At 69.8% G+C, this 48,071-nt stretch carries 52 protein-coding genes and 3 pseudogenes; 32 read left to right on the forward strand and 23 right to left on the reverse strand.

Features of this window, described 5'->3' with window-relative positions:
- Positions 1-94: 94 nt before the first annotated feature.
- A complete protein-coding gene (locus JDV09_RS20670) occupies positions 95-388 on the reverse strand; it encodes a Dabb family protein (protein ID WP_221371013.1) in 294 nt (97 codons plus the stop codon).
- Positions 389-463: 75 nt separating this feature from the next.
- On the opposite strand from JDV09_RS20670, the gene JDV09_RS20675 reads away from it, so the two are divergent.
- The gene (locus JDV09_RS20675) at positions 464-916 is read left to right on the forward strand and encodes a Fur family transcriptional regulator (protein WP_221371061.1); all 453 of its coding nucleotides are present in this window, start codon (positions 464-466) and stop codon (positions 914-916) included.
- Between the two features lie 102 nt (positions 917-1,018).
- Positions 1,019-3,163: a catalase/peroxidase HPI gene (gene katG / locus JDV09_RS20680; RefSeq protein ID WP_221371014.1), complete on the forward strand. Its 2,145-nt coding sequence runs from the start codon at positions 1,019-1,021 to the stop codon at positions 3,161-3,163.
- Between the two features lie 81 nt (positions 3,164-3,244).
- Here katG and JDV09_RS20685 read toward each other — a convergent pair whose 3' ends face one another.
- A complete protein-coding gene (locus tag JDV09_RS20685) occupies positions 3,245-3,934 on the reverse strand; it encodes an Rv0518 family GDSL lipase (protein ID WP_221371015.1) in 690 nt (229 codons plus the stop codon).
- A 59-nt stretch (positions 3,935-3,993) separates the two neighbouring features.
- Complete coding sequence (locus JDV09_RS20690) at positions 3,994-5,193, reverse strand: acyltransferase family protein (RefSeq protein ID WP_221371062.1); 1,200 nt, start codon at positions 5,191-5,193, stop codon at positions 3,994-3,996.
- A gap of 258 nt (positions 5,194-5,451) precedes the next feature.
- Here JDV09_RS20690 and JDV09_RS20695 point away from each other — a divergent pair, with 258 nt between their 5' ends.
- The 12 genes from JDV09_RS20695 to JDV09_RS20750 all read left to right on the forward strand — a co-directional run bounded on the left by JDV09_RS20695 (position 5,452) and on the right by JDV09_RS20750 (position 15,404).
- Complete coding sequence (locus JDV09_RS20695) at positions 5,452-6,636, forward strand: PP2C family protein-serine/threonine phosphatase (protein WP_221371016.1); 1,185 nt, start codon at positions 5,452-5,454, stop codon at positions 6,634-6,636.
- Positions 6,633-8,225, forward strand: coding sequence for a sensor histidine kinase (locus JDV09_RS20700; protein ID WP_221371017.1), 1,593 nt, complete (start codon positions 6,633-6,635; stop codon positions 8,223-8,225). Before JDV09_RS20695 ends, JDV09_RS20700 begins: the two co-directional genes overlap by 4 nt.
- Positions 8,222-8,662 (forward strand): response regulator, encoded by a 441-nt coding sequence (locus tag JDV09_RS20705; RefSeq protein ID WP_221371018.1) that lies wholly within the window; start codon positions 8,222-8,224, stop codon positions 8,660-8,662. The genes JDV09_RS20700 and JDV09_RS20705 overlap by 4 nt, the downstream gene beginning before the upstream one ends.
- Positions 8,663-8,701: 39 nt before the next feature.
- Positions 8,702-9,838, forward strand: a complete 1,137-nt coding sequence (locus JDV09_RS20710) for an alkaline phosphatase family protein (RefSeq protein WP_221371019.1) — start codon at positions 8,702-8,704, stop codon at positions 9,836-9,838.
- 211 nt (positions 9,839-10,049) lie between these two features.
- Entirely contained in the window at positions 10,050-10,646 is a 597-nt protein-coding gene (locus tag JDV09_RS20715; RefSeq protein ID WP_221371020.1) for a C40 family peptidase, read from the forward strand.
- A 23-nt stretch (positions 10,647-10,669) separates the two neighbouring features.
- Positions 10,670-11,416 carry a peroxide stress protein YaaA gene (gene yaaA, locus JDV09_RS20720; protein ID WP_221371021.1) on the forward strand — a complete coding sequence of 249 codons (747 nt, stop codon included), beginning with the start codon at positions 10,670-10,672 and terminating at the stop codon, positions 11,414-11,416.
- Between the two features lie 65 nt (positions 11,417-11,481).
- Complete coding sequence (locus JDV09_RS20725; RefSeq protein WP_221371022.1) at positions 11,482-11,727, forward strand: hypothetical protein; 246 nt, start codon at positions 11,482-11,484, stop codon at positions 11,725-11,727.
- A gap of 3 nt (positions 11,728-11,730) precedes the next feature.
- Entirely contained in the window at positions 11,731-12,111 is a 381-nt protein-coding gene (locus JDV09_RS20730; RefSeq protein WP_221371023.1) for a hypothetical protein, read from the forward strand.
- 80 nt (positions 12,112-12,191) lie between these two features.
- Positions 12,192-12,776 (forward strand): amidase family protein, encoded by a 585-nt coding sequence (locus JDV09_RS20735; RefSeq protein WP_221371024.1) that lies wholly within the window; start codon positions 12,192-12,194, stop codon positions 12,774-12,776.
- Positions 12,777-13,240: 464 nt separating this feature from the next.
- Positions 13,241-13,558 carry an amidase family protein gene (locus tag JDV09_RS20740; protein ID WP_372452991.1) on the forward strand — a complete coding sequence of 106 codons (318 nt, stop codon included), beginning with the start codon at positions 13,241-13,243 and terminating at the stop codon, positions 13,556-13,558.
- A 14-nt stretch (positions 13,559-13,572) separates the two neighbouring features.
- Positions 13,573-14,424 (forward strand): hypothetical protein, encoded by an 852-nt coding sequence (locus JDV09_RS20745; protein ID WP_221371025.1) that lies wholly within the window; start codon positions 13,573-13,575, stop codon positions 14,422-14,424.
- Positions 14,425-14,456: 32 nt separating this feature from the next.
- A complete protein-coding gene (locus JDV09_RS20750) occupies positions 14,457-15,404 on the forward strand; it encodes an alpha/beta fold hydrolase (protein WP_221371026.1) in 948 nt (315 codons plus the stop codon).
- 3 nt (positions 15,405-15,407) lie between these two features.
- Here JDV09_RS20750 and JDV09_RS20755 read toward each other — a convergent pair whose 3' ends face one another.
- The 3 genes from JDV09_RS20755 to JDV09_RS20765 are packed head-to-tail and all read right to left on the reverse strand — an operon-like array spanning position 15,408 to position 17,731.
- Positions 15,408-15,632 (reverse strand): hypothetical protein, encoded by a 225-nt coding sequence (locus JDV09_RS20755; RefSeq protein WP_221371027.1) that lies wholly within the window; start codon positions 15,630-15,632, stop codon positions 15,408-15,410.
- Positions 15,633-15,659: 27 nt separating this feature from the next.
- Positions 15,660-16,940, reverse strand: coding sequence for a competence/damage-inducible protein A (locus JDV09_RS20760; RefSeq protein ID WP_221371028.1), 1,281 nt, complete (start codon positions 16,938-16,940; stop codon positions 15,660-15,662).
- Between the two features lie 44 nt (positions 16,941-16,984).
- Complete coding sequence (locus tag JDV09_RS20765; protein ID WP_221371029.1) at positions 16,985-17,731, reverse strand: glucose 1-dehydrogenase; 747 nt, start codon at positions 17,729-17,731, stop codon at positions 16,985-16,987.
- 79 nt (positions 17,732-17,810) lie between these two features.
- Between JDV09_RS20765 and JDV09_RS20770 the strand changes: the two genes are divergently transcribed.
- Complete coding sequence (locus JDV09_RS20770) at positions 17,811-18,887, forward strand: NAD(P)H-dependent amine dehydrogenase family protein (protein WP_221371030.1); 1,077 nt, start codon at positions 17,811-17,813, stop codon at positions 18,885-18,887.
- A gap of 1 nt (position 18,888) precedes the next feature.
- Here the strand turns inward: JDV09_RS20770 and JDV09_RS20775 are convergent, their stop codons facing one another.
- The gene (locus JDV09_RS20775; protein WP_221371031.1) at positions 18,889-19,335 is read right to left on the reverse strand and encodes an ATP-binding protein; all 447 of its coding nucleotides are present in this window, start codon (positions 19,333-19,335) and stop codon (positions 18,889-18,891) included.
- Between the two features lie 44 nt (positions 19,336-19,379).
- Positions 19,380-19,772, reverse strand: coding sequence for an STAS domain-containing protein (locus JDV09_RS20780; protein ID WP_221371032.1), 393 nt, complete (start codon positions 19,770-19,772; stop codon positions 19,380-19,382).
- A 203-nt stretch (positions 19,773-19,975) separates the two neighbouring features.
- Between JDV09_RS20780 and JDV09_RS20785 the strand changes: the two genes are divergently transcribed.
- Complete coding sequence (locus JDV09_RS20785) at positions 19,976-20,749, forward strand: HAD family hydrolase (RefSeq protein ID WP_221371033.1); 774 nt, start codon at positions 19,976-19,978, stop codon at positions 20,747-20,749.
- A 42-nt stretch (positions 20,750-20,791) separates the two neighbouring features.
- Complete coding sequence (locus JDV09_RS20790; protein WP_221371034.1) at positions 20,792-21,922, forward strand: nitronate monooxygenase; 1,131 nt, start codon at positions 20,792-20,794, stop codon at positions 21,920-21,922.
- Between the two features lie 9 nt (positions 21,923-21,931).
- On the opposite strand, the gene JDV09_RS20795 is transcribed toward JDV09_RS20790, so the two are convergent.
- The gene (locus tag JDV09_RS20795; protein ID WP_372452992.1) at positions 21,932-23,263 is read right to left on the reverse strand and encodes an MFS transporter; all 1,332 of its coding nucleotides are present in this window, start codon (positions 23,261-23,263) and stop codon (positions 21,932-21,934) included.
- A gap of 29 nt (positions 23,264-23,292) precedes the next feature.
- Here JDV09_RS20795 and JDV09_RS20800 point away from each other — a divergent pair, with 29 nt between their 5' ends.
- Entirely contained in the window at positions 23,293-23,892 is a 600-nt protein-coding gene (locus tag JDV09_RS20800; RefSeq protein WP_221371036.1) for a TetR/AcrR family transcriptional regulator, read from the forward strand.
- Positions 23,889-26,147, forward strand: coding sequence for a molybdopterin-dependent oxidoreductase (locus tag JDV09_RS20805; RefSeq protein WP_221371037.1), 2,259 nt, complete (start codon positions 23,889-23,891; stop codon positions 26,145-26,147). Before JDV09_RS20800 ends, JDV09_RS20805 begins: the two co-directional genes overlap by 4 nt.
- A gap of 6 nt (positions 26,148-26,153) precedes the next feature.
- Here JDV09_RS20805 and JDV09_RS20810 read toward each other — a convergent pair whose 3' ends face one another.
- Entirely contained in the window at positions 26,154-26,672 is a 519-nt protein-coding gene (locus JDV09_RS20810; protein WP_221371038.1) for a hypothetical protein, read from the reverse strand.
- Positions 26,673-26,845: 173 nt separating this feature from the next.
- Between JDV09_RS20810 and JDV09_RS20815 the strand changes: the two genes are divergently transcribed.
- The gene (locus JDV09_RS20815; protein WP_221371039.1) at positions 26,846-28,105 is read left to right on the forward strand and encodes a cytochrome P450; all 1,260 of its coding nucleotides are present in this window, start codon (positions 26,846-26,848) and stop codon (positions 28,103-28,105) included.
- Between the two features lie 25 nt (positions 28,106-28,130).
- Here JDV09_RS20815 and JDV09_RS20820 read toward each other — a convergent pair.
- Positions 28,131-28,439: pseudogene (locus JDV09_RS20820) on the reverse strand (hypothetical protein); the annotation flags it as partial.
- 109 nt (positions 28,440-28,548) lie between these two features.
- Here JDV09_RS20820 and JDV09_RS20825 point away from each other — a divergent pair.
- Together JDV09_RS20825 and JDV09_RS20830 are read left to right on the forward strand one after the other, a co-directional pair.
- Positions 28,549-29,334, forward strand: a complete 786-nt coding sequence (locus tag JDV09_RS20825; protein WP_221371041.1) for a helix-turn-helix domain-containing protein — start codon at positions 28,549-28,551, stop codon at positions 29,332-29,334.
- 62 nt (positions 29,335-29,396) lie between these two features.
- Positions 29,397-29,822: a lipoprotein LpqH gene (locus tag JDV09_RS20830; RefSeq protein WP_221371042.1), complete on the forward strand. Its 426-nt coding sequence runs from the start codon at positions 29,397-29,399 to the stop codon at positions 29,820-29,822.
- Between the two features lie 164 nt (positions 29,823-29,986).
- On the opposite strand, the gene JDV09_RS20835 is transcribed toward JDV09_RS20830, so the two are convergent.
- The 4 genes from JDV09_RS20835 to JDV09_RS20850 form a co-directional block, all read right to left on the reverse strand.
- On the reverse strand, positions 29,987-30,712 hold the full coding sequence (locus JDV09_RS20835) for a L,D-transpeptidase (protein ID WP_221371063.1): 726 nt from the start codon (positions 30,710-30,712) through the stop codon (positions 29,987-29,989).
- 185 nt (positions 30,713-30,897) lie between these two features.
- Positions 30,898-31,488, reverse strand: coding sequence for a Pr6Pr family membrane protein (locus tag JDV09_RS20840; protein WP_372452994.1), 591 nt, complete (start codon positions 31,486-31,488; stop codon positions 30,898-30,900).
- A gap of 76 nt (positions 31,489-31,564) precedes the next feature.
- Complete coding sequence (locus JDV09_RS20845; protein WP_221371044.1) at positions 31,565-32,815, reverse strand: DUF7159 family protein; 1,251 nt, start codon at positions 32,813-32,815, stop codon at positions 31,565-31,567.
- A gap of 107 nt (positions 32,816-32,922) precedes the next feature.
- Positions 32,923-33,903, reverse strand: a complete 981-nt coding sequence (locus JDV09_RS20850) for a threonine ammonia-lyase (RefSeq protein ID WP_221371045.1) — start codon at positions 33,901-33,903, stop codon at positions 32,923-32,925.
- Positions 33,904-33,943: 40 nt separating this feature from the next.
- Here JDV09_RS20850 and JDV09_RS20855 point away from each other — a divergent pair, with 40 nt between their 5' ends.
- From JDV09_RS20855 to JDV09_RS20885, 7 genes are all read left to right on the forward strand, one after another.
- On the forward strand, positions 33,944-34,351 hold the full coding sequence (locus JDV09_RS20855; protein WP_221371064.1) for an acyl-CoA thioesterase: 408 nt from the start codon (positions 33,944-33,946) through the stop codon (positions 34,349-34,351).
- A 16-nt stretch (positions 34,352-34,367) separates the two neighbouring features.
- A complete protein-coding gene (gene speB / locus JDV09_RS20860) occupies positions 34,368-35,408 on the forward strand; it encodes an agmatinase (protein WP_221371046.1) in 1,041 nt (346 codons plus the stop codon).
- Positions 35,409-35,611: 203 nt separating this feature from the next.
- Positions 35,612-35,818 carry an Rv3202a family protein gene (locus JDV09_RS20865; RefSeq protein ID WP_221371047.1) on the forward strand — a complete coding sequence of 69 codons (207 nt, stop codon included), beginning with the start codon at positions 35,612-35,614 and terminating at the stop codon, positions 35,816-35,818.
- A 47-nt stretch (positions 35,819-35,865) separates the two neighbouring features.
- A complete protein-coding gene (locus JDV09_RS20870; RefSeq protein ID WP_221371048.1) occupies positions 35,866-37,041 on the forward strand; it encodes a serine hydrolase domain-containing protein in 1,176 nt (391 codons plus the stop codon).
- An 18-nt stretch (positions 37,042-37,059) separates the two neighbouring features.
- Positions 37,060-37,512: an SRPBCC family protein gene (locus JDV09_RS20875; protein ID WP_221371049.1), complete on the forward strand. Its 453-nt coding sequence runs from the start codon at positions 37,060-37,062 to the stop codon at positions 37,510-37,512.
- 52 nt (positions 37,513-37,564) lie between these two features.
- Complete coding sequence (locus tag JDV09_RS20880; RefSeq protein WP_221371050.1) at positions 37,565-37,966, forward strand: hypothetical protein; 402 nt, start codon at positions 37,565-37,567, stop codon at positions 37,964-37,966.
- A gap of 18 nt (positions 37,967-37,984) precedes the next feature.
- The gene (locus JDV09_RS20885; RefSeq protein WP_221371051.1) at positions 37,985-39,292 is read left to right on the forward strand and encodes a cytochrome P450; all 1,308 of its coding nucleotides are present in this window, start codon (positions 37,985-37,987) and stop codon (positions 39,290-39,292) included.
- Here JDV09_RS20885 and JDV09_RS20890 read toward each other — a convergent pair.
- The 4 genes from JDV09_RS20890 to JDV09_RS20905 all read right to left on the reverse strand — a co-directional run bounded on the left by JDV09_RS20890 (position 39,289) and on the right by JDV09_RS20905 (position 42,417).
- On the reverse strand, positions 39,289-39,732 hold the full coding sequence (locus JDV09_RS20890) for a hypothetical protein (RefSeq protein WP_221371052.1): 444 nt from the start codon (positions 39,730-39,732) through the stop codon (positions 39,289-39,291). The genes JDV09_RS20885 and JDV09_RS20890 overlap by 4 nt on opposite strands.
- 87 nt (positions 39,733-39,819) lie before the next feature.
- A complete protein-coding gene (locus tag JDV09_RS20895) occupies positions 39,820-40,215 on the reverse strand; it encodes a hypothetical protein (protein ID WP_221371053.1) in 396 nt (131 codons plus the stop codon).
- A 93-nt stretch (positions 40,216-40,308) separates the two neighbouring features.
- The gene (locus tag JDV09_RS20900) at positions 40,309-41,415 is read right to left on the reverse strand and encodes a glycosyltransferase (RefSeq protein WP_221371054.1); all 1,107 of its coding nucleotides are present in this window, start codon (positions 41,413-41,415) and stop codon (positions 40,309-40,311) included.
- An 84-nt stretch (positions 41,416-41,499) separates the two neighbouring features.
- On the reverse strand, positions 41,500-42,417 hold the full coding sequence (locus JDV09_RS20905) for a dienelactone hydrolase family protein (RefSeq protein ID WP_221371055.1): 918 nt from the start codon (positions 42,415-42,417) through the stop codon (positions 41,500-41,502).
- A 126-nt stretch (positions 42,418-42,543) separates the two neighbouring features.
- Here JDV09_RS20905 and JDV09_RS20910 point away from each other — a divergent pair, with 126 nt between their 5' ends.
- Genes JDV09_RS20910 through JDV09_RS20920 form a run of 3 tightly spaced genes read left to right on the forward strand, consistent with a single transcriptional unit; the run spans position 42,544 to position 46,571 of the window.
- Positions 42,544-44,334: an N-acyl-D-amino-acid deacylase family protein gene (locus JDV09_RS20910; protein ID WP_221371056.1), complete on the forward strand. Its 1,791-nt coding sequence runs from the start codon at positions 42,544-42,546 to the stop codon at positions 44,332-44,334.
- On the forward strand, positions 44,324-44,794 hold the full coding sequence (locus JDV09_RS20915) for a nuclear transport factor 2 family protein (protein ID WP_221371057.1): 471 nt from the start codon (positions 44,324-44,326) through the stop codon (positions 44,792-44,794). The genes JDV09_RS20910 and JDV09_RS20915 overlap by 11 nt, the downstream gene beginning before the upstream one ends.
- 10 nt (positions 44,795-44,804) lie before the next feature.
- The gene (locus tag JDV09_RS20920) at positions 44,805-46,571 is read left to right on the forward strand and encodes an N-acyl-D-amino-acid deacylase family protein (RefSeq protein ID WP_221371058.1); all 1,767 of its coding nucleotides are present in this window, start codon (positions 44,805-44,807) and stop codon (positions 46,569-46,571) included.
- Between the two features lie 11 nt (positions 46,572-46,582).
- Here the strand turns inward: JDV09_RS20920 and JDV09_RS20925 are convergent, their stop codons facing one another.
- From JDV09_RS20925 to JDV09_RS27645, 4 genes and pseudogenes are all read right to left on the reverse strand, one after another.
- A complete protein-coding gene (locus JDV09_RS20925; protein ID WP_221371059.1) occupies positions 46,583-47,065 on the reverse strand; it encodes an SRPBCC family protein in 483 nt (160 codons plus the stop codon).
- Positions 47,056-47,412, reverse strand: a complete 357-nt coding sequence (locus JDV09_RS20930; protein ID WP_221371060.1) for an ArsR/SmtB family transcription factor — start codon at positions 47,410-47,412, stop codon at positions 47,056-47,058. The genes JDV09_RS20925 and JDV09_RS20930 overlap by 10 nt, the downstream gene beginning before the upstream one ends.
- Positions 47,413-47,477: 65 nt before the next feature.
- Positions 47,478-47,745 (reverse strand): annotated as a pseudogene (locus JDV09_RS20935) (transcription initiation protein).
- A gap of 156 nt (positions 47,746-47,901) precedes the next feature.
- Positions 47,902-48,071, reverse strand: a pseudogene (locus JDV09_RS27645) (IS982 family transposase); the annotation flags it as partial.

The raw sequence follows: 48,071 nt of genomic DNA on the forward strand, positions 1-48,071 counted from the left end.
GTGGTCGGAATCCAACATTCCGAGCCTCCGGCAGAACCAGGGCGATTCAGTCACCAAAACACCCGGAATCGTTCCGTTACTTAAGCCGACCCCTTCAGTGGTCGGGGATCTCGAACTGGACGCGGGAGACCTGTTCGAAGAGCACCGCCAGCCGGGCCCGGACCCGGTTGTGCTCGGCGTCCTCGTCGTAGCCGCGGTAGGCGGCCACGTCGCAGAAGTCCGCCACGATCGCGAAATCCCAGTTGCCGTCGCGAAGCCGCGCGTCGGTTCCCACGCTGTAATGGCGTGTTCCCGGGCAGTTCAGGTTGCGCAGGCACCCTTGGATGTCATCGAGTTCGGCGGCATCGTATCCCGGGGTCAGTTTGGCGAGTACCACGCTTCGGATCACGCCTGGACCCTAACAGCGGCGCTGGTAAGCAGTTCGTGTAAACACTTGACTCAGTCCAAAAAACGACGTAGAACTCTGGGTGTGCCTTCGGACAATGCGGAGCTGCTCCGCAGCGCGGACCTACGGGTCACGCGTCCGAGGTTGGCGGTCCTCGAGGCCGTTCAGGGACATCCACACGCCGACACCGACTCCATCTTCGGTGTGGTGCGGCGGGGGTTGCCCGACGTGTCGCGGCAGGCCGTCTACGACGTGCTCGCGGCGCTGACCACGGTCGGCCTGGTGCGCAAGATCCAGCCCTCGGGCTCGGTCGCCCGCTATGAATCCCGGGTGGGCGACAACCATCATCACGTCGTCTGCCGGTCCTGCGGCGCGATCGCCGACGTCGATTGCGCGGTCGGCGATGCGCCCTGTCTTGTCCCGTCCGACCCCGTCGGAAGCCTGGACGGCTTCGTCGTCGACGAGGCCGAGGTCGTGTACTGGGGCGTCTGCCCGGACTGCGCGACCCAGATTTCCCGGTCACAACCGTGACCGCAGCCCAAATCACCACTCCCGAAAGGAAATGCAGTGCCTGAGGAAACTTCTCCGCCGATTGGTGAGGCCCAGACGTCGCCTGCCGAAAGCGGTTGCCCGATGGTCGTCAAGCCGCCCGTCGAGGGCGGCAGCAACCGGGATTGGTGGCCCAACGCGGTCAACCTGAAGATCCTGCAGAAGAACCCCGATGTCATCGACCCGATGGACGACGGCTACGACTACCGCTCGGTGGTCGCGAACCTCGACGTCGACGAACTGACCCGCGACGTCGACGCGGTCATGACCGACTCGCAGGACTGGTGGCCCGCCGACTTCGGCCATTACGGGCCGTTCTTCATCCGGATGACCTGGCATGCCGCCGGCACCTACCGCGTCCAGGACGGCCGTGGTGGCGGCGGCCGGGGCATGCAGCGCTTCGCGCCGCTGAACAGCTGGCCCGACAACGTCAGCCTGGACAAGGCGCGCCGCCTGCTGTGGCCGGTCAAGAAGAAGTACGGCAAGAACCTGTCGTGGTCGGACCTGATCATCTTCGCCGGCAACCGCGCGCTCGAGCACATGGGCTTCAAGACCGCCGGTTTCGCATTCGGCCGCCCGGACTTCTGGGAGCCGGAAGAGGACATCTACTGGGGCGCCGAGCACGAGTGGCTGGAAACGTTCCACCGCTACCCCGGGGACAACTCCGAGCGCACCAAGCTGGAGAACCCGCTGGCCGCAACCCACATGGGCCTGATCTACGTCAATCCCGAAGGCCCCGAGGGCAAACCGGATCCGGTGGCCGCGGCCACCGACATCCGCGAGACCTTCGGCCGGATGGCGATGAACGATGTCGAGACCGCCGCGCTGATCATCGGCGGGCACACGTTCGGCAAGACCCACGGCGCCACCACGGTGGAGAACGGGCCCGAGCCCGAGGCTGCACCGCTGGAACTGCAGGGCCTCGGCTGGGCGAACTCGGGCGTCGGCAACGACACCGTCAGCTCCGGTCTCGAGGTGATCTGGACGCACACCCCGACCAAGTGGGACAACAGCTTCCTGGAGATCCTCTACGGCAACGAATGGGAGCTGACCCAGAGCCCGGCCGGCGCCTACCAGTGGAAGCCCAAGGACGACGGCTGGGCCAACACCGTGCCGATGGCCCAGGGCGACGCCAAGACCCATCCGTCGATGCTGACCACCGATCTGTCGATGCGGATGGATCCGGGCTTCGAGAAGATCACCCGGCGCTGGCTGGACCATCCCGAGGAGCTCGCCGAGGAGTTCGCCAAGGCCTGGTTCAAGCTGCTGCACCGCGACATGGGGCCGGTGGTGCGCTACCTCGGGCCGCTGGTGCCGCAGCAGACCTGGCTCTGGCAGGACGTCGTCCCCGCCGGAAGCGACCTGTCCGCCGACGACATCGCCAAGCTCAAGAGCGCGATCGCCGATTCGGGCCTGACCGTGCAGCAGCTGGTGTCGACCGCGTGGAAGGCCGCGTCGTCCTACCGCAGCAGCGACATGCGCGGTGGTGCGAACGGCGGCCGGATCCGGCTGCAGCCGCAGCTGGGCTGGGAGGCCAACGAGACCGACGAGCTGTCCCTGGTGATCCGCAAGCTCGAGGAGATCCAGGGGTCGTCGGGAACCGGCGTCTCGTTTGCCGACCTGGTGGTGCTGGCCGGCAACGTCGGTGTCGAGAAGGCGGCCAAGGCCGGCGGCGTCGACATCGAGGTGCCGTTCACCCCCGGTCGCGGTGACGCCACCCAGGAGCAGACCGACGTCGAGTCGTTCGCCTACCTGGAGCCCAAGGCCGACGGCTTCCGCAACTACGCCGGCAAGGGTCTGCCCCTGCCGGCGGAGTACCAGCTCATCGACAAGGCCAACCTGCTGGGCCTGTCCGGGCCGGAGATGACGGTGCTGATCGGCGGCATGCGGGCGATGGACACCAACTTCGGTGGGACCAAGCTCGGTGTGCTCACCGATACGCCGGGTGCGCTGACGGCCGATTTCTTCGTCAACCTGCTCGACATGGGCACCAAGTGGGCCCCGTCGTCGGCCGACGACGGCACCTACGTGGGCACCGACCGGGCCACCGGTGCGCAGAAGTACACGGCCAGCCGTGTCGACCTGCTCTTCGGGTCCAACTCGCAGCTGCGGGCGCTGGCCGAGGTCTACGCCGAGGACGACTCGAAGGACAAGTTCGTCAAGGACTTCGTCGCCGCGTGGACCAAGGTGATGGACGCCGACCGCTACGATGTGGGCAAGGGACTCTGACCCTCAGCACGGCAGAAGTTACGGGCGCCCGGCTCACAGTGATGTGGGCCGGGTGCCCTTCTGTTGTCGCGATGAAATGGCTCAGTACGGGTGCAGCTGCTTGCCGATCAGCGGCGCGATCTTGTCGGCCATGTAGGTGTGGCCCGCATCGGTGGGATGGACGCCGTCCGCGCCGATCAGGTCCGGCCTGCCGGCGAACCAGCGCGCGGCGATCGGGTCGACGAATGTCGCGCCGGCCAACTCGGCCTGATAGCTGAGCACGTCACGGATCCGCAGGATCTCCGGCGGCGGATCGGCCGTCGGCCACGGCGGGCCGATCACCAGCAGGTGCGCCCTGGGGGCTATCTGGTGGGCCAGGTTCAAGGTGCCGTACATCGCGATCGACAGCCGGGTCGGGTCGACCGGCATGTCGTTGCGCGACCCGAAGAACACCACGAGTTCGTCGCTGGGCTTGACCGCGCGCACGGTCAGATCCTCGAACACGCCGCCCCGGTTGCCCCGGGTGCAGAATCCCGCCCCGCCCTCGGCGGCGACCGTCGGCGTGACGGCGATCCCATGCTCGGTCAGTGCTCGCCAGACTTGCGGCGGCCAGCCCTGCGGCCCGTTGCCGCCCTGATCGCTGCCTGTTGTGTACGAGTCGCCGATCACCGCGATCCGGTTGACCGCGTAGTCGAGGTGGCGTACCGCACGCTGCTGGACGTCCGGGAAGTGCGCGATGAACAGGCCGAACACCACGGCGGCGCAGAGCACGAAGGAGAACAACCGACTCACTGGACCAGCCTAGGTGGCGCGCCGGGGCGCTTGCATTCGACGCGCCGTGCCCGCCAACGTCATCCGGCCCGCGCGGCGACCGACTGCAGGTGGCCCTGCGGCGCACTCTCGGGCCGGTCGGCCGGTGGCCGGTTGGGACGAACCATCCGCCGCATCCAGTGCCGGGCGGGTTCCTCCACGAAGTGGTAGAGCACCGCGGCCAGCGCACCCGCCAGCAGGATCAGCCCGACCAAGGTCAGCTTGGCGGTCCAGCTCGGCTCCAGCGTGATACCGAACTGAAGGGCCGTCCAATTCCAGGCGGTGTGCACGATCTCGTGAATCATGTACAGGCTGAACGAGATGTGACCGAGGTAGACCATCACCCGCGTCGACAGCAGCGCCGGCAGCGTGCCGACACCGATGGCCAATGTGACGACCAGCGGGAGGAACAGTACGTCGACCAGGCCGCCGGCGTCGTAGATCGTCGTCTTCGGAATGTTGTCCAACAGGTACAGCCCGCCGACGATGCCGACGCCCAGCAGCAGCGCCCCCACCCCGGCGGCCTGCCGGCCGCGGTCGGTGATCCGCAGCCGGCGGACCGCCGCGCAGGCCAGCGCACCGGCGATGAACTGCATGACGATGCGGGGCAGCCAGCTCCACGGTGTGTAGAACACGCCGCTGGCCAGCAGGAACAGCGTGGGGACCAGGGCCGCGACCAGTGCGAGCAGCAGCAGTCCGCGCGCCCGGGTGGCCGAGGCGATCCGGAACACCACCAGGACCAGTGCGCCGAACAGCAGGTAGGCCAGCCACTCGGCGCTGATCGACCAGGCCGGGCCGTCCCAGCTCGAACGGTCGAAGAACGGCTGGAACCACAGCTGGACCAGCAGGAACTGACGGAGCCAGCTGATCGCGGTGAGCTGATCGACGTCGGGTGACGGCCAGTCCCCGACGTAGAGAGTGAACAGGATCCAGGCCGCCGCGAGGTGCATGGTCACCAGGTACACCGGCCATACCCGGGCCAGCCGCAGCCAGAGGAATTGCAGGGTGGACCGGGTCGACCAGGACTCCCCCATCCGGTCCAGATAGTTCCAGGTCAGCACGAAGCCGCTCAGGATGAAGAACAGGTCGACGCCCTGCGCGCCGGCGTCCAGAACCGGTGCCAGCGTGTCGCTACACGGCGGGGAGGCCTGCGCCAGCAGCGGCCGGAAGTGGAACAGGACGACCCACACGGCGGCGACGATGCGCAAGCCGGACAGGGCTCTGATCTCTCCGGTGGGCACACGGCTCTTTTCGTCGGGACTCGCGGCGTCGATGATGCCGGTCGATGGCGGGACAGACGGCACGGGCACTGGCCGCCTCCCCCGGACCAGGCGCCGGCGGCCGGTCGCAGATTACCAGCGCCACGAGGGCGCAGGCGGCCCGCAACGCCGGTGCCGACCGTTCGCTGGCCGGCCGGACGCCCGGGTACTCTGCAGAGATCGTCACTCGAGCGCACCGGCCTGCGACACACCCGCGAGCCGACCAGAAGCACAGGGTCCATGAGCGCCCACGATGACCACGAGTCGTTGTGCGTGCTGCTGGTCGAAGACGATCGGGCCGACGCCATCCTGGTGGAGGAGTTGATCGCCGATTCGGGCGTCGACATGCGGGTCGACTGGGCGGCGACGATGGCCGATGCGGAACGCGCGCTCGCCGCAACCCGGCCCGACTGCGTCCTGCTGGACCTGCACCTGCACGACACCGTCGGCATCGACGGTCTGACCCGCATCGCCGCCAGGGACGCCACACTGCCGATCGTCGTGCTGACCGGCCTGAACGACGAACATTTCGGCGTCTCGGCGGTGGCGTCCGGGGCGCAGGACTACCTGGTGAAGGGCCGGGTCGATCCGGAGATGCTGCGCCGCGCGGTGCTCTATGCGATCGAGCGCAAGCGGGCCGAGCTCACGGCGGTCGACCTGCACGCCAGCCAGTTGCGGGCGCGGGAGAACGCCCGCCTGGAGCGTGGGCTGCTGCCCTCCCCGCTGCTGCTCGACGATCCCGGCGTCGAGATCGTCACTCAGTACCGGCCCAGCCGGGAGAACGCTCTGCTCGGCGGCGATTTCTACGATTTCGTGCAGACCCCGGACCGCACCGTGCACGTGATGATCGGCGATGTCGCCGGCCACGGCGCCGACGAGGCCGCGCTGGGTGTCGCATTGCGGATCGCCTGGCGGGCGCTGACGTTCGCCGGTCTGCGCGGCTCCGACCGGATGCGGCAGCTCGAACGGATCCTGCGTGCCGAGCGGGCCGGCAAGGGCATCTTCGCCACCGTCCTGAGTCTGGCGATACCGCCCGACGGGCCGACGATCACCGCGGTGCGGGCCGGCCATCCCGGCATGCTGCTGCACGGTGGCGGCACCGTCGAGTGGGTGGAGCCGCCGGGCGGTCCCGCGCTGGGGCTGCACGCGGGAGATTGGGCGCCCCAACAGGTGCCGTTGCCCGAGGGCAAGGGGTTGGTGCTGCTCACCGACGGGCTCTTCGAGGGCCACGTGGGGCGCGGCAACGAGCGGCTCGGCGAACAGGGATTGCTCGAACTGGCCCGATCGCTGGCTATGCTGCCCGGCCCGCAGTTCGTCGCCGCCCTCATCGACGCCGTCGAGGAGCGCGCCCAGTCGCACGGCGGGATCGGCGACGACATCGCCGTCGTCCGGGTCGAGCGGGTGCCTCGGGTGGCTCAGCGATGAGCAGCCCCCGGAGGCGCCAGGTCCGCCAGCTGACCGTGCAGGGCTGGCAGTACCTGGTGTTCGCGGTGATGGGGGTGGTGGTGCTGGCCGGCGGCACCGCGGTGGCGGTGCTGCTCAACCGCACCGACCAGGTGTCCGGGCAACTCATCCGCCACATCCAGCCGGCCCGGGTGGCGGCCTACAAACTGCAGGCCGCGCTGCGCGACCAGGAGACCGCCGTGCGGGGCTACCTGATCGCCGCAGACAAGCGGTTTCTCGAGCCCTACTACGAGGGCCGGCAGGTCGAGCAGGAGGCCTCGGCGGAGATCCGCCAGCTCGAGCAGGATCGGCCCGATCTGCTCGATGATCTCGATGCCATCGAACTGGCCGCCGGCTCCTGGCGGACGAACTACGCCGATCCGTTGATCGCCGGGGTGGACCCGGGCGATCCGAGCCTGGTGTCGCCCAGTGCCGCCCAGCAGGGCAAGGTCGAGTTCGACCGCCTGCGCGTGCTGTTCGACGTCCAGAACGAGCACCTCGACGGGGCCAGGACCGACGCCATCGGCGAGCTCGACCAGATGAGAACCTGGCGCAACGGGGTGCTGCTGGCGATGCTCGGCGCGTTCGTGGTCACGATGCTGTTGCTGGCGGTGCTGCTGCGTCGGGCGCTGGTACGCCCGCTGGCGGCACTGGCGAAGGCCTGCCGCAGCGTCGCGCAGGGCAACTTCGCCGAACGGATCGTCCCGCAGGGCCCCAGGGACATCCGCGCGATCGCCGACGACGTCGAGAACATGCGGCAGCGCATCGTCGAGGAACTCGACGCCTCGCGCGCGGCCGCCGAAGCGCTCGACGTGCACGCCGAGGAACTGCGGCGGTCCAACGCCGAACTCGAGCAGTTCGCCTACGTCGCGTCACACGACCTGCAGGAACCCCTGCGCAAGGTGGCGTCGTTCTGTCAGCTGCTGGAGAAGCGGTACGGCGACGAACTCGACGAGCGCGGTCGCGAGTACATCCGCTTCGCCGTCGACGGGGCCAAACGCATGCAGGTGCTCATCAACGACCTGCTGACGTTCTCGCGGGTGGGTCGGCTCAACGCCACCGAGGTCGAGGTCGGTCTGGACCGGGCGCTGGACAGTGCGCTGGGCAACCTGGAGACCTCGATGCAGGAGTCCGGTGCCGTCATCGAGCGACCGGCCGAGGGGCTGCCCGAGGTCAGCGGCGACCCCACCCTGCTGACGATGCTGTGGCAGAACCTGATCGGGAACGCGGTCAAGTTCCGCCGTGCCGGTATCGCACCGCGCATCCGGATCGAGTGCCGTCCGGAGTCCGACGACAGCGGACCACACTGGGCGCTGTCGGTGTCGGACAACGGGATCGGGATCGCGCCGGAGTTCACCGACAAGGTGTTCGTCATCTTCCAGCGGCTCCACGGCCGCGACGCCTACGGCGGCACCGGCATCGGGCTGGCGCTGTGCAAGAAGATCGTCGAGCATCACGGCGGCACGATCTGGATCGACACCTCGTATACGGATGGAACCCGGTTCCGATTCACGCTGCCTGCCAGGGCGGATGACTCGGCCGATGCACTCCTGGAAGGATCGGCACCATGACACCCGCCGAACGCGCCATCGACGTGCTGCTCATCGAGGACGACCCAGGTGACGAGTTGATCACCCGGGAAGCGTTCGAGCACAACAAGATCAAGAACACGCTGCACGTGGCCCGGGACGGCGAGGAAGGGCTGGACTTTTTGTACCGGCGCGGTCCGTTCGAGGACGTCCCGCGGCCCGACCTGGTGCTACTGGACCTGAACCTGCCGAAGTACGACGGGCGTCAGCTGTTGGAGAAGATCAAGTCCGATCCCGAGCTGAGTCACATCCCGGTGGTGGTGCTGACCACCTCGTCGGCCGAAGAGGACATCCTGCGCAGCTACAAGCTGCACGCCAACGCGTATGTGACCAAGCCGGTCGATCTCGACCAGTTCATGAACGCCGTTCGTCAGATCGACGAGTTCTTCGTCCAGGTGGTGCGTCTCCCCCAGATCTGATCGTCGCCGGTCCGGCCGGGCGTGTGGCACGCTCGGAGCGTGGAGCTGCCGCGTCTCGATCCGGGACTTCCGTACCTGGCCGATGTCGCGCCGTCGGTGCTGGCCGCGATGGGCGTTGCGGGCTTCGAGCCCCGCATCGAGATCGCCCATGACGTCGCCGGTGCGTGCGTGCTGTTGATCGACGGCCTGGGCGCACAGCTGCTGGACGACCACGCCGCGGACGCCCCGGTGCTCGCCGCGCTGGCGCGCCGCACGCTGCAGGTCGGTTTCCCGTCGACCACCGCCGCCGGTCTGGCGGCGGTGGGAACCGGCTGCCGGTCCGGTGAGCACGGCATGGTCGGGATGGCCTTCCGGCTTCCCGATGTCGGGGTGATCAACGCGCTGCGCTGGCGGCCCCAGCCGTGGGGTGCCGACCTGCGCGAGCGGGCCGTCCCCGAATCGGTGCAACCCCGCCCTACGGTCTTCGAGCGGGCCCGGGCCGGCGGTGTGACCGTCAGCGTCGTCTCCGCCGCGCAGTTCGACGGCTCCGGCCTGACCAGGGCGGTGCTGCGCGGAGGCCGCTTCATCGGCGTGCATGCGCTGGGCGATCTCGCCGCCACCGTGAGCGCCGCGGTGGCCGGCGGTGGCTTCTGCTACGGCTATCACGCCGATCTGGACCTGGTCGGCCATCTGCACGGACCCGGTTCGCCGGCCTGGCGCATGCAGTTGCGCCAGGTCGACACGCTGGTGGAGTCGATCGTCGAGCGGCTGCCGGCCGGCGGGTTGCTGGCGGTGGTCGCCGACCACGGCATGGTGCGGATCGACGAGGCGGCGGCGATCGACCTCGACGCGAGCTCTCCCCTGCAGGACGGGGTGGCCGCCGTGGCCGGGGAGGTGCGTGCCCGGCACGTCTACGTCCGCGACGGCGCGCTCGGCGACGTGCTGGCCGGGTGGCGGGCCGTTCTCGGCGACCGGGCGTGGGTGTGCACCGGTGACGAGGCGATCGAGGCGGGCTGGTTCGGCGAGCGGGTCGACGACGCCGTGCGGCCCCGCATCGGGGATGTGGTGGTGGCTGCCCGCGGGGCCTCGGGGGTGCTGCGCAGGACGGCCGAGCCGATCGAGTCCGCCATGGTCGGGCAGCACGGTTCGGTGACCGAAGCCGAGCAACGGATCCCGTTGCTGCTCGCGCAACGTTGAGGTGGCCCACCAGCGGCTTTCGCCTACCGCCTAGCGATCGAAAATCACTGATGGATAACGTTATTAACCATCGTGGCAACGGTTGGATATCTTTAGGCCAAAGTGCGATCCGGACAATGGGTTTCGCAAAGTGACGTGAGTTACGCCGCGGAATGTGCTCGCGATCACAGATTTTGGTGGGTTTTAGAGACCTCTGTTAACGTCCGGCTGCATGTTTGCTCTCGCAACTCTCTTGACGCTCGTCAACCAGGTGTCGGGCACGCCCTACATCTCGGGCGGTGACTCGCCGGCGGGTACGGACTGCTCGGGTCTGGTGTCCTGGGTCGCCAACGCCGCGACCGGCCGGCCGGTGTACGGAGACCGGTTCAACACCGGCAACATCGAACGCGCGCTGCTCGATCGCGGCTTCAGATACGGGACGCAGCCCGGTGCGCTGGTGGTCGGCTGGAACCGCGGACACACCGCCGCGACGCTGCCCGACGGCACCCCGGTCTCGTCCGGCGAAGGCGGACGCGGAGTCCGGGTCGGTGGTGGCGGCGCCTATCAGAACCAGTTCACCAATCACATGTTCCTGCCGATGCCGCCCGACCAGCCACCCGCGGCCGATCCCCTGCTGACGCCGCCGATGGCTGTGCCGCCGGTCACGATGGGGCTTCCGGCACCCCCGCCGCCGGCCCCGGACCCCCTGGCGACGCCGCAGCCGGCACCCGGGGCGCCCGTCGCGCTGATGGCGGCCGACGTCCCGGCGCTACCCGCCCCCGTGCCCTCGCCGGAGGCCCCGCTGCCCCCGCCGCCGGGAGTCGCCTGACCGCGCGCGCTACCGTCTGTGCCGTGATCGTGCTGCTGCCGCCGTCGGAGACCAAACGTCCCGGCGGCGACGGGCCGGCGCTGGCCCTGGACTCGCTGAGCTCACCGGAGCTCAATCCGCTGCGCGCGGAGCTGGTGGCCGAGCTGGTCGAGTTGTCCGCCGACCGGTCCGCCAGTCGAGCGGCGCTGGGCATCTCGGCGGCCCAGGATGCCGAGATCGACCGCAACGCCGCGCTCTACACCACGCCGACCATGCCGGCCCTGCGCCGCTACACCGGCGTGCTCTACGACGCGCTGGACGTCGAGTCGCTGCGGGGCGCGGCCGCCGACCGGGCCCGGGCCCGGCTGGCAGTCGGTTCGGCGCTGTTCGGGTTGCTGCGGGCCGACGATCCGATCCCGACCTACCGGCTGTCTGCGACGTCACGGCTGCCCGGCCGGGGCACCCTGGCGGCCCGGTGGCGCCCGGTACTCGACCCCGTGCTGGCCGCCCTGGCCGACCGTGAACTCGTGGTCGACCTCCGGTCGGGATCCTATGCCGCACTGGGCAAGGTGCCCGCCGCGGTCACCGTCGACGTCCTCGCCGAGCAGGCCGACGGGCGCCGGAGTGTGGTGAGCCACTTCAACAAGGCCCACAAGGGCCGGTTGGCCCGCGCGCTGGCCGGCACCAGGTCCGAACCCGGGGACGCCGCCGCGGTCGCGGCGGTGGCCCGTCGCGCCGGCCTGCGGGTCGAGCGACGGGACGACCACCTCACCGTCGTGGTCTCGGCCTGAGCCGAGCGGGCCCGCCGCGGCCCGCCCGTTGACGCGCGTGCGCCGACGGGAGAGACTGTGCGCCGATGTCCACACTGCGGGTGTACCTGCGCATTCAGGCGATGATGTTCGTCTTCGGCCTCGTCGGCCCGATCTTCCTGGTCGTCTTCTTCGCCGCCCCGCCCGACCCCGAGATGCGCTGGATGTTCTGGTGGGGGCTGTTCATCACCGCCGCGGACATCCTGATCGCGCTGGTGGTCACCGATTCGACGGTGCGCAGCGAACGTGCCGTGGCCGCGGCCCACGCTCGCCAGGAAGCCGAGGACGGCTGAACCATGGGTTACCCCTATCCCGGCTACCCCGGTTATGGCCATCCCCCGCCGGCCCGGCCGCAGCGTTCCGGTGCCGACATGGCGATCTCGATCACGGTGCTGGTGTTCATCGTGGCACTCGGCGGGATCGCGGCGGTGATGGGCTTGTTCTCGGTGGCGTTCATCGACCACTGCCCACCGGCGACATGCAGCATCGAGGGCGCGGTGACCGCGGTGTTCACCTCGCTGCTGGTGGCCGGGGGCATCGGCGTCGCCGGCGTGGTGTTGACCATCGTGCAACTGGTCCGGCGCAGGACCGCCTGGCCGTTCGCGGTGGCAACCCTGGCGCTGTGCCTGATGACACTGTTCGTCGGCGCCGTGGGATATGTTGCCGCCGTGAGCTGAGGCACCGCCAGAAGTGCTGCACTGCAGCCTGTTTCGACGACGAGTTGCCGGATGCGACCGGCCGCTGGATGATCCGCGGCATGGATAGTTCGACGGCGTTTGAACTCGCAGGCACCGATGCCCTCGGCCAGGCCGCGCTGGCCGCGGCCGGTGAGGTCTGCGCGGCCGAACTATTGGAGGCCGCGATCCTGCGACTGGAAGCCGGCCGGGATCTCAACGCCGTCATCGTCGACCTCTTCGAACGCGGCCGCGCGCAGGCCGCCGCCCTCGACACCGTCGGGGTGCTGCGGGACGGCTCGGCGGGCCCGCTGGCCGGAGTTCCCTTTCTGCTCAAGGACCTTGGCGCGTCGCTGGCGGGAACGCCCGAGCCGTCGCTGTTCGGTCCCACCGCCAACCCGTGGTCGCCGACGATCACCCCGGGCGCCTCCAGCGGAGGGTCGGCGGCCGCCGTCGCGCCCGGTATCGTGCCCGCGGCCTCCGGTGGTGATGGTCGCGCGTTCGGCATACCTTCAGCGGCCGGATCACTCCGACTGGCAATTACTCAAGGCGGGTTGAAACGAATCCGCCCACCCCGGTATGTCGGGATGGGCGGATTCTCTGTGTGGTCCAAACGCCGAGCCGCTACTTGTTCTGCCCCGGCGCGTTTTCTGGGCCGTTGTTCTTGACATCGTGGACACCTTTCGCGATGACGCCCCCTTGCAGGTGTCCGGCGGTTGCCGCGGAGCTGGCCGCCGGACCCCAATCGGTGCCGGACGCTTTGTCGTGCCCGGGGACGTCGAGCCCCCAGACCGGCCCGTGATTACCCCGATTTCCCTCGTCGGCCCAAGCCGTTGCGACCGTTCCCATCATCAGACCGAACACAGCGGTGCCCACGATCAGTGCTCGTTTCACGGGTATCCCCCTCCATTGGATGCGGCACATTGCTGCATGCTTTGAATGCCGAACTGTGCTGAACAGCTAATGGCATGGATCCGCCGGGTGCTAGAGGCTAAGGTCCTTTGTCGATCCGTTGTCACCAGTTTGCTGTCAGCCCTCTGGCCTGACCAGCGGGGCGATCGCAATCGCTAAGATCTCGTCTGGGTCGGCGGCGCGCTTCGTCATCAACGCCCCAGTGCCGCGGGCGGGGGTGGTGGTCACGACGACTTTCTTATGCTGTCTTTTCACACTGGCCTACGCCGCCCCGCCGCCCTACCGGCTGCTCGACCAGCCGCGCGGCACCACCCGGGCGTTCTTCGACGTGGAGTTCGCCACCACCGGGTGGACGTCGCTGGCCAACGTCACCGGGTGGGCCGCGATGTCGCTGCCACTGGGCGTCACCGCCGACGGCCTGCCGATCGGCGTCCAGCTGATGGCACCCGACGAGACGATCCTGCTGAAGCTGTCCGCCCAGCTGGAAACGGCGATACCGTGGGCCGGCCGCCGACCGCCGGGCGGGGTGGCCGGCTGACCCGAGGAGGCCGCATGCTCAGGGACATCCGGGAACTGACCGATGACCCGGAGGAGTACGCGGCGGAACTGCGCCGACGCTGGGGCGGCCTGCTCAGCTACCGCTACATCGGCCGCAGCTACGCCCAGATGGATCTCGGGCCCGAGGACAACACCGTCACGGTGCGGCGCGACATGCGCGACGGCGCCGGCGGGCTGCTGCTGGCCGTCCTCGGCATCGCCTCCCCGGAGGGCGGCCACATGTCCGACCTGGAGGCGGTGCCCAACCCGGTGATCCACAGCTGCCAGATCCTCGACCCGGGAGTCGGCGTCGAGCGCATCGAGATCGTCTCCGAGGAGATCAAGCGCGGCAGGCAGATGGGCTACAGCCGGTCGAAGATCGTCGACGCCGACCACCCGGCCCGGGTGCTGGCGCTGACCGAAGGTCAGGGCATCAGCATCGGCACGCCGCCCGCCGGCCTGCAGAAGATGGCGGCCAACCCGCTCGAGATCGCCGACTCCCCCGCCCTGCCCCCGCTGTGGGAGGTGTTCGGCGCCCGGCTACGGTCCGACGGCCGCTGGGCACTGCCGGAGCTGTCCGTCGACGTCGCCTCCCCCGATGCTGCGCTGCACATCGGACCGCAGTTCGTCACCCTCGAGGCCGCCGCCGTGCAGCGTGCCGCCGAGCTGACCGGCACCACCCGGCTGCACGGTGTCTCGTCGCACGTCATGTTCGTCGCCCGCGGCAAGGCCGGTCCGTTCCGTGTCGAGACAGAGCCGCTGATGGGAGCCCCGGGCGCCGTCGCGGTGCGGGTGGTGATGCACGACGAGGGCTGCGACGATCGCGTCACCACCGTGGGCTCGTACCTATTTCGGAGAGCCGATTAGGCCGCTGTGACAGGCATGGGACACTTCTGCGCATGGCTCTCGACATCGCACGTCCCAAGCTCGAAGGCAATATCGCCGTCGGTGAAGAACGCCAGATCGGATTCGCCGAGTTCGGGGATCCGCAGGGGCGGGCGATCTTCTGGTTGCACGGCACGCCCGGTGCCCGGCGCCAGATCCCGGTTGAGGCCCGGATCTATGCCGAGCGGCACCAGATCCGGCTGATCGGGGTGGACCGGCCCGGCATCGGCTCCTCGACCCCGCACGAGTACGAGACCGTCATCGACTTCGCCGAGGATCTGCGCACCATCGCCGACACGCTGGGCATCGACAAGATGGAGGTCATCGGGCTATCCGGCGGCGGGCCGTACACCCTGGGCTGCGCGGCAGCGATGCCCGAACGGGTGATCGCGGTCGGTGTTCTCGGCGGCGTGGCCCCCACCCAGGGCGAGGACCGCATCGGCGGCGGGCTGATGGGCGGCCTCGGGCTGCACGCTGCCCCGCTGCTCGAATACGCCGGTGCTCCGCTCAGCAGAGTCGCGACCCGGCTCATCCGGCTGATCAAGCCGGTTGCCGAGCCCGGCATCTATCTGTACGCCAGCATCTCACCGGAAGGCGACCGCCGGCTGCTGGCGCGCCCGGAGTTCAAGGCGATGTTCCTCGACGACCTGCTCAACGGGGCCCGCAAGCAACTCGCCGCGCCGTTCGCCGACGTCGTGGTGTTCGCCAGGGACTGGGGATTCCGCCTCGACGAGGTCAAGGTGCCGGTGCGCTGGTGGCACGGCGACCGCGACCACATCGTCCCCTACGCACACGGCGAACACGTCGTCTCCAGGCTCCCCGACGCGCAGCTGTTCACGCTGCCGGGCGAGAGCCACCTCGGAGGCCTCGGCGAGGCGGAGACGATCCTGGCCTCGATGGTCCAGCTGTGGGACGCCTGCCAGTCCGAGTCTGACGGCGCGCCCGGCGGCGGGAAACGCTGAGGCTCAGCGCTTCAGCCAGCCCTGCACGGTGGCGATGTCGCTGCTGTAGGACTGCATGATGTCGTCGTGGTACAGCGTGCCGCCGCTGATCGCCGTGTCACCCCGCCAGACCACGTGCACCCGGACGATGCCCTTGTCGAAGTAATCGCTGCGATCGGCCACCCGGTGGTGCCATCCGGTCTCCTCGGCGAGAGCCGAGAACGCTCGCCGCTCGTCGGTGTCAACCATCGATGATCCTCCTTCGTCGGGGCTACTCTAGCGGTCTCCGGACAGCGCCCGGCGCAGCAGATGCATGGCGACCGTCGTCGAGCGCTCGCGGACATCGCTGCGGTCGCCGGGCAGCAGCGTGGTCCGCGTGGTCATCTCCACCCCCGCGCCAGCGCTCGCCACCGCTACCGAAAAGCACACCGTGCCAACCGGTTTGGACTCAGTCCCGCCGCCCGGTCCGGCGATTCCGGTGACCGCGACCGAGGTGTCGGCACCGAACCGCCGCAGTGCGCCGCGGGCCATCGCCTCGGCGACCGGCTCGGACACGGCGCCGTGGTGTTCGATCAGCGCGGCGTCGACCCCCAGCAACTCGGACTTCGCCGAGTTCGCGTACGCCGTCACGCCACCGGCGACATAAGCCGAGGAGCCCGGGCGCTCGGTGAGCCGGGCGGACAGCAGGCCGCCCGTGCAGGACTCCGCGGTGGCGATCCGCCTGCCCGTGAGCAACCCGGCGATCTGGTCGTCGACCAGCGACCCGTCCTCGGAGAAGATTTCGCGGGCATGGCGATCCCGCAGCACCGTCAGCAGGTCCGAGTAGGCCGCGGCGTCAGCCGGCTCGAATCGGGTGACGATCTCCAGTTCGCCGCGGCGCAGGCAGGTGGTGATCTCCAGCCGGTCGAATCCGTCGACGCTGCGCTCGGCGTCGCGCAGGGTGTCGGCGAGCCCCGATTCGGGCAGCCCGAACATCCGGACCGTCTGCTGGCGGAACACCGTGCGACCGGCGATCGCGGTTTGCACCGCCTCGGTGGCCACCGCGGCACCCCACATCGGCTGCAGCTCGCGGGGTGGACCGGGCAACACCACCACCGTCGGGGTCCCCGGGACCACGACGCCGGGTGCGGTGCCCACCGGGTCGAGGATGATCGCGCCCCGCGGCACCAGCGCCTGCTTTCGGTTGGCGGCCCGGACCGCCTCGACGTCCACCCCGGGGAAGCGGGCCATCATGGTGGTGACGATCTCGCCGATGCGCGCCTCCAGCGCATCGTCGAGTACCAGTTCGCGACCGCAGAACCGGGCGACGATCTCGACCGTCATGTCGTCGGCGGTCGGCCCGAGGCCACCGCTGGTGATGATGAGGTCCACGTCCTGATCGGCCAGGAAGCGCAGCTGGGCCTCGATGTCGGCGGGGCGGTCACCACACAGCGTGATGTGGCCCAGCTCCACACCGAGTTCCAGCAGCCGGTCGGCCAGCCACGGACCGTTGCGGTCTGCCACGCGTCCAGTGAGGACCTCGGTCCCCGTCACCACGATCCCGGCCCGTACGCTCACGGGAGGAGACACTACGCAGCGCCGTGGTCGGGCCGGCCCGGCGGCTACTTGTGGGGCACGTCGAGGACCAGCCCACCGTCCATGACGAACTCGGCGCCGGTCGAATACCGCGACTCGTCACTGGCCAGGAACACCACGAAGGTGGCCACCTCGTCGGGCTGCCCCGGCCGGCCCAGCGGGATGCGCAGCATGTCATCCGGGAAGTACTTGGTCATCGGGGTGCGGATGAACCCCGGATGTACCGAGTTGACCCGGATGTTGTGCGCGCCGAGTTCGAGCGCGGCGGACTTGGTCAGGCCGCGCACCGCCCACTTGGAGGCGACGTAGGGGTGCACCATGACGGCGCCGCGCAGCCCCTCGATCGACGAGATGTTGATGATCGAACCGCCCCCGGCGGCCTTCATCGCCTCGACCGAGGCCTGCATGCCGAGGAACGTGCCGGTGAGGTTGACGTCGATGACCTTCTGCCACTTGGCCATGTCGAACTGGCCGATCAGGCCGAGTGCCACGGTTCCGGCGTTGTTGACCAGCACGTTGAGCGTGCCGAACTCGGTGACCGCGGTGTCCACCGCCGCCTCCCACTGGTCGGCCTGCGTGACGTCGAGGTGCACGTACTGCGCGGCGCCGGGGTGTTCGGCGTCGATCTCGTCGGCCAGCGCCTTGCCCTTGTCGTCGAGGATGTCCCCGATCACGACCTTCGCCCCCTCGGCGACCAGCGCCCGGGCATCGGCTGCACCCATCCCCTGTGCCCCGCCACTGATGAGTGCCACTTTTCCGTCCACGCGTCCCATGGGCCGAGAGGTTACCGCACCGCCGGCGAGAAACTAGAACCTGTTCCAATTCGGCCGCCGACCACGCATACTGCTGGCCATGGCTATTCGGGTGGCGCTGATCGGTACCGGCAACTGCGGCAGCATCGCATTGCGTCAACTGATCTCCGACGCACGCTTCGATCTGACCGGTGTGTGGGTGTCGTCTCCGGCCAAAATCGGCAAGGACGCCGGGGAACTGGCCCGCCTCGACGTGATGACGGGTGTCACCGCCGTCGGCGATATGCCCGCGATCATCGCAGCGCGCCCGGACTGCGTGGTCTACTGCGCGATGGGCGACGTGCGGCCGAAGGAGTCGCTGGCCGACGTCCGGGCCTTCCTCGAGGCCGGCATCAACGTCGTCGGATCGTCCCCGGGGTTCCTGGCCTATCCGTGGGGCGTCATTCCCGACCGGGCCATCGAGCGGGTCGAGGCCGCTGCCCGGCAGGGCGATGCGAGCGTCTTCGTCACCGGCGTGGATCCCGGATTCGTCACCGATCTGCTTCCGCTGGCGCTGGCGGGCACCTGCCAGAGCGTCGAGCAGATCCGGACGATGGAGATCGCCGACTACGCCACCTACGACGGCGCGACGGTGATGTTCGACGTGATGGGGTTCGGCAACGAGATCGGCGATCTGCCGATGCTCTATCAGCCCGGCATGCTGAGCCTGGCCTGGGGCGTCGGGATCCGCCAGCTCGCGGCGGGCCTGGGCATCGAGATCGACGACATCCGCGACAGCGTGGAACAGGGACCCGCCCCGGAGGATTTCGACGTCGCGGTCGGCACCATCAGGAAGGGCACCGTAGCCGCGGTGCGCTTCCTGATCGAGGGTCTGGTGGGTGGCAGGCCGGCCATCGTGGTGGAGCACATCACCCGGCTGCGCGGCGACCTTCGGCCCGACTGGGCGCAACCCGCACAGCAGGGCGGGTCCTACCGGGTCGAGATCACCGGCGAGCCGTCCTATGTGATGGACATCTGCCCGACCAGCCGGCACGGCGACCACAACTACGCGGCGATCCTGGCGGCGGCCGGCCGCATCGTCAACGCCATCCCGGACGTGGTGGCGGCCGCGCCGGGGATCCGGACCACGCTGGACCTGCCGCTGGTCACCGGCAACGGCGTCTACCGGCCGGCCTGAATCAGGTGCGGGCGACGCCGCGCCAGGCCAGCCGTACCCGGGTGCCGTCGGTGGAGCCCTCGATCGTGGCCTCGTCGGACAGCGTCTTCATCAGCGGTATCCCGCGGCCGCGGGTGCGCGGCGTGGGATCGGTCTGCGGGGTGCGCCAGGTGCCGTGGTCACAGATCTCCACCGTCAGGGTCTGCTGATCGGGGTGGTAGGCCGCCTGCATGTCGATGGTGCCCGGGCGGTCGTCGAGCACGTAGGCGAACTCGGCGGCGTTGGCCAGCGCCTCATTGGTCGCCAGCACCAGATCACTGCTGCGCACGGCGTCGAGGTCGAAGAACCGGCCGAGCCACCGCGCGAAATCCTCGCGGGCCCGCGCGACCGCCCCGGCGTCGGCGTCCAGGCCGAGGCGTTCGAAGCGCTCGGAGTCGGCGACCTCAGCCGGCGGCATGGACTCGATCATGGCAGTCGGTGGCTACCCCGCTGGACATGTTCCTACGCGCTTTCCTACGTGTTGTATGCGGCCAGCGCCTCATCCAGGCTCGGATAAAGACTGACGATGTCGGCGATGCCCACCAGTTTGAGCGGCCGACTGGTGGCCGGGCCTTCCGCGACCACGCTGAATGCGACGTCGGGGCCGGCCTTGTCGTGCGCGGCGACCAACACGCCCATTCCGGCCGAGGCCAGGAACTCGACATCGGTGAAATCGACCACCACACCTGCGGGCCGCTGGTCGAGCGCCGCGTTGATGGCGGCCTCGAGCTGGGGCGAGGTGAGCATGTCGACGACGCCGGCGACCGACACGACCGCCACGCGGTCGACCCACCGCTCGGTGACGACACAGTTCGAGGCGGTCGCCCCGCCGGCACCCTGCGTGCCTTCGGCTGCTTGCTCGTCCAAGGTTCACCTTCCATGTCAGGTCGCAGTCGCACGCGACGAATGCACAAACGATTGTGCGCTCGCACAGGCTGCATCCTGAACCCGGCAAGACCAAACTACCCAACGACCCAGCGCTTCTGCCGTGACCGGCCACAGATTAAACCAGGTGCGGGCGGCACGCCCGTAGCATGGCGGATCGACACCGGTGTGATCGGAGGAGGTGCATGACCACGAACACCACCGATGCCGTCGGTGCCCCCGATCCGGTGGCCCAGATCGAGGCGGGTCCCGAGGGGCCACGGGTCGGGGCGTTCTTCGACCTGGACGGCACGCTGGTCGACGGGTTCACCGCCACCGCGCACGCCGGCGACCGGATCCGCCGCGGTCAGGCCCGCATCGGCGAGGTGCTGGGGGTGATCGAGGCGTCCATGCGCTACCGGTTCGGCCGCATGCAGTTCGAGCGGCTGCTGGTCCGGGCGGCGGGCTACCTGCGTGGCGAGTCGCTGGCCGAGCTCGACGAGGTCGGCGAGCGCCTGTTCGGTGAACGGGTGCGTGCGCGGCTGTTTCCGGACATGCGCCGGATCGTGCAGGCTCACCAGCGCCGTGGCCACACCGTTGTGCTGTGTTCGTCGGCGCTGACGATCCACGCCGAACCCGTCGCCCGCTTCCTGGACATCGAGAACGTGCTCTGCAACCACTTCGAGCTCGACGGCGCGGGCGCGCTGACCGGCCGCATCGCCAAACCCGTCATCTGGGGCCGGCAGAAGGCGGCGACCGTCGAACAGTTCTGCGCGAACAACGCCGTCGAGCTGGCGAGCAGCTATTTCTACGCCGACGGTGACGAGGACTCCCACCTGATGGTCAAGGTCGGGTTCCCACGGCCGGTCAACCCGCGCCGCCGTCTGGCCGCGCTGGCCGCCGAGCGTGGTTGGCCGGTGCTGCGCATGGCGACGCCGGGCCGGGGCGGACATGGCGGACTGCGTGGTGTACTAAAGTAGAACACGTTTCAGTTTTCGCCTCCGGCCCACGAGGAGCAGACTATGCACACTCCGCTGTGCGACCAGCTCGGCATCGAGTTCCCCATCTTCGCCTTCACCCACTGCCGCGACGTCGTGGTGGCGGTGAGCAAGGCCGGTGGCTTCGGCGTGCTCGGCGCCGTGGGCTACACCCCCGTACAGCTCGAGATCGAGCTCAACTGGATCGACGAGCACATCGGCGAGCACCCGTACGGTGTGGACATCGTCATCCCCAACAAATACGAGGGCATGGACTCGAACATGTCCGCCGACGAGTTGACCAAGACGCTGCAGGACATGGTGCCCCAGGAGCATCTCGACTTCGCCCGCAAGATCCTGTCCGATCACGGGGTCCCCGTCGAGCACAGCGGCGAGGACGCGCTGCAGCTGCTCGGCTGGACCGAGGCCACCGCCACCCCGCAGGTCGAGGTCGCGCTGCAGCATCCCAAGGTCACGATGATCGCCAACGCGCTGGGCACTCCCCCGGCCGACATGATCGCCCACATCCACGACGCGGGCCGGGTGGTGGCCGCGCTGTGCGGTTCGCCGTCGCAGGCCCGCAAGCACGCCGACGCCGGGGTCGACATCATCATCGCCCAGGGCGGTGAGGCGGGTGGACACTGCGGGGAGATCGGTTCGATCGTGCTGTGGCCGCAGGTCGTCAAGGAGGTGGCGCCGCTACCGGTGCTGGCTGCCGGCGGCATCGGCAGCGGCCAGCAGATCGCGGCCGCGCTGGCGCTGGGTGCCCAGGGCGCCTGGACCGGATCTCAGTGGGTGATCGTCGAGGAGTCCGAGAACAGCCCGGTCCAGCACGCCGCATACGTCAAGGCCACCAGTAAGGACACCGTGCGCAGCCGGTCGTTCACCGGCAAGCCGGCCCGGATGTTGCGCAACGACTGGACCGAGGCCTGGGAGAAGCCGGAGAACCCCAAGCCGCTCGGCATGCCGCTGCAGTACATGGTGTCCGGCATGGCGGTGGCCGCCACCCACCGGTACCCCGACGAGTCGGTCGACGTGGCGTTCAACCCGATCGGCCAGGTGGTCGGTCAGTTCACCAAGGTCGAGAAGACCGCCACCGTCATCGAGCGCTGGGTGCAGGAGTACCTGGAGGCGACCGCGAGGCTCGACGAGCTCAACGAGGCCGCCAGCGTGTAGGCGGGTGGTTCACCGCCGCCGATCGGCGGCGGGTCCGTGGTGGGTCTCGTACATGCGCAGCGCGATGATCAGGCCGGACATCGCGGTGAGGGCGGCGACGGACCAGATCGCGGCGCGAATGCCAAGGGTGTCTGCGACAACACCGGCGAGCAGAGCGCCGACCGCGAAGCCGCCGTCTCGCCACAGCCGGTAGGTCCCGACCGCCCTGGCCCGCCACGCCGGATGTGCGACGTCCCCGATCGCTGCGAGCAGGGTCGGGTAGACCATTGCGGTCCCGACTCCCAGGAGCGCCGCGGCAACGGCCCACATCGGGTAGGTGTCACCCAGTGCGATCAGGCTCAAAGCGATTGCCTGGAGCCACATTCCGGAGGCGATGAGCCACTTGCGGCCCCAGCGGTCCGAGAGCGCGCCGGTGATCAACTGGCCTGCACCCCACACGGCGGGGTACAGACCGGCCAGCACGCCGATCTTGCCGACCGACAGCCCCGCCGCAGCGAACAGGATCGGGAACAACCCCCAGGCCAGGCCGTCGTTGAGGTTGTTGACCAGGCCGGCCTGGCTCGCCGACGACAGCGCCGGCTCACGGAAACTCGTTTGAAGGAACACTTCGCGGTTGGTCAGTCGGTCGTGCAGACGGTCGCGGTCGCTGTCGGTGCGGATCACATGGGTGGCGGCCTCGAGCCGGGCGTGGCCGCGGGTCTCCTTGACCATCAGCGTGGACAGGCCGAGGCCCAGGGCGGCGAAAGCGATACCGAGCAGGAACGGTGCCGGGCGCAGGCCGTAGGCCTGGGCCAGGTAGCCGGTGGCCAGGGCGGTCGCCGCGACCGCGCCGTAACCGGCGGCCTCGTTGAGGCCCATCGCCAGGCCGCGGCGGTGCGGTCCGACCAGATCGATCTTCATCACCACCGTGGTGGACCAGGTGAGGCCCTGGCTGATGCCGAGCAGCACGTTGGCGGCGATGACCCACGACCACGATGGCGCCCAGATCAACAACAGCGGCACCGGAACGGCGCTCAGCCAGCCCGCGATCAGTACCGGTTTGCGGCCGAAGCGGTCGGACAGCGTGCCGGCGAAGTAGTTCGTCGCGGCTTTGGCCACCCCGAACACCAGGATGAACGACAACCCGGCCGTGTAGGCGGCAATGCCGAATACCCGCTCACCGAGCAGCGGTAGGACGGTCCGTTCCTGGCCGAGCATTCCGCCGACCAGGGCGTTGACCGCGACCAGCAGGCAGAACTGAGCGAGGTTGGCCCTCAGACCGAGGCGAGGTTCGCCGGGCACCGGCGAAAGTCTACGGCGTGAAGTCGTTCGCGAACCCCCGACAATTATGTAGAGTGACATACATAGCCCGTCGGCCGGAAGGAGCACCGGTGCCCACTCCGCGCGAGCGCATGGTCATCTCGGCGGCGCTGCTGATCCGGGAGCGGGGCGCGCACCCGACGGCCATCGCCGACGTGCTCGAGCACAGCGGCGCGCCGCGCGGGTCGGCGTATCACTACTTCCCCGGCGGGCGTACCCAGTTGCTCTGCGAGGCCGTCGACTACGCCGCGGAGTTCATGGCCGCCCGGCTGGCGCGCGCCGGTTCCAGCCTCGACGCGCTCGACGATCTGTTCGGCTACTACCGGGAACAGCTGCAGGGCAGCGACTTCCGGGCGGGGTGCCCGGTGGTGGCGGTTGCGGTGGAGGCGGGCGACCCGGACAGACCCGATCAGGCGGCGAAGCTGCTCGAGCGCGCCGCCGTGGCGTTCGCCCGGTGGCAGGACGTCATCGCGCAGCGGCTCACCGCGGACGGGGTGCCCGCCCGGCAGGCGTCCGCGCTGGCGATGCTCGTGCTGACGTCGTTCGAGGGCGCGATCGTCATCGCGCGGGCGTCGCACGACCTCGCGCCGCTGGACCTGGTGCATGACCGGCTGCGCACCCTGATCACCGCCGACACCGCTGGCGAACCCGGAAAGGGAGACTCGAGATGACCGACGACAAGGCCGACTGGCAGCCGACCGCGTGCATCCTCTGCGAGTGCAACTGCGGCATCGTGGTGCAGGTCGAAGACCGCACGCTGGCCCGCATCCGCGGCGACAAGCACCACCCCGCCTCCCGCGGCTACACCTGCAACAAGGCGCTGCGGCTGGATCACTATCAGAACAACCGCAACCGTCTCACCTCCCCGATGCGCCGCAGACCCGATGGCTCGTTCGAGGAGATCGACTGGGACACGGCGATTTCGGAGATCGCGGCCGGGTTCCGGGCGGTCGCCGACACCCATGGTGGCGACAAGATCGTCTACTACGGCGGTGGCGGGCAGGGCAACCACCTGGGCGGCGCCTACAGCGGCGCGTTCCTCAGGGCGCTGGGTTCCCACTACAAATCCAACGCGCTGGCGCAGGAGAAGACCGGCGAGCACTGGGTTGACGCGCATTTCTACGGCAACCACACCCGCGGCGAGTTCGAGCGCGCCGAGGTGTCGGTGTTCGTCGGCAAGAACCCGTGGATGTCGCAGAGCTTTCCGCGCGCCCGGGTGGTGCTCAACGAGATCGCCAAGGATCCATCGCGCTCGATGATCGTCATCGATCCGGTGATCACCGACACCGCGAAGATGGCCGATTTCCACCTACGGGTACGGCCCGGAACGGATGCGTGGTGCCTGGCCGCGCTGGCCGCGGTGCTGGTGCAGGAGGACCTGTGCGACGAGGAGTTCCTGGCCGAGCACGTCACCGGGGTCGGGCCGGTGTGCGAGGTGCTGCGCGAGGTGCCGGTCGGCGAGTATGCACGGCGCTGCGGCGTCGACGAGTCGCTGCTGCGGGCCGCTGCGCGGCGGATCGGGACCGCGGGCAGCGTCGCGGTGTTCGAGGACCTCGGAGTGCAGCAGGCGCCCAACAGCACGTTGTGCTCGTACCTGGACAAGATGCTGTGGATCCTGACCGGCAACTTCGCCAAGCCCGGCGGCCAGCATCTGCATTCGTCGTTCGCCCCGTTGTTCCGGCCCGGCGGGGTGGGCCGCACGCCGGTCACCGGCGCGCCGATCATCGGGGGCCTGATGCCGAGCAACGTGCTGCCCGAGGAGATCCTGACCGACCATCCCGACCGGTTCCGCGCGATGATCGTGGAGAGCAGCAACCCGGCGCACTCGGTGGCCGATTCGGCGGCGGTGCGACGGGCACTGGCCGCCCTCGAGCTGGTGGTGGTCATCGACGTGGCGATGACCGAGACCGCCCGGCTGGCGCACTATGTGTTGCCGGCGGCGAGTCAGTTCGAGAAGCCCGAGGCGACGTTCTTCAACCTGGAGTTCCCGCACAACACCTTCCACCTGCGGCACCGGCTGATGGAGCCGTTGGCGGGTACGCTGCCCGAGCCGGAGATCTGGGCGCGGCTGATGCGCGAGCTCGGCGTGGTCGACGCCGCCGAGCTGGAGCCGCTGCGGGCGGCGGCCGAACAGGGCCGCGAAGCGTTCACCGCGGCGTTCTTCGCGGCGGTGGGCACCAACCCTGGTCTGGGCAAGGTGTTGCCGTTCGTGCTCTACGAGACGCTGGGTCCGGCCCTGCCCGACGGGCTGTCCGGTGCGGCCGCGCTGTGGGGGCTGGCGCAGAAGGCGGCGATGACCTATCCCGAGGCGGTGCGCCGTGCGGGCCACGCGGACGGTAACGCTTTGTTCGACGCGATTCTGGCCGGGCGCTCCGGGGTGACGTTCACCGTGCACGAGTACGGGGAGGACTTCGCGCTGATCTCGCACCCGGACCGCAGGATCGCCGTCGAGATGCCCGAGATGCTCACCGAGATCCGCGCGCTGGCGGAGGCACCCGCAAGCCTGACGACCGCGGAGTTCCCGATCGTGCTGTCCGCCGGTGAGCGCCGGGCCCACACGGCCAACGACATCATCCGCGATCCGTCCTGGCGTAAACGTGACGTCGACGGGGCGCTGCGGGTCAGCATCGAGGACGCCGGGCGACTCGGGTTGACCGACGGCGGTCGTGCGCTGATCACCACGGCGGCGGGACGGGCGGAGGCCACCGTCGAGATCAGCGACGCGATGTTGGCCGGGCATGCGTCGCTGCCCAATGGCTACGGGCTGGACTTCGTCGACGGAGACGGCAGCGCGGTCATTCCCGGGGTGGCGCCCAACGCGCTGACATCGGGTGGCTGGCGCGACGCGTACGCGGGAACGCCATGGCACAAGCACGTGCCCGCGCGCATCGAGGCGGTCGGCGCGTTGGCGCCGACCGGTGGCTAGCCAGGGTCAGGGGGCGATCGGCGCCGGCAGCGGCAGTGCCGGATCGGCGGGCAGTGCCGGATCGGCGGGCGGCGGCGCGAGCGCCGGCTGCGGCCCGGCCGGCATGCCCGGTCTCGGATTCGAGCTGAGCGGACGCTGGGCCAGCAGCAGCAGCGCGTCGCTGCCGCTGACCTCCTGGGTCTGCATCGCGTGCCACAGATCGCGCAGGTAGTTCATCCGCGTCTGGTTCTGTGGGGTGGTGGTGGTGTCCGGCGGCAGGTTCTCCGGGCTCATCAGGTGCGGGACGCCGTCGGCGAGCGGATCGGCGGGCCCGGCGGCGAGCGCCGGTGCCGCCGCGGGCACCGCATCGGCCGCCGCGGGCACCGCATCGGCAGGCGCGGGCGTGACCTCGGCGACCAACGGGCCGGGGACGGGTGCCGGCACGGGGACGGGATCGGCCCCCGCGGTCGGTGCGTTGACCACCAGCGCCGCGAACGCCGCCGCCCCGAGGACGGAGATCGTCTTTGCGTCGAGTCCGAGCTTCACCACTTGCCCCTTTCAGGCCGTGTCGAGGATCTCACTGGATGCTTCCGCCGCGCGGCCGATTTCGTTACATCTCCCGGCCGGACTTCCCCGCACTTCGGCCAAGTCGTCTCGGCGGGACCCGGGTGTGGTGTAGCAATGCGGTTACGGCCACGTCGACGGTTAGGAGCTCCCGCATGCCGACTCCCACCCTCCCGCCCGGCTTCGACTTCACCGATCCCGACCTCAACTGCGAGCGGCTGCCCGTCGAGGAACTGGCCGAACTGCGCCGCAGCGCGCCGATCTGGTGGAACGAGCAGCCGATCGGACACGGTGGATTCGACGACGGCGGGTACTGGGTGGTCACCAGGCACCGCGACGTCAAGGAGATCTCCAAGCGCAGCGACGTGTTCTCCAGCCAGGAGAAGACCGCACTGCCCCGCTACCCCGAGGGCGCCACCGGCGAGCAGATCGACACAGGGAAGTTCGTGCTGCTCAACATGGACGCACCGCACCACACCCACCTGCGCAAGATCATCTCCCGCGGCTTCACACCGCGCGCGGTCGAGCGCCTGCGCGAGGATCTGCACCAGCGCGCCCAGAACATCGCCAAGGCGGCGGCCGCCGAGGGCACCGGGGACTTCGTCGAGCAGGTGTCGTGCGAACTGCCTCTGCAGGCCATCGCCGGGCTGCTCGGCGTACCGCTGGAAGACCGCAAGAAACTCTTCGACTGGTCCAACGAGATGGTCAGCGATGACGATCCCGAGTTCGCGCACTACGACAACCGCAGCGCCGCGACCGAACTGATCATGTACGCGATGCAGTTGGCGGCACAGCGGGCCGAACACCCGGGCGAGGACATCGTGACCAAGCTGATCGAGGCCGACGTCGAGGGACACAAGCTCTCCGACGACGAGTTCGGGTTCTTCGTGGTGCTGCTCGCGGTGGCGGGCAACGAGACCACGCGCAACTCGATCACCCACGGCATGGTCGCGTTCACCGAGAACCCCGACCAGTGGGAGCTGTTCAAGCGGGAACGGCCGGCCACCGCGGTCGACGAGATCGTGCGGTGGGCCACGCCGGTGACCTCGTTCCAGCGCACCGCGCTGCAGGACTACGAGCTGTCGGGTGTGCCGATCAAGAAGGGCCAGCGCGTCATGATGTCGTACCGCTCGGCCAATTTCGACGAGGAGGTCTTCGACCACCCGTTCTCGTTCGACATCCTGCGCGACCCCAACCCGCACGTCGGTTTCGGCGGCACCGGCGCGCACTACTGCATCGGCGCCAACCTGGCCCGGATGACGATCGAGTTGATGTTCGAGGCGATCGCCGAGCACATGCCCGACCTGGCATCCGTCGGCCGGCCGGACCGGTTGCGCTCCGGCTGGCTCAACGGCATCAAGCACTGGCAGGTCGACTACGCCGGGCGGGGCGGCTGTCCCGTCGCGCACCGGTAGTCCGGTCCCCCGCAGCACCGACCGGATAGTCGACGATGCTGCGCCAATAGTCCTCGGGGATCTCCTGATTCGCACGCAGCACCATCGCCAGCCCGATGGCCATCGCGACCCCGAGCAGGCCCAGCCACAGCCCGGCCAGCCCGATCAGCGCCCACATCACCGTGGTCAGCACCGGCCAGGGCGAGAGCAGGGCGAGCACCGGCGCGAAGAAGAACCCGGTGCCGACGTACCACGACGATCCGGCGCGGTCGCAGATCAGCACCAGCCGCAGCCAGCGCGGAACCGGAACCCGCTCGGCCGTCGGCGCGGAGGTGGGTGACGTGGTCGGGCCCATCGTTTCGCCTCTCTCCCGGCGGTCCTTCCACGGTGCGCCGCGCTGGTAAGCGGCGCAATTACCTGTGAGGTAGTGGTCACGCTGCTCAGACCGGGCCACACTGATGCCCATGGCGGGTGTGCACACTCACGGCGGGTCGTTCGGCGCGATGCTGCGCCGCTGGCGGCATCGCCGCCGGCTGAGCCAGCTCGACCTCGCCGTCGAGGCCGGCGTCTCGGCCCGGCATGTCAGCTTCGTCGAGACCGGACGGTCGGCGCCGAGCAGGGCCATGGTGCTCAGGCTCGCCGGTGTGCTCGACATCCCGGAGCGGGAACGGAATCGGTTGCTGATCGCGGCGGGCCTGGCCCCGGCCTACGCCGAGCGGTCCCTGGACGCCCCGGAGATGGCGGCGGTCCGCGCGGGTGTGCAGCGGGTGCTCGACGCCTACGACCCCTATCCCTGTGTGGTCGTCGACAGCGGCTGGTGGATCCTGCAGGCCAACCCCGGCGCCACGCTGCTCCTCGACGGTGTTGCGGCCCATCTGTTGGCGCGACCGAATGCGCTGCGCATCGCGCTGCACCCGGACGGCCTGGCCCCGCGCATCGCCAACCTCGCCGAGTGGCGCACCCACCTGACCGAACGTCTGCGGCGCGAGGTGGCCGTCGTCGATTCGGAGCGGTCGGCCGAGCTGGCCGGCCTGCTCGCCGAGATCGAGTCCTTCCCGGGCGGATTCGCCGACACCGCCGATCTCGGCGGGGTCGCGGTACCGCTCGAGCTGCAGACCACCGACGGTCGGCTGCTGCGGTTCTTGAGCATGGTCACCACGTTCGGCACCGCGCTGGACCTCACGGCGGCCGAGCTGAGCATCGAGGCGTTCCTGCCCGCCGACGAGGCCACCGCCGCCGCGCTGCGCTGAAACGCGAGGACCCGCGGCAATCCGGCCGGGCAACCGGCGGGCAGCGCATAGAGTCTGGCGATATGGAGACCCGACGCTTCGTGACCGCCGCCGCGGCGGGTGTGGCCATCTTTGCGGCGGCCGCGTGTTCGACCCCGGAGCCGGCACTCGGCGGCACCACCGCGACCGTCACCATCGACGGCGAGGACACCGGCGGTGCGCACGCCGTGCGGTGCCACCAGTCGGGGTTCGCCTGGTACATCGAGACACCGGAGAAGGACAACGGCTTCACCGCGGTGCTGCGCACCGGCGGGGACGTGACCGCCGAGTCGGTGGCCTTCCGCGACTTCGGCGGGTTCACCGGCACGTTCTGGGCCGACAACATCGGCGACGCCCGGGCCACCGGGACCGGCGGCGCCTACACGATCACCGGGACCGCTAACGGCAACTTCACCGACAACCCGAGCAAGACCGTGACCGCGGAGTTCCGGATCGAGGCCGACTGCTGAACTGCCGCCGCCGGCAAGCCGACGCCGGCCTGCTTGGCCTCCGCCACGACGGCGCGCGCCGCATCCGAAACCGCCTTTAGCTCCCCGTCGGGAAAGACCATCGCGCCACTCGGGAACGAGATCAGGTACTTCGTCATCGCGTCGGGCGGCGGGACCGACAAGCCTCAGGCCTGAACGACGATCGGATCACCGATCCGGACGGTGTCGAAGTACCACGCGGCGTTGTCCGGGCTGAGGTTGATGCAGCCGTGGCTGACGTTGGCGTACCCCTGGGAACCCACCGACCACGGCGCGGAGTGGACGTAGACACCTCCCCAGGTGACCCGGACGGCGTACTCGCCCTTGATCAGGTAGCCCTCGGGGTCGTCGAGTGGGATCCCGATGGTGCGGGAGTCGAAAGTGATGTTGCGCTCCCTGCTCAGCGCGGTGAACGTGCCGATCGGGGTGGGGTACTTCGGCTTGCCCATCGAGGCGGGCATCTGCCGGGCGACCTCGCCGTCGATGCTGACGGTGAACGTGTAGGCGCTCAGGTCGGCCACGGCGACCACCGCGGAGCCGGTCTGGAAGCTGGTCTGGAACCCGCCGACGGCGACGTTGATCGGTGTGTGCGCGGGGAAGAACTCCGCAGGCGTCCATTGCACGGAGCGATCGTCGAGCCAGCTGAACGAGCCTTCCGGGGCGCCCGCATCGGCGGCGCCCGCAGGTGTCACCAGGATCTCCTGCTCGGCGGCCGCCCGGTCGGCGACCGGATCGGCGAACGTCACCGTCACCGGGTGGGCCACGCCGACGGTCTCGCCCGGCGCGGGCGTCACCGCCACCACACCGTCGGGGATCGCGGCGCCCGCCTGCAGGATCGGGCCTGCGGTCGAGAAGCCGGCGAGGACGGCCATCGCACCCGTCACGGCCGCGACGCGGATCAGGACACCGCGCAGGCGGTGTGTTTGCTGAAAGCAAGTGATCGGCACGGTCTCATCCTAGTTCGTGATGGCGATTCGGCGTCGATATTGCTGGTCCACGGCCGATCGGCGCCGGTGTCCGGCGTGCCTGGTCTATCGGGGCCGGCGGCCGGATCGTTTCACGGCGATTCGGTCCGCAACGGGACCGCAGCCCGGTGCGCGGCCAGCAGCAGGTAGCCGAGCGCCAGCACACAGGCCGCCAGGGTGCCGACGTTGAGTGCCACGGTGGCCGACCCGACGGTCGCCGGATCGAGGAAGAAGTACGGGGCCCGCCGCCCCGCGGTGTTCAGCACGAGCAGCGCCAGCGCCAGGTAGCCGGCCGGGTAGATCAGCCACGCCAGCGGCTGCCACCAGGCCACCCTGCTGGCGCCGCGCCCGACCAGCAGCCAGTCGGCCAGGACCAGCACCGGCACGACCACGTGCAGCAGCAGGTTGGCCACCGTGTAGCCCATGCTGTGGCCGGTCAGGAACAGATTCCAGACCACCCCGGCGGTCACGACGTAGAGCACCACCGCGCCCCGCAGGCCCACCCGGGCGTCGGCGCGCGGCCGGGCCAGGGTCCACAGGTAGTACGCGGCGGCCAGCAGGTTGGCCTGGTAGGTGAAGGTGATCAGCCGCCACCACAGCCCCCACTGCGAGGTCGTCGCGACGACGATCAGCGCGACGAGCACCGCGGTGACGATCGTCAGGCGCAGCGCCTTGCGCAACACGGCGGCGGCTGGGGCCGGATCGGGCGTGCTCACCACGCCGAGCGTATCCGCCGAACCGGGTGGCCGCCCGCGACCGCTACGGCAGCGGCGGGACCGGCGCCGGCGCCACGGGCGGGACCTCGGGAACCGGCTCGCCGCCGACGCCGGCCAGCCGATCGCGGATGCGCTGCAGCAGACCCGGCTGTTGCTCGGGCACCGGCGGCGGAACCACCTCGCCGGCCGGCGGCGCGGCCTCGATCGGCACCCCGGGTGAGTCGGGAAGCGGCGCCTCGGGCAGCGGCACGTCGGCCGGGACCTCGGCCGGCACCGCGTCGATGATCGGCGCGGCCTCCTCGAGGGTCACCGGTTCGGCGGCCGGAATCTCCTCGGCGGGGGCCTCCGGAAGCGCCGGGGCCTCGGGCGCCGGAGCGGGTGCCTGCGGCGCGGGCCGGGACACCGCGACCGGTGTCTGGACCAACGAGTCGGCGGTCGGTCGGGATTGCGCCATCGGCTGTTCGGGCCCCAGGTGCAGTGCCACCGCGGCCGACGCCGATGCCACGAACGTCACCGCGCCGGCGGCCAGCATCGCCGCGGGCCAGGCCTGGCCCACCCGTCGTGCGCCGCGTCGCAGCGCGGACCGCTGCCGACGGCCGTCGGTGGCCCACGCCCCGTGCTCGGCGGGCTGCGCGCACGCCAGCGCGGCGCCCCGGGCGAGCGCGAGCCCGGCTTCCGGCGGGGCGAACACCGGGACCGAGAGCGCATCCTCGAGTACCGGGGAGAGCCCGTCGAGATCCTCCGCGGATCCGACGAGCACGAGCGCCTGCGGTGACCAGTCGGTCTTGGCGAACACCGAACTCAGCCAACCGACCAGGTCCTCCTCGGTCACCACCGTGTGGTTCACCGCGGTCTGCAGCGCGCCGGTGTCCGCGTGCACCACCATCGCGATCAGCCGGGGGGGCTCGATCACGCACACCGCGGTGGTGTCATACCCCGTCACCTCGGCGATGCCGCGGGCGAGTGCGTCGGTGGCCTCCGACAACCGCACCGGTACGACGTTGTCGAAACCGGCGTCGTTGAGCGACTTCACCAGCAGCGACGCCTCGACGTCGGCGTCGTCACTCCAGGTCACACCGATGGAGTGCACCCGCTGTCCCCGGTCGGCGGCGATCGCCTCGGTGCGCCGCACCGCCGCGGTCGCGCGTTCCGAGGTCTGGGCGGCGCCGGTCGCGCCGTGCCGGTTCACCTCGAACCCTTCGCCGTTCATCGTCGCGCCGTCGGTCTCACACCCGTCCACCAGGACCAGACCGACAGCGGACGGCGTCACCGACAAGCCCAGCACCGCGTCCACCAAACACTCCTTCGCCGCGCCGCGGCTCTGACCCCCCGCGACGCAATCCCGGGAGACCCTACCTGTCGGCCACCCCGAATTGCACAACCGTCAGTTGCGGTGCCGGGTCATCCGGCCATGATCTCGCGGAACAGCGCCGGCTCGATGTTGCCGCCGGACACCACCGCCACCGTCGGACCCGGCGGCGTCGTCCCCTGCCGGAACCCCGCCAGCGCCACCGCTCCGCTGGGTTCGGCGACCAGGTGGGCTCGCTCGGCGAGTTCCCGCACCGCCGCGCGGATCTCGTCCTCGGACACCGTGATCATCTCGTCGACGACCCGTTGCAGATGCGCGAACGTCAACGCCGACGGCTGGGAGCGCAATCCGTCGGCGATCGTGCGGTTGCGGTCCTCGATCGGCCAGTCCACCCGGTGCCCGACGGCCAGCCCCGCGGCCGTGTCGGCGGCCAGTTCGGGCTCGACACCGACGATTCTGGCCCGCGGGCACAGCGCCCTGATCGCCACGCCGATGCCGGAGGCCAGGCCTCCCCCGCTGACCGGGACCAGCACCGTGGCGACCCCGGGCAGGTCCGCGGCGATCTCCAGGCCGACGGTGCCCTGCCCGGCGATCACCAGGGGGTCGTCGAACGGCGCGATCAGCACACCGCCGGTCTGTTCGAGCACCTGCGCGGCCACCTCCTCACGCCGGCCCGCACCGCACAGCACGACCCGGGCCCCGTGTCCGCGGGTCGCCGCCACCTTGACCGCGGGCGTCTCCTCGGGCATCACGATGTGCGCGGGCAGCCCGAAGGTGGCCGCGGCGTAGGCGACCGCCTGGGCGTGGTTGCCGCTCGAGTAGGCGACGACCGCGGTGTCTATGCCCGTAGCCCTGCCCGTATCGATGCCCGCGCCGGCCTCCTCGACCAGGGCGCCGATCGCGTTGAACGCCCCGCGCACCTTGAACGCCCCGATGGGCTGCAGGCTCTCCGGCTTGAGCCACAGCGCCGGCTCGCGCCCTCCCCACGGCGCCGCCAGAAGTGGGGTGCGCACGACATGCGGGCGGATCCGGTCTGCGGCCGCCCGGATGTCGTCGATCGTGACGAGGTCCATCGGTCCAGTCTTTATGGTCGGGGGCGTGAGCGTGTTCTCGATGCCGGTGGTGCCGCGATACGCCGAGGTCCACCAGCAGGGCGTGGTTTTCAACGGCCACTACCTGACGTGGTTCGACGAGGCATGCACCGGACTGCTCGACGAGCTCGGGGTGGCCTATCCGGACCTGATGTCCGACGGCTACGACTTCATGGTGGTGCACAGCGAGATCGACTTCGCCGGTCCGGTGCGCTGGCGCGACACCGTCTGCGTCACCGCACAGTGCACCGGTGTCGGTTCCAGCAGCTTCACGATCGGCTTCGGCGTGCTGGCCGGCACCCCGGGTGGCGAGCAGCGGCTCGCGGTGCGCGGCCACAACGTCTACGTCGTGGTGTCCACCGACGACTGGGCGAAGCGGCCGATCCCGGACGGACTGCGCTCGGCTTTGACACATTCGGCGGGCGGTTGAGCGGTAGGTTCGTCTCATGGGCCACGATCACGATCACCACCGCGAGATTCCGCCCGGGATGGCCGAGCAGCTCGACCTGGCATACGCGGGCGTGACGTCGTTCGGGCACCGGCCGTTCCTGACCGAGGTCGAGCAGCTGGATTCGTGGAAACCCGACGTCGCGGTCGTCGGAGCCCCGTTCGACGTCGGCACCACCAACCGTCCCGGTGCCCGGTTCGGGCCGCGCGCCATCCGCGCGACGGCCTACGAGCCGGGCACCTACCACCTGGATCTCGGGCTGGAGATCTTCGACTGGCTCGAGGTCGTCGACTTCGGTGACGCGTACTGCCCGCACGGTCAGACCGAGGTCTCGCACGCCAACATCCGCGAACGGGTGCACGCGATCGCGTCGCGCGGCATCGTGCCCGTGATCCTCGGCGGCGATCACTCCATCACCTGGCCGGCGGCGACCGCGGTGGCGGATTTTCACGGGTACGGCAACGTCGGCATCGTCCACTTCGACGCGCACGCCGACACCGCCGACGAGATCGAGGGCAACCTGGCCAGCCACGGAACACCGATGCGCCGGCTGATCGAGTCGGGGGCGGTGCCCGGATCGCATTTCGTGCAGGTCGGGCTGCGCGGCTACTGGCCGCCGCAGGACACCTTCGAGTGGATGCTCGAGCAGCGCATGACCTGGCACACGATGCAGGAGATCTGGGAGCGCGGCTTCAAGGCCGTCATGGCCGACGCCGTGGGCGAGGCGCTGGCCAAGGCCGACAAGCTCTACGTCTCGGTGGACATCGACGTACTCGACCCGGCGCACGCCCCGGGTACCGGCACCCCGGAGCCCGGCGGCATCACCAGCGCCGACCTGCTGCGGATGGTGCGCCAACTGTGCTACGAGCACGACGTCGCCGGTGTGGACGTCGTCGAGGTGGCCCCGGCCTACGACCACGCCGAGCTGACCGTCAATGCCGCGCACCGGGTGGTGTTCGAGGCGCTGGCGGGCATGGCCGCCAGGCGCCGTGACGCGGCGGGTGAGGAGCCGGGCCAGCCGGCCCAGTCCTACCGCTGACTCAGGTCTTGGCCGGGCTGAACCCGGCCCTGGCGGCATGGGCCCGGGGGCAGGTCACCGCCCGGGAAGGTCTCCTGCATGATGAATTTCGAGAACCGCAGCAGCATCATCTCGCGACGTCGCCCGGATATGCCGGTGCGATCCGCAACTATCGTGGAGGGGTACACGCCCCGACCTCGTCACCCACCACTGGAGGTATGCCGATGACGACACCTGACCGCAGCCCGTTCGGTGACGCCACCGAGGCCGACGTGGCAGAGCAGCACAGCCCCGTCGGCGACGCCGGCGACGACGACACCTGGAGCGACGCCGCGAAGGTCGGCACCGACCGGGGGTGGCAGGCCGACGAGGCGGACCTGATCGAGCAGGCGCTCGACGTTCCCGACGACGACACCGATTTCGAGCGCTGACGGGTACACCGGTTTCGACTCGCATCGGTGCGGATACTGTGTGGGCGATGACCCCCCGCCCCGTGTTCGCCGCGCTCGCCGCGATCTCGGTGCTGGCCGGGTGCGCCGGACCGGCCGACGAGGTCGAGACGGTGACATCGTCGTCGTCCTCGACCGGACCCGAGCCGGCCGCGACGATGGGCGCCGATCTGACCGGGCGGCTCGACGACGCGGTGGACCGGGTCATGAGCGAGACGGCCATCCCCGGCGCCATCGTCGGGATCTGGGGGCCCGACGGGGAATATGTCCGCGCGTTCGGCGTCGCCGACACGAAGACCCGGGATCCGATGAAGACCGGTTTCTACAGCCGGATCGGAAGCCTGACAAAGACTTTCACCGTCACCGCGGTGCTGCAGCTGGCCGACCAGGGCAAGGTGGGTCTCGATGACCCCATCGCCGACTACGTCGACGGTGTGCCCCGCGGCCGGGAGATCACGCTTCGGCAGCTCGCCGGGATGCGCTCCGGGTTGGCCAACTACACGGCCAACCCGGAGTTCGAGCACGCGATGTTCGCCGACGCGCGTCGCCCGTTCACGCCGCAGGAACTGCTCGGCTACGCGTTCTCGCAGCCCGCGTCGTTCGCGCCGGGCGACGGGCTGCAGTACTCCAACACGAACACCGTGCTGCTCGGGCTGGTGGTGGAGAAGGTCGGCGGCCGACCGCTCGGCGAGTTCATCGCCGAGCACATCCTGGCGCCGCTGCAGATGACCGACACCCTGTTCCCGACCGACAGCGCATTCCCAAAGCCGCACGCCGAGGGATACACCACGCAGACCGCCGAGGGCGGCGAGACGACCGCGACCGACTGGAACCCCTCCTGGGCCTGGGCCGCGGGCGCGATGATCTCGACGCTCGACGATCTGCGGATCTGGGCACCGGCGCTGGCGACCGGCAGACTGCTGACCCGGCAGATGCAGGAGCAGCGGTTGCAGACGGTCGGGACTCCGGGGATGCCCGCACCGGACGGATACGGATTGGGGCTGTTCGAGCTGGGCGGTTGGATCGGGCACAACGGCAGCCTGCCCGGATACCAGACGGTCGCGGTGTATCTGCCCGAGAAGCAGACGACGCTGGTGATCCTGATCAACACCGACATCTCGGTCGAGAAGGGCGAGCCCGCCACGCTGCTGGCCACCGCGATCACCACCGAGTTGACCCCCGACCACGTGTACCGGTTGGGCTGAGCGACAGGAGTGCCGGGCATGCAGGGTTCCGTGACGGTGTCGATGGCCGCCCCGGCCGAGCGGATCTGGGATCTGATCGCCGACGTGCGCAACACCGGGAAGTTCTCGCCGGAGACGTTCGAGGCCGAGTGGCTCGACGGCGCCACCGGTCCGGCGCTGGGCGCGCGGTTCCGGGGGCATGTGCGACGCAACGAGATCGGCCCGGTCTACTGGACCACCTGCCGCGTCACGGCATGCGAGCCGGGCCGCGAGTTCGGGTTCGAGGTGCTCGTCGGCGACCGGGCGATCAACAACTGGCACTACGAATTGACGCCCTCGGGCTCGGGCACCGATGTCACCGAGTCGTTCCGGCTCAACCAGAGCCCGCTGATGGCGCTGTACGGGGTGCTCGGCGGTCAGCTGCGCCGCCGGCGCAACCTGCGCGACATGCGCAAGACGCTCGAGCGGATCAAGGCGGTCGCGGAATCCTGACCGCTGTGCCGGCGGACGGTTGCCGGCGGTCCGGGCCGGGTATCCCTGTCGGGTGCGAGACGAGGACGACGACACCGTCGACGCGGTGGGCGCGGTGACCGAGGCGCTGGAGTACGTCGAACGGGCCAGGGGTCACCTGTACTCGTTCCATCAGTTGATCGGACATGCCGATCTGTTGCTGGGCCGGGCGTGCGAGGCGTTGCGGGAGGCGGGTCACCACCAGGTCGCCGAGCGGCTTTCCGGCGAGTTGGTGGGGCGGAACGTGCTCCACGGCAGGTGGACGTTCGAGGTGGTCGAGGAGTTCGACGACAGTTATTGGTCGGTGTTCCGCGACCAGGAACGCCGGGTGCGTGACGAGCTCGTCGGCGGCCGCCGCCACCTCCACGAGGCGGCGATGAAGGAGAGGGAACAGCGGGGCGCACCGAGCGGAAACGGCGATGAAGCCCGACGGTAGCGCCTACGCTACGGCGCCATGAGCGTGCGCACGGGCCCCGTCGCCCGACCCAACGGAATCGCCCCACCGGACGTGCCGCTGGCCGACATCGACCTTGGTTCGTGGGAGTTCTGGGGCCGCGACGACGACTACCGGGACGGCGCGTTCGCCACGCTGCGCCGGGAGGCTCCCGTCTCGTTCCACGACTCGTATGTGGCCGCCGACGAGGACGCCCCGGTGGCCGGGCACTGGGCGTTGATGCGCCACGACGACGTGTTCTACGCCAGCAGGCACCCGGAGATCTTCAGCTCGGCGGGCGGCATCACGGTCGGTGACCAGAACGCCGAGCTGGCCGAGTACTTCGGCTCGATGATCGCCATGGACGATCCCCGGCACACCCGCTTGCGCAACATCGTGCGCAGTGCCTTCACTCCCCGGGTGCTGGCCGTGATCGAGGACTCGGTGCGCCAGCGGGCGCGCCGGCTGGTCGAGACGATGTTGGCCGCCCACCCGGACGGCGAGGGTGAGCTGGTCTCGGAGCTGGCCGGACCGCTGCCGCTGCAGATCATCTGCGACATGATGGGCATCCCCGAGGACGATCACCAGCGCATCTTCCACTGGACGAACGTGATCCTGGGCTTCGGGGACCCCGACATCGCCACCGACTTCGACGAGTTCGTCACGGTCGCGATGGCCATCGGCGCCTATGCCACCGACCTGGCCGAGGACCGCCGCCGCCGGCCGGGTGAGGACCTGACCACCAGCCTGGTGCAGGCGGAGCTGGACGGCGAACGGCTGACGTCGGCAGAGGTGGCGTCGTTTTTCATCCTGCTGGTCGTGGCCGGCAACGAGACCACCCGCAACGCCATCAGCCACGGCGTGCTGGCGCTGAGCCGCTACCCGGAACAGCGCGACATCTGGTGGGCGGACTACCCGAAGGTGGCGCCCACCGCGGTCGAGGAGATCGTCCGGTGGGCCTCACCGGTTGCCTACATGCGCCGCACCGCGACCCGTGATGTGGAGCTGGGCGGTGTGCGCATCGCCGAGGGTGACAAGGTCACGCTGTGGTACGAGTCGGCCAATCGTGACGAGACGAAGTTCGCCGACCCGTGGCGGTTCGACGTGCTCCGCCATCCGAACCCACATGTCGGGTTCGGTGGTGGCGGGGCGCACTTCTGCCTGGGCGCGAACCTGGCCCGCCGGGAGATCACCGTGGCGTTCGAGGAACTGCACCGACTCGTCCCCGACATCGCCGCACGCACGGAGCCCGACCGGCTGCACTCGGCGTTCATCCACGGCATCAAGACGCTTCCGGTGTCCTGGACGCCGGCCGGCCGGCCGCGCTAGCGGGTCGGCACGTCACGGCGGGTCTCGGTGCTCTTTTGCTGCTCGCCGACGGCCTGGCCGTCGTCGTCGGGGGACGTCTTGCGGTCCTGCTTGATCCGGGGATCCAGCTCGTCGGCCTCTTCGCGGCGCGCGGCCAGGCCATCGCGGGTGGAGGTCAGCGCCTCGCGGCGACCTGCGGCGGTGTCGGCGAGTCGCGCCGCCTCTGCGGCCTTGGCCTCGGCCTCGGCCTGTGCGGCGCGGGCCTTGGCCTCGGCCTCGTCGACCAGGGCGGCCTGCCGCTGCACCCGCTGATTCTCCTGCTCCACCTCGGCCCGAATGCGATCGGACTCGGCGATCCGGCGCCGGCTGGTGACCTTCCGGGTGGCGAAAACGACCAGGCCGATCACGATCAGGGCTGCCACGACGGCGATGCCGATCCACAGCGCACTGTTGGTATCCATGCCGGCTCCTCGAACTCTGGGGCACGTCGCGGTTGACGGACCCGTCGATCGAGCGGATGCCCGGGCGCCGGTCTCGCTAAACCCGGCTCACAGCGTCGCGGTCTGGGGCCCGGTCTCCGCGCAGACCGGCTGTGGGGGGTTTCCCGTGGACGCACATCCCCGGCCGGTGGCGGTGTAGACGGCACCCGGGTGGTACGGCTGGTAGAAGACTTGGGCGGGCAGGATCCCGAAGCCCTTGGCGCACTGCCCCGGGCCCGGGGCGCCCTGCATCTGGATGCACGCCACGGTCTGGAACGTGATCGCAGCATCACAGGCCCCGGTCGAGACGGTGGTCGTCACCATGTCGACCCCGGACACGTTCACGACGGTGGGCGCGGTCATGTGGTAGTCACACGACGATGCGTCGGGCTCGGCCGACGCGACGGCCGTGGCCGAGCCGACGGCCAGCACCGTGGCCGCCAGGATCGCCGACGTCCTCAACATTTCTGGATCGTATGCCACGGCCGGACCCGCGCACCGGTGAAGAGCCCGATTGCCCGCTGGGGCGGGCTATCCGGCGTTGCCCGCTGGGGCGGGCTATCCGGCGCCGAGTGCGGTCAGCATCCCCGCCGCCGAGCGGGGCCAGCTGAACTGTTCGGCGCGCCGCCGCGCGCTGTGCCTGCGCAGCGGCTCCGGCCGGCTCATCACCGCCGAGACGGCCCTGGCGATCGCACGCCCGTCGTTGTCGGCCGTCGCGCCGCTGTCGGTGGTGAGGATCTCGGCCAGGGCGGATGTCCGCGACACCACCGCGGGAGTGCCGCAGGCCAGTGCCTCCAGCGCGGCCAGCCCGAAGGTTTCGTGCGGCCCGGGCGCCAGCGCGACATCGGCGCTGGCCAGGATCTGCGCGACGGTGTCGCGGCATCCGATGTAGCCGAGAAAGGTCACCGGCAGCCGTCCGGCCTGCCGTTGCAGCCGGGCCCGCAGCGGCCCCTCCCCGACCACCACCAGCCGGGCGTCGACACCGGCATGTCGCAGTGCGGCAACGGTGTCGATGCTGCGGTGCGCGTGTTTCTCGACCGACAGCCGCCCGCAGTGCACCAGCAGCAGCTGCTCGGGGCCCGCCCAGCGCCCCCGGACGGCCTCGGAGCGACGCCTGGGGTGGAACTGGTCGAGGTCGACCCCGAGCGGGACGGTCATCAGGTTCGTCGCGCCGATCCGGTCGAACTCGGCGCGGGCGAAGGCGGTGGTGCACACCACCGCGTCGTAGTCGGCCGCCGTGCGCCGATTGGCCGCATCGGCGACAGCGCGCGCCAGCGGAACCGGAAGGACCTGTCCGACAAGACGATCCAGTCTCTCGTGGGAGATCATCACCGTCGAAGCGCCGTGCCGGCGTCCCCAGCTTCCCAGCGAGCGCAGCGTCAGTCGGTCGGAGACCTCCAGCGCGTCGGGCTTGAGTTCCTCGAGCAGCGCGGTGACGGGGCGTGGCAATACTGCCCGATAGCCGCCGGTGAACGGAATCAGCCTGGCCGGCAGCGAGATACGGATGACACCCGACGGCAGCCGGTGCGACTCGGAGTGCCTTCCGGGCACGATGAGGAACACCGTGTGCCCGGCCGCGCAGTATTCGGCACCCAGTCGGTCGACCGCGGTGCGCAGGCCGCCGGACCGGGGGCCGTAGAAGTTCGCCACCTGCACCACCCGCATGGCAGCATCAGAACCTGTTCGCGTGTGCGGAAGTCAACGGCCGGTCGGCCGGACACCGAACAGCTGGTTTCCGGTCGGTGCCCGCTACCCGACGTGGGTGGCCAGCCAGTCCAGGGTCCGGCGCCACGCATCGGCGGCGGCGGTGGGGTTGTAGCGGTCGCCGGTGTCGTTGAAGAAGGCGTGGTTGGCATCCGGTTCGGTGATGAGTTCGTGGACCAGGCCCGCCTCGTCGAGGGCCGCCGCCACCACCGGTTCGGTGGACGTGACGCGTTGATCCAGTGCGCCGTAGAAGCCCAGTACTGCAACATCTTTAGATCCAGAGAAGTCCGGATCGTCGGGGGCGGGTCCGTAGAACGGGAAGGCCGCTGCGAGTTCGGGCGCGCCCGCGGCCAGCAGCCGCCACGCCAGGCCCCCGCCCATGCAGAAGCCGATGGCCGCCACCTTCAGTCCCGGGGTCCGGCGCTGCACTTCGGCGATGCCGGACTTCAGGTCGGCGACCATGTCCCCGGGCGCCAGGTTGCCCATCGCCGCGGTGGCTTCGGCCGGGTCGGCGAACGTCGCGGTGCCGCCCTGGCCGGAGAGCAGGTCGATCGCCAGGCTGGAGTACCCGGCCCCGGCCAGCCGGCCGGCCACCGAGCGGGCCCAGTCGTTGAGGCCCTTGTTCTCGTGGATCACCAACATGCCGCCGCGCGGTTCGGCGGCCTCGGCCCAGGCGCCCTGTAGCTCTCCCCTGGGTCCCGCCCAGGTGACCGCACTGGTGGGCAGTGCGGCGGCCATCCCGGGCGGCTCCGCGGTGTCGGTCTCCGTGCTCGGTGCCGGCGACGATGCCGCGGGCGTGGGCGCATCCTGCTGGTTCTGGCCGCACGCGGCGATGAGCGCGGTCGCCGCCGCGGTGCCGAGTCCGAGCAGCCCGAGCCGGCGCAGCGCCTCCCGGCGGGAGAGCAGCCCGTCGACGTGGTCGGTGGCGATTTCTTCGGCGATGTAGCGCTGCAACGGAGTCACCTCCCCGATTATGCGCGCGGGGACGAACCGCAGGTGCGGATCGGCGCACCGACATCAGTAGACACTCAGCAAAATCTGTTCACGATTTCGTTGACACCCGTCGGTGTGGACGGTTCGATGAGCGGTGTGACCTTTGACACCATAATCCGCAACGGCCGCTGGTTCGACGGCACCGGAGCGCCCTCGGCGGTGCGCACCATCGGTATCCGCGACGGACATGTCGCCGCGGTCACCGCCGACGGACTGGATGAGGCCGGTTGCCCGCAGGTGATCGATGCGGAGGGCAAGTGGGTGTTGCCCGGCATGATCGACATCCACACGCATTACGACGTGGAGGTGCTGGGTGGTCCCGAGCTGGCCGAATCACTGCGGCACGGTGTGACCACGGTGCTGCTCGGGTCGTGTTCGCTGTCGACGGTGTACCTCGGCGCGGTGGACGCCGGCGACATCTTCGGCCGGGTGGAGGCGATCCCCCGCGAACACGTGATACGCGCCGTCGACGAGCACAAGACCTGGTCCAACGGGAAGGAGTACATCGACGCGCTGGAGGCACGAGCGCTGGGCCCCAACGTAGCGGCCTTCATCGGCCATTCCGACATGCGGGCCGCGGTGATGGGACTGGATCGCGCCACCCGCGCCGATGAGCGGCCGAGCCGGGACGAACAACGCCGGATGGAGGGCATGCTCCGCGAGGCGTTGCGCGCCGGATTCGTCGGTATGTCGTCGCAGCAACTGCTTTTCGACAAGCTCGACGGTGAGGTCTGCCGGTCGCGCACGCTGCCGTCGACCTACGCGAAGGCCGGGGAGTTGCGCAGGCTCAAGTCGCTGCTGCGGCGCTCCGGCCGGGTGCTGCAGTCCGGTCCGGACATCCAGAACCCGTTCAACCTGGTGTCGCAGGCCCTGCAGTCGCTCGGGGGCGTGCGCAACCCGCTGAAGACCAGCCTGCTCTCGGCCGCCGACGTGAAGTCCAACCCCTACGCGATCAAGATGATGGGCCCGGTGGCCCGGCTGATCAACCGGCTGGGCGGTAACTTCCGTTGGCAGCACCTGCCGGTGCCGTTCGAGGTCTACGCCGACGGTATCGATCTGGTTGTCTTCGAGGAGTTCGGCGCCGGGGCCGCCGCACTGCACCTGCGCGACGAGGTCGAACGCAACGAACTGCTGCGCGACGAGGCCTACCGCCGCGGTTTCCGCAAGGACTACGAGAGCAGGTTCGGGATGCGGGTGTGGCACCGCGACTTCTTCGACGCCGAGATCGTCGCCTGCCCCGATCAGAGCGTGGTGGGCAAGTCGTTCGGCGAGGTGGGCCGCGATCGCGGCGGGGTGCACCCGGTCGACGCCTTCCTGGATCTGGTGCTCGAACACGGCCGGTCGCTGCGCTGGCGCACCACCATCTCCAACCACCGCCCCGAGGTGCTCAGGGCGCTGGCCGTCGACCCGGGTGTCCAGATGGGGTTCTCCGACGCTGGCGCGCACCTGCGCAACATGGCGTTCTACAACATGGGTCTGCGGCTGTTGCGCCACGTCCGTGATGCCGAACGCGCCGGTGCGCCGTTCATGACCGTCGAGCAGGCGGTGCACCGGCTCACCGGGGAACTGGCCGACTGGTACCGCATCGATGCCGGACACCTGCGCCTCGGGGACCGCGCCGACATCGCGATCGTCGATCCCGAGCGGCTCGACGAGACCCTCGACGGCTATGCCGAGGAGAGCGTCGAGCAGTACGGCGGGCTGTCGCGGATGGTCAACCGCAACCCGGCGACCGTCACCGCGGTTCTGGTCGGCGGGCAGACGGTGGTGCTCGACGGCGAGCCGACGCCGATCGTCGGTCATCGGCGCACCGGGAGATTCCTGCGCGCCGCCCACAAGGCGCCGGCACCGGCGGCGCAGGAAGGTGTGCTGGCCGATGTCGGTTGAGCAGGTGAGCGGGCTCGCCCGGGTGGAGGCGACCGTGCACGGGATGTGGGGTGCGCTGTCGGCGCGGGATTGGGAGACGCTCAAGACCTACCTGTCCCCCGACTGCATCTATCTGGATGTGCCGGTGGGGCCGGCCGCGGCCGCACGGGGTCCCGAGGACATCGTCAAGCGGCTGAAGATCGGGCTGGAGCCGCTGGCGTCGTATCAGAACTTCACCGGCCTGATGGTCAGCAACGGCGTCGACGTCATGTACGAGCACCACGAGGAATGGCACTGGGTCACAGGTGAATCCGCGGTGCTGCAGTTCGTCTCGGTGCACCAGGTGAAAGACGGCCTGATCACGCTGTGGAAGGACTACTGGGACATGGGCGCGCTGGCCGACCACGCGCCGCCGACCTGGATGACCGACTTCGCCAACGCCGACATGTCCTGGGTGTTCGACGCCACCGGACTGGTCTGAGGAGGAATCGATGTTCGATCTGACCATCACCGGGGGCACGGTCGTCGACGGCACCGGCGCAGACCGCTACCGCGCCGACATCGGCATCAAGGACGGCCGCATCGCCGACATCCGCCGCTGTTCCGGCGCAGACCGGGGCCTGCGGGATGCCGAGACCGCCCAGACCGTGGACGCCACCGGTCGCATCGTCGCACCGGGGTTCGTCGACGTGCACACCCATTACGACGGCCAGGTCAGCTGGGACGCCACCCTGGAACCTTCGAGCCTGCACGGGGTGACCACCGTCGTCAGCGGCAACTGCGGGGTCGGATTCGCCCCGGTGCGGCCCGGCAAAGAGCAGTGGCTGATCGAGTTGATGGAGGGCGTCGAGGACATCCCCGGCAGTGCGCTGGCCGAGGGCATCACCTGGCAGTGGGAGAGCTTCCCGGAGTACCTCGACGCCATCGAGAAGCGGGAACTCGCCGTCGACTACGGCACCCAGATCGCGCACGGGGCGGTGCGCGGCTACGCCATGGGTGAACGTGGCGCCAACAACGAGGAGGCGACCGCCGACGACATCGCCACGATGGCCCGCATCGTGCGGGAGGGTATCGAGGCCGGCGCGCTGGGCTTCTCGACCTCGCGCACCGAGGCCCACCGCGCCCTCGACGGTCAGGCGGTCCCCGGCACCTACGCCGCCGAGGCCGAACTGTTCGGTCTCGGCCGCGCGATGGCCGCCGGCGGCCGGGCCGTCTTCGAGGTCGCTCCGCAGGGCACCGCCGGGGAGAGTCCCGCCGAGGCCTGCATGCGGGAAATGGAGTGGATGGCAAAGCTTTCTGACGACATCGCCCGGCCGGTGTCGTTCACCCTGATCCAGGCCGGTCACGCTCCCGACCTGTGGCGTCAGCAGCTCGGGCGGGCCGAGAAGGCCCATGAGAACGGCATCGAACTCTACGCCCAGTTCGCCGCCCGCCCGTTCGGCATGTTGTTCGGGTTCCCCGGCTATCACGCGTTCACCCACCGGCCCACCTTCCGCAAGGTGGCGGCGGAGTCGAGCCGGGACGAGCTGGGCCGGCGACTGGCCGACCCGGCCGTCAAGGCCGCCATCCTGGCCGAGACGGACCTGCCGCCTCAGCCCGGAGCGCTGCTGGACGGTCTGTTTGCGCTGGCCCAGTACAGCGCCGACCGCATCTACGCCATCGGCGACCCACCGGACTACGAGCCCACCCCGGACATGACCGTGGCGGCGATCGCCGCCGAACGGGGCGAGGATCCGCTGTCGACGATGTACGACCTGATGCTGGAGTCCGATGCCGGCGCCATGCTGATGCTGCCGTTCTTCAATTACGCCGAGGGCGACCACAGTGCGATCTACGAGATGATGCAGAGCCCCGCGGCGGTGTCCGGGTTGTCCGATGGCGGTGCCCACTGCGGGCTGATCTGCGACGCCTCCTACCCCACCTTCCTGCTGACGCACTGGGCGCGCGACCGGCACCGCGGCCCGAAGTTCACCCTGGAGTATGTCGTGCGCAAGCAGACGCTGGACACCGCAACGCTTTTCGGGCTTTCCGATCGGGGTGTTCTCCAGGTCGGCAAGAAGGCCGACATCAACGTCATCGACATGGACGCACTGACCCTCGGCGTACCACGCATGGTCTACGACCTGCCCGCCGGTGGGCGCCGGCTGATCCAGGGGGCGACCGGCTACGACGCCACCGTCGTCAGTGGTGTGCTGACCCGACGCAACGGTGTCGACACCGGCGCCCGCCCGGGGCGGCTGATCCGCGGGGTCCGCTGACCCTTCCGGCGTCAGGAGACCAGCACGTCGATCTGGTTGATCGCCGACGAGGCCCCCTCGACCACGCCCATGTCGAGGACCTGCTGCAGCGCCTCCGCGGTCGCATACGTGCTGGTGAAGGTCGCTCGCGTGCCGCCCTCGTGTTCGGCGAAGGTGAAGACGTTCTTCGAGACTGGCAGGTCCGGGTTCGGCGTGAACTCGAGATCGGCGAACCCGTCGTCGAAGGAGAAGCTGCGCGGCGCGTCGACCGCGGTGACCTCCCAGTAGCCCGCGTGCTTGTCGCCGTCCGGGCCGGTCATGAAGTAGGTCACGCGGCCGCCGGGGCGCAGGTCGTGGTCGATGACCGTGGCCGGGTATTCCGGTGGGCCCCAGATCTTCTCGAGCTGGCGAGGATCTGCGTAGACCTGCCAGATCCGGTCGACCGGTGCGGCGAAGTCGGCGACGATGGTCAGGGTTCGGTTCTCGAGGTCGTGGCTGACGTCGGTCACGGGCATGGTGGGTCCTCCTGTGGGGTCTTCTCGGATGCGATGAGCGCGTCGATGCGGGAGATGCGGCCGCGCCAGATCTGTTCCAGCTCAGCGAGCAGGGTGGCCACCGTCCGCACCGCCGCCACGTCGCCGCTGGCCAGCTGCTCGCGGCCGTGCCGCCGCTTGGTTACCAGGCCGGCCCGGTCGAGCACGGCGACGTGTTTCTGCACCGCGGCAAAGCTCATGTCGTAGCTCGCCGCGAGCGTGGAGACCGAGTGCTCTCCTGCCAGCACCCGGCGCATGATGTCACGCCGGGTCCGGTCGGCGAGCGCGTGGAACAGGGCGTCGGCCCGGTCTTCGTCCAACTCGATCACCACTCCAACATACAACCAATTAGTTGTATGTTGTCAAGCGTGACGTCCTGCCCGGATGAACCCGGTCAGCTGGCCGGGTCGAACTGGAACGCGCGCACCCCCTGCGCGCAGCGACAGGCCACCGCGATCTTCGCGGTCCAGGCCAGCGCCGCCTCGCCGGAGGGCAACTCCAGGACCGGCGGAACGCTCTCGTCGATCCCACCGCCGAACACCCAGACGCCGGCGTCCTTCGCCTCCTGCACCACTGAGCGCGCAGCGTCCGAAACCGCCTGTAGATCCTCGGCGGGAAAGGACCATCGCGGCGCTGGGGAACGAGATCAGGTACTTCGTCACGGCATCGGTTTCGGTTTGCCGGCTTTGCTGCTCGCGACGCGCCTCAACAGATAACTGCTGGTGAATTCCTTTATGCACCAAACTGTTTGAGCGTCAGCACCCGCGCCGCGCGGGGTGCTTTCCGGTCACCCGGCTCTAGATGAGTGATTCCAAGGGTCAGTGGTCGTAGGCGGTCAGTGATCGGTGGATGTTGGCGCCGATGGTGTCGTTGTGCCAGATCGCGGCGGTGAGTGCGAGGATGCGCTGGGCGATCCGCGCGCAGACCCCGGCGATGGTGCGTCCGCCGTGGGCTTCGAGGTCGAGCTGACCTTTGAGGGTGTCGTTGA

This window comes from Mycolicibacterium xanthum (genome assembly GCF_019710635.1).
Classification (GTDB): domain Bacteria; phylum Actinomycetota; class Actinomycetes; order Mycobacteriales; family Mycobacteriaceae; genus Mycobacterium; species Mycobacterium xanthum.

Coding starts and splice junctions, on each gene's coding strand:
- katG (WP_221371014.1), top strand. CDS start 1,019: ATGGTCGTCAAGCCGCCCGTCGAGGGCGGCAGCAACCGGGATTGGTGG.
- JDV09_RS20695 (WP_221371016.1), top strand. CDS start 5,452: ATGAGCGCCCACGATGACCACGAGTCGTTGTGCGTGCTGCTGGTCGAA.
- JDV09_RS20700 (WP_221371017.1), top strand. CDS start 6,633: ATGAGCAGCCCCCGGAGGCGCCAGGTCCGCCAGCTGACCGTGCAGGGC.
- JDV09_RS20705 (WP_221371018.1), top strand. CDS start 8,222: ATGACACCCGCCGAACGCGCCATCGACGTGCTGCTCATCGAGGACGAC.
- JDV09_RS20715 (WP_221371020.1), top strand. CDS start 10,050: ATGTTTGCTCTCGCAACTCTCTTGACGCTCGTCAACCAGGTGTCGGGC.
- JDV09_RS20725 (WP_221371022.1), top strand. CDS start 11,482: ATGTCCACACTGCGGGTGTACCTGCGCATTCAGGCGATGATGTTCGTC.
- JDV09_RS20730 (WP_221371023.1), top strand. CDS start 11,731: ATGGGTTACCCCTATCCCGGCTACCCCGGTTATGGCCATCCCCCGCCG.
- JDV09_RS20735 (WP_221371024.1), top strand. CDS start 12,192: ATGGATAGTTCGACGGCGTTTGAACTCGCAGGCACCGATGCCCTCGGC.
- JDV09_RS20745 (WP_221371025.1), top strand. CDS start 13,573: ATGCTCAGGGACATCCGGGAACTGACCGATGACCCGGAGGAGTACGCG.
- JDV09_RS20750 (WP_221371026.1), top strand. CDS start 14,457: ATGGCTCTCGACATCGCACGTCCCAAGCTCGAAGGCAATATCGCCGTC.
- JDV09_RS20755 (WP_221371027.1), bottom strand. CDS start 15,632: ATGGTTGACACCGACGAGCGGCGAGCGTTCTCGGCTCTCGCCGAGGAG.
- JDV09_RS20765 (WP_221371029.1), bottom strand. CDS start 17,731: ATGGGACGCGTGGACGGAAAAGTGGCACTCATCAGTGGCGGGGCACAG.
- JDV09_RS20770 (WP_221371030.1), top strand. CDS start 17,811: ATGGCTATTCGGGTGGCGCTGATCGGTACCGGCAACTGCGGCAGCATC.
- JDV09_RS20775 (WP_221371031.1), bottom strand. CDS start 19,335: ATGATCGAGTCCATGCCGCCGGCTGAGGTCGCCGACTCCGAGCGCTTC.
- JDV09_RS20785 (WP_221371033.1), top strand. CDS start 19,976: ATGACCACGAACACCACCGATGCCGTCGGTGCCCCCGATCCGGTGGCC.
- JDV09_RS20790 (WP_221371034.1), top strand. CDS start 20,792: ATGCACACTCCGCTGTGCGACCAGCTCGGCATCGAGTTCCCCATCTTC.
- JDV09_RS20795 (WP_372452992.1), bottom strand. CDS start 23,263: ATGTCACTCTACATAATTGTCGGGGGTTCGCGAACGACTTCACGCCGT.
- JDV09_RS20805 (WP_221371037.1), top strand. CDS start 23,889: ATGACCGACGACAAGGCCGACTGGCAGCCGACCGCGTGCATCCTCTGC.
- JDV09_RS20815 (WP_221371039.1), top strand. CDS start 26,846: ATGCCGACTCCCACCCTCCCGCCCGGCTTCGACTTCACCGATCCCGAC.
- JDV09_RS20825 (WP_221371041.1), top strand. CDS start 28,549: ATGGCGGGTGTGCACACTCACGGCGGGTCGTTCGGCGCGATGCTGCGC.
- JDV09_RS20830 (WP_221371042.1), top strand. CDS start 29,397: ATGGAGACCCGACGCTTCGTGACCGCCGCCGCGGCGGGTGTGGCCATC.
- JDV09_RS20835 (WP_221371063.1), bottom strand. CDS start 30,712: ATGGCCGTCCTCGCCGGCTTCTCGACCGCAGGCCCGATCCTGCAGGCG.
- JDV09_RS20850 (WP_221371045.1), bottom strand. CDS start 33,903: ATGGACCTCGTCACGATCGACGACATCCGGGCGGCCGCAGACCGGATC.
- JDV09_RS20855 (WP_221371064.1), top strand. CDS start 33,944: ATGCCGGTGGTGCCGCGATACGCCGAGGTCCACCAGCAGGGCGTGGTT.
- speB (WP_221371046.1), top strand. CDS start 34,368: ATGGGCCACGATCACGATCACCACCGCGAGATTCCGCCCGGGATGGCC.
- JDV09_RS20865 (WP_221371047.1), top strand. CDS start 35,612: ATGACGACACCTGACCGCAGCCCGTTCGGTGACGCCACCGAGGCCGAC.
- JDV09_RS20870 (WP_221371048.1), top strand. CDS start 35,866: ATGACCCCCCGCCCCGTGTTCGCCGCGCTCGCCGCGATCTCGGTGCTG.
- JDV09_RS20875 (WP_221371049.1), top strand. CDS start 37,060: ATGCAGGGTTCCGTGACGGTGTCGATGGCCGCCCCGGCCGAGCGGATC.
- JDV09_RS20885 (WP_221371051.1), top strand. CDS start 37,985: ATGAGCGTGCGCACGGGCCCCGTCGCCCGACCCAACGGAATCGCCCCA.
- JDV09_RS20890 (WP_221371052.1), bottom strand. CDS start 39,732: ATGGATACCAACAGTGCGCTGTGGATCGGCATCGCCGTCGTGGCAGCC.
- JDV09_RS20895 (WP_221371053.1), bottom strand. CDS start 40,215: ATGTTGAGGACGTCGGCGATCCTGGCGGCCACGGTGCTGGCCGTCGGC.
- JDV09_RS20900 (WP_221371054.1), bottom strand. CDS start 41,415: ATGCGGGTGGTGCAGGTGGCGAACTTCTACGGCCCCCGGTCCGGCGGC.
- JDV09_RS20915 (WP_221371057.1), top strand. CDS start 44,324: ATGTCGGTTGAGCAGGTGAGCGGGCTCGCCCGGGTGGAGGCGACCGTG.
- JDV09_RS20920 (WP_221371058.1), top strand. CDS start 44,805: ATGTTCGATCTGACCATCACCGGGGGCACGGTCGTCGACGGCACCGGC.
- JDV09_RS20925 (WP_221371059.1), bottom strand. CDS start 47,065: ATGCCCGTGACCGACGTCAGCCACGACCTCGAGAACCGAACCCTGACC.